Consider the following 55,937-nt stretch of genomic DNA (forward strand, 5'->3'; position numbering starts at 1 on the left):
GCCATGTCATCTTCAATCGCCTGACACCCCGGCAGATTGACGCCCTCATCGAAGGGGGAGACTGGCACGGCAAGGCTGGTGGCTATGGCCTTCAGGGGCAGGCGGCCGCCTTCATCCGACAGGTCGGGGGAAGCCCCTCCGGCGTGATCGGCCTGCCCCTGTTCGAGACCGCCCAGCTGCTCCGGGGTCAGCCCCTGCCCGCCGGACAGCACTGGCTGCGCTGACACGGCATGGAAATCCGTCTTGCCAGTGCGCCCGGAGAAATCCGCATCGCCCTGCTGAAGGACGATGCGCTGCTGGATGCTGCCCTCTGGCGGCCCGGTGCGCCGGATGGCTGGGGGGATGTCCATATCGTCCGCATCACCGCCCATGCGCCAGCCCTGGGCGGGGCTTTCGTCGAGCTGGCCAGTCCAGCCTGTACGGGCTTCATGAAAGGGCGCAAACTCCCTCCCGAAGGCAGTCTCGTCCGTGCCCAGGTGACCCGTTCGGCACAGAATGGCAAGGGCCTGCGCCTGCGTGCCCTCCCATGGCCGGAGGACATGGAGGCCGGAACCGCCCCCCGCCGTCTCACATCCGGTCCCACGCCACTGGATGAGATTCTGGGGCTGGCCCCATCAGACTGCCCCATCCTGACCGACAGTGCCGCCCTGGCGGCCCGATTGCCGTCCCATCTTCATGCCCGCCTGCACCGGGTAAGCCGCAGCTTTGATGAGGTTCTGGAGGCCGACTGGGCCGCCCTGACCAGCCCGGATGCCCAGGTCGGACCGCTGACAGCCCATATCACGCCCACCCATGCCCTCACCGCCATTGATCTGGACGCCCATCAGACCCCGGACTTTGCCGCCAATCTGGCCTGTTTCGGCCCACTCCTGCGGGAAATCCGGCTACGCAATCTCTCCGGTACCATCCTGATCGACCCGGCAGGTGTCCGCAGCAGCAAACGGCCCGCCCTTGTCCCGTTCCTCCGCAAGGCAGCGGACAGGGAGCAGGACCCGCTCCAGCCCCGCATCACCGGCATCACGCCCGGCGGCCTGCTGGAAATGACCCGCCCCCGCCATCGGGCCCCGCTGCATGAGCTGTACGCCTCACCCCACGGGCAAGGGCTGGCCATCCTCCAGCGCATCGCCAGTGAGGGGCTGAAGGGCGACCGGCTCCACGCACCACCAGCCATCATCCAGGCACTTGAAGCCGATTCCGGGGCGCTGGAAGACCTCTTCCATCTCACAGGCCATCGCCTTACCCTCCTCAGTCATCCCGTGTCTCCATCATCCTGCTGGAGTCTCTCATGAGCTGCCCGATCTGCCAGAAACCCACCATGCCCGCCTTCCGCCCGTTCTGTTCCCAGCACTGCGCTGATGTGGACCTTGGCCGTTGGTTCAAGGGGGATTACCGTGTGCCGTCCCTGCGGCAGGACAACGACCCGGAAGAACTGGAAGCCGAGGCCGCACGGCTGGCGGAGGAAACCTCCCGCCACAGGCCCTGATCCCGGGGGCCATAACCCGCTGAATCAGCCCGCTGATCCGTGCATTTTCTTCTGCAAAGAGGGTTGATAACCCGCCCTGCATAGGGTAAACCCCTCTCCATAGCCGGGTGGCCCTGCTGCCATGGCCCGGTGCCCAAGTAGCTCAGTTGGTAGAGCATGCGACTGAAAATCGCAGTGTCGGTGGTTCGATCCCGCCCTTGGGCACCATTTTTTATTCCCTGAAAAACTGGCTGACGTCCGCCACAAAGCGCCTCTTCTCCCATGGCGTGGCAGAACCTCCGTGCGAAATGCCTTTTCCTCCGTCCGGCACAGGCTTACCCTATGCACACGGGGGCGAGTCCGCTCGTCCGTGCCCAAGGGAAGGATATCATATGACCACGACTCCCTATCCTACTGTCACACTCAGAAACGGCATCACGCTTCCAGCGCTCGGCATGGGCACATGGCGTATGGGCGATGATGCAGCCCTGCGGGCCCACGAAGTCCACAGCCTGCAGAGCGGGCTGGATTCTGGCCTCAGAATCATCGATACGGCAGAAATGTACGGCCATGGCCGCTCAGAAGAAGTGGTCGGCGAAGCCCTGCGGGGGCGAAGGGATCAGGCATTTCTCATCAGCAAGGTCCTGCCGGGCAATGCCACCTCCAGAGGAACGATAGAAGCCTGCGAACGCTCGCTGAGACATCTCAACACGGACCATCTGGACCTTTATCTCCTGCACTGGCCCGGTTCCACTCCCTTCACTGAAACACTCTACGCCTTTGAAACACTGAAGGAACGGGGGCAGATCCGGGACTGGGGGGTTTCCAATTTCGATACGACCGACATGAACGATCTGGCTGAGCTGGGAGCCTATCCTCTCGTCAACCAGATTCTCTACAGCCTGGAATATCGTGGCACGGAGTATGACCTGCTGCCACGGGACGAACAGGCGCACATCACCAGCATGGCCTATTGCCCGATCGGCCAAGGGGGCGAGCTGCTGCATCACCCTGCCCTGCGGGCCATTGCCCACCAGCATGAAACCAGCCTCGGCCGCGCCACACCGGCGCAGATTGCCCTGGCATGGGTGCTGCGTCGCAGGAACATGATCGCCATTCCCAAAGCCGGCACGCCCCATCATCAGGCCCTCAACATCGCCGCTCAGGAAATCCGGCTCTCCCATGACGATCTGGCAGCCCTTGATGAGGCCTTCCCGCCACCTGATGGCAAGGAAACGCTGGCTGTCATCTGACAGAAACGGCGCCCCTCCCACCTTCGGGGCAGAGAGGGGCGCCAGACAAAGGGCCGTTACCCCTGTTCCATGCGGTCCATCGTCTGCCGCAGGGGATACAGAGCCATCTGATGAATGACAGCTGCCGCATTGGTGACCTGGAAACTCAGCGTCTCCAGAGGGTTGGCCGGATAGATCAGAGCCGTGCCGACGGACATGCCCTCATTGGCGAAGACCTCCAGCGTACAGGCATCCAGCACGATCCGCAGGTTGAAACGGCGGCTGCCCGGGACAAGGGCAGAAGAGAAGGTGCCCGTGAAGAAGGGATGGGTAAAGCCATGCAGGTTGCTCCTGTCCAGCCAGAGCTGGCAGGAGAAACCATCAAAACCGATGCTCAGGCTCTCTCCCTGATGGTTGGAGAAGGCCACGACAAAACGTCCGGCACGCCCATGGTCTCCATCTGGCAGGGTACTGCCCCGGTCTTCCAGAGAGACATCCAGCAGCAGCTCCACGGCCTCGCCGGTAGGCAGAGACACCTGCCGACTGCTCTGGGGCTCCAGACGGGACAGGGTAAATGGGATGGCAGGACGCCGCAGGGCCTCCAGAGCATAAGGAGTCTGGGCGATACGCAGCCAGCCTGACGTGTCACGCCGCAGCACAACCTTGCGAGGAATGGTCATGACGCCACGCCAGCTTTTGTTGGGCAGCTCCTCACAATATTGCCAGTTGTCCAGCCAGGCGACATAGACCGTCTGGTTGCCCGGCATGTTCTCGTAAGTCTGGAGGGCGTAGCTGTCCTTGCCGAAATCTGTCAGATCCACGATCGTATCATCCGGCGTGAAGCGCTCACCATCGAACTGGCCGACAAAATACTGCGTGATGCTGCCCCCCTGCGGTCCACCGGGATTGATGGACACGAACAGGACCCAGCGTTTTTCACCGGGCGTCTCACCTTCCACCTCTACCTCGGCCAGCCCCGGACATTCATAATCCACGCCAGTAATGCCAGATGGGCCAAAATCGCTCAGATGCATCCAGTGTTTCAGGTCGAATGACCCATAAAAGGACACCTTGTGCTCCCGGGAGCGCACCACGACCATGACCCATTTTTCAGTCGGGGCATGCCAGAACACCTTGGGGTCACGGAAGGAATTGTGCCCGATATCCAGCACCGGGTTCCCTTCATAATCCTTCAGCGTCTGCCCTCCGTCAGGGCTCCAGGCAATATACTGTGTCTGCCGCTGCGGCGTTGCCCGTGTATAGATGGCGACCAGGCCACCCGCCATTGGCGGCAGGGCCGGAGACATGGGGACGGGTGACTGCTCGCGGGAGACAGGATCATCCCCCAGCTCCTTCAGCAGGCTGGGGGAGGAATTCGCCCCTTTCAGAAGATCGTGCGACTGCCTGTCCACAAGGCGCCGTGCCTGCTCATCCTCCGGCAGTGACGGAAAAAGCTGGGCGGCCTTCTGGGCAGCTGTCTCGACCGACCCCGGCTGAGGCTTGTCCTGCGTGCGGGGCGGAAACAGACCAGAACGGTTGTCCCTGTCCAGCACGGCACAGCCGCTGTAGGCCTCTCCGGCTTCCGTCTCCCGAATCGCAATCGGCAGATCCTGCCATGTATAGAGGTCCGTGCTGACGGCATGGCCCCAGTGCACATGGCCTGCATAAGGCCCAAACGGATTGTACTGGTAATAGAGATGGTAATAGCGTCCATCAAAGATCAGCCCGTTCGGATCATTCATGAACCCGGTGGAGGGTGAAAAATGGATGCGGGGGCGGTACTGCTTGTCGGCCAGTGTCTCATGCACGGGCTGCGGAGCCGCCGCCGCCGCATTGCCCGGCTCGGCATGGGCATTGTTGGGCTGTGCCGGTGCGGCGCTGCCTCCACCCCCAACGGCTGCACGGGCTCTGCCATTGCCCAGAAGGGCACCTGCCGCCAGAAATGATCCCAGAACCATACGTCGATTGACGGTCATCCTCTGACCCCCCTCTCTACGATCTGATGGAGATGGCCCTGTCCGAAGGCCTGCCGGGAAAATGCCTCTTTCCAGCCCTCTCTGGCAAGCCATTCCTTGACCGTGACACGGAACGGACATCTTTCCCTGGTGCCACGCATTGGCAGCCCGAACCTTCTGTTTTACCGTCCCTCTGTACCAGCGGCCCCATACAGGGCACGCTTGCGCCACCATGATGCCACAGCCTTGCAGGGACACCGCCCGATGAAACGCCTTGATCCTTTCCTGATGTGCCTGATCGGCGCTGTTCTGCTGGCCTCCTTCCTGCCCTGCCCTGTTGTGTGGCAGCCCTGGCTCTCCCGCCTGACATCACTGCTCATCATGCTGATGTTCTTCTTCCAGGGGGCCAAGCTGAAACGCCGTGCATTGCTCGACAGCGTGAAAAACTGGCGGTTGCAGGGCTGCACGCTGCTCATCACCTTTGCCGTGTTCCCCCTGCTCGGGGCAGGCATGTACTGGCTTGCCTACCGGCTGTCCTCCTCCGGTTTTCTGGGGCCGGACCTCTGGGCCGGGATGCTGTTCCTCTGCTGCCTGCCCTCCACCATACAGTCCTCCATTGCCCTGACCTCCATGGCCCGGGGCAACGTCCCGGCCGCCATCTGTGCGGCCACGGTCTCGAACATTCTGGGCATCCTCATCACCCCCCTGCTCTGTGGCCTTTTCTTTGATCACGGCAGCAGTGGCGGGTCCGGTCTTCAGACCATCCTGAACGTGGCAGAAGAACTGCTCCTGCCCTTCATTCTGGGCCAGTGCGTGCAACGCTGGCTGGGGCCGGTTGTCCACCGCCACAAGTTTCTCATCTCATGCAGTGACCGTGGCTCAATCATCGTGCTGGTCTATTCCGCCTTCAGTGCAGCGGTGCTTCAGGGGCTGTGGCATCGCATTCCGCTCATCCTGCTGGCCGGTGTCGGGGTGGCGGATGCCCTGCTTCTCGCCCTGGCCCTCGGGCTCACCTATCTGCTGGGCCGGATGATGGGCCAGAGCATCGAGGATGACATCACATTACAGTTCTGCGGCTCCAAGAAGGCCCTGACATCCGGCGTGACCATGGCCAGCGTCATCTTTCCCGGTTCGGCCGGAATCATCGTCCTGCCGCTGATGATCTTCCACCAGCTCCAGCTCTTTGTCTGCACCGTCATTGCCCGCCATTATGCGCAACGCCCCCAACAACCGCACGAAACCTGACCAGCTCCACTGGAACGGGCTTGCCTTCCGCCGAAGGACAGGGCACCCATGAAGGTTCCCTTCCCCTTTTCGTCATGGAGATAGACGTGCCACGTCATCCTGCCGAACAGCCCTCCATACGCCGTACTTACCGTGACCGCCTCCATGCCCATCTGGTCCTGACGGGCACGTTGCGGGAGAGCCTGCTGGAGCTGCTCAGCCGTCCGGCCGCTCCCCCCCCTCTCCAGCACTGGATCACCACCATCCTGGACCAGAACCGGGAGCAGGAGCGGCAGGTCGCCCACCTCCTCCGCACGCATGGGGAAAAACCCCGCAACGACTCCGACACGCTCTCTGGCCTGCTGGACACGGTGGTGACCTGCTTTCCCTCGGGGGATGTTCCCGTCCATCTTCTGGGCGTGATGCTGGACATTGCGGGCTGCATCGCCCGGCTGCGTACCTCCCTTGCCCTGCTCCTGCTGCTGGCGGAAAAACTCTCCCTGACAGAGGATGCCGCCATCCTCACGGAGCTGCGCCAGAACAGCCGGAATGCGTCCCGCAGCCTCAAGGAAGTCCTGCCTGCACTGCTGACGGACGAAGACTGAGGCTCAACAGAAAAGGGGCTGCACGACCCGGCGTGCAGCCCCTTCCTTTTCATCAGACGATCTGCCTGAGATTACTTTTCGACAGTCCCGGCAAGCAGGCCTGCGAGCGTGCGGGCAAAGCCGCTGGGGTCGGGCAGGGCCTCGCCTTCCTGAACACGGGCGAGGTCCAGAAGGATGCGGGCATGTTCTGCGACGCTCTCGCCCTTCTCCACACGTTCGGCCAGCGCACGGATGAGCGGATGGCGGGGGTTGATCTCCAGCACCGGCGGCAGGGCAGGCATCTCCTGACCGGAACGGCGCATGAGACGCTGCATGGCCAGGTCCGGCCCCCCCTCGCTCGTCATCACCACGGCACTGCCTGTCAGACGCACGGTGCTGCGGACATCCTTCACCGCTTCGCCAAGAGCGTCCTTCAGGGCGGGGGTCAGCTTCTCGACATTGGCTGCTTCGCCCTGCTCCTCGGCTTCCGGTGCGAACTTCTCGAGATCACCATGCGCCTGGGCCACGGAACGGAAGGTCTTGTCCTTGTAGGAATGGAGACGGTCCGGCCAGAAGCTGTCCACGGCATCAGACAGCAGCAGGACTTCCAGCCCACGGGCACGGAACCCTTCCAGCTGGGCGGAGGCCCTGAGGGCCTTCAGATTGTCCCCGACCAGATAATAGATGGTCTCCTGCTCCGGCTTCATGCGGCTGATATAGTCGTCCAGCGTCGTCAGCTCATCATCATGTGTGGAGTGGAAGCGGGAGAACTCGGCAATTTCCTGCCGGTGTTCGGAATCCTCCCACAGCCCTTCCTTGATGACGAGGCCGAAATTGTTCCAGAAACCGGTGAAGGACTCGCCACCTTCCTGCGCCCGTTTCTTGATCTCGCTGATGACACGCTTGGTCACGGCCTTGCGGATGCGGGCCAGAACCGGGGTGGACTGGAGCATCTCGCGGGAGACGTTCAGCGGCAGGTCATCCGTATCGACCACACCCTGCACGAAACGCAGCCAGTTCGGCACCAGACTGGCTTCATCCGTGATGAACATGCGCTTCACATGCAGGTGCAGACGGCTCTCACGGCTGCTCTGCTCCATGAAGTCGAACGGACGGGCACCGGGGAGGAACAGCAGGGAAGCGAACTCGACCGTGCCTTCGGCCTTCCAGTGCAGCGTGGCGTACGGCTCATCAAACGCACGGGCCACATGGCGGTAGAACTCGGTATATTCCTCGGACGTGATCTCGGATTTCGGACGCAGCCAGAGGGCCTTGCCCTCGTTGATGGTCTCTTCCTTCTCCTTGCCATCCTCGTCCGGCTCGTGCAGCACGACCGGCCAGGCGATGTGATCGGCCCATTTGCGGATGATGCCCCGCAGACGCCACGGATCAATGAACTCCTCAGCATCATCCTTCATGTGCAGGACGATGTCCGTGCCCGGACGGTCACGCTCGGCAGGGCCAAGGCTGTAGGAGCCCTTGCCTTCGGACACCCAGCGGGCGGCCACATCCTCACCGGCACGGCGGGAGACGACATCCACCTTGTCCGCCACCATGAAGGCGGAATAGAAACCCACACCGAACTGACCGATCAGGTTCGGACGCTCCTCCGGCTTGGCATTGCTCAGCTTCTCACCAAACGCCTTGGTGCCGGAACGGGCAATGGTGCCAAGATTCTGGGTCAGCTCTTCCGGGCTCATCCCCAGTCCGTCATCGGACAGCGTGATGGTCTTTGCGTCCTTGTCGGTGGAAATATGGATGGACGGGACTTCCGGCAGGGACAGGGCCGGGTTGGTCAGGGCCTCGAACCGCCGCTTGTCCATGGCATCAGCCGCATTGGCGACCAGCTCACGCAGAAAGATTTCCCGATCGGAATAAAGGGAATGGACAACCAGATCGAGCAGCTGCCCGACCTCGGCACTGAAACTGTGCTGCTGCATCTCCGCTGCGTTTTTGCCATCACTCATGATGCGTTGCTCTCCTCCAAAATGGCAGGCTCCGTATGTGCTCCATCTTCGGCGGCCAGCCTGCCCCGCCGCTGAAAGATGGAGCAGATATGGGAGAGGCCTCCCCGGCTTTCAAGCATCCCCGCACCGGGGGAGACCTCAAGCTCCAGCATCATGATGACGGGATGTATGGCCTAGACGAGACCGAGCGATGTTCCTTCATCCACCACGATGGCCGAGCCGTGCAGGGCCACCGCCCCCGGGCTGGCAAGGAACTGCACCACGGCAGCGATGTCCTCCGGCGAGGAGAAGGTCCGCTTGCTGGGATTGGCCTCCGCCACGGCCCTGAGGGCATCCGCCTGTGAGGGATCGTTGATCAGCGCATCATGCATGGAGGTCTTCACACGGCCCGGTTCCACGGCATTGATGTTGATGCCCAGCGGGCCGAGCTCGAGGGCCAGACTGCGGACCAAAGCCGTGGCCGCCGCCTTGCTGGCGGCATAGCCCGCATAGCCGGCAAAACTGTAAAATCCGCAGATGGACGAAATGGCCACGACCTTCCCGCCCGGCACGTCACCCTCTTTCCGCCGGATGAAAGGCAGGGCGGCCTGCACGATGTGCCACATGCCATTGACGTTGATGCGCATCACCCTGTCGAACGCATCGGGTGTTTCATCCGTGATGGGCGTGTTGAAGAAAACACCTGCGGAATGGACCAGCACGTCCAGCAGGCCCACCCTGTCGCTGATGGTCTTCAGCAGGGCCTTCACGGCATCAAAATCCGTGATGTTCACCCCATGAGCACAGACCTGCACGTCGTGCCCGGCCTCACGCCCGGCAGCCTGCACCGCCTGCACGGCCTTGGTGTAGTCACGCTCCGGGCTGCTGCCCAGCAGGATGAGGCTGTCCCCCGCCCGGGCGAACGTCTCCGCAATTGCCAGCCCGATACCGGACGTTCCCCCGGTTACCAGTACGGTTCTGCCCTGTGCCATGATCCAGCTCCTCCCCTATATCTCATCACGCATGGCCCTGAATGGCCATCGCACCCAGATAATGGGCAGGTCGGCATGGCTTGTCCACCATGCCGCCCCGGAGCCGGTCCTGTCAGAACATCCCTCCCCCCAGACGGATTCCTTCGGTCGGACGGGCTTTGGCAAGATACGGCCCTCCTGCCAGGACCTCGACCGACACGAACAGCGGCTGTTTCCTGCCCGGATGCACCGGTAGCACGAGGCGGGCCGCCCCGTTTGTCCAGCGGCAGGGGGCAGCCTCCTGTACATCCCAGCCATCCTGCCGGGGTGCGGAGAGGAATTCCGTCACATTTTTCCGTTCTCCATCCTCCCAGAAGAGCTGTATCTGGCTGACAAGCACCCCGAGCCAGCGTCTGTCATCCACAAACGGACCGATGACATCACAGGGGCGGCTGACACGGGAGACAAGCAATATCTCGTTGCATCCTTCGGAAAGGCGGAACAGGTAACGCTGCCCCGCCTGCCGCACCAGCGGCAGGGTCTGACCGGAAGGAGTCAGGACGATCAGATCCGGCTCATCCACCAGCTCGCCCGGCTTCTCCATCCGGCCTCCAGACCGCCGCCGGATCGCCTCATGCAGGGGCTCCACAAATGTCCGGCTGACCCCCAGCGGAGCGGCGGCATCCGTCTCCCAACAGCCCCGGGCCCCTTCCGCCCACTGCCCCGCCTGGGAGACAAATCCCTGCCGGTTGCCCGTATCCAGGTAACTTTCTGTCAGGGCTCCATCCGCCTCGACAATGGCGTGCGGCTCTACGGCGAAATGCCAGTACTCGTACTCCTCAAGGCTCCGGTCATAGACAATGGAACTGCCGTTGACCAACATGCGGACCGGCACGAAGTGCCCTTCCAGCAGGAGGCAGTGCTCCGACGTCACCAGCATGTCCTTGTGGGGGATATTGGCCCCCAGGGCGCCACGACGGATGCGCACTGGCCAGCCAGCTTCATCATCTGGCAGAGCTGGCTGAACAGTCACACGGCCCTGGCCTACCCACTTTACCCGCCTGAAGCCCTGCGGCTGGCCATCCGGTGCAAAAACGGCCACGGCATCCCCCACCGTCAGCACCTCCACGGGCACGTCACCCGTCTCGGTCCGGATCAGGCTGCCAGCCAGATAGCAGGTGATGACACCATTCCTGCCATCATCATGACCGTTGTTGCGACTGAACGTATAGCCATACCCCGTGAGCCCACCCAAAAAATCCGTCTGCGGTTTGCCATTGACCCTCAGATTGAACGGGTCCCCTTCCAGCGTGGTCGTCCGTCCGACGTTGATGAGGCCCAGTGCGCTCACGCCATCACCAATCACGGTCTGGTTCGTCGAAGGCTTATAGACAGCTCCCACCGACTGGGTGTTGGGGAAATCCATGACAAAATTGGGCGGAATTCTGATTGTGGGATTGCCCTGCGCATCCACGAATTTCACGGGGAAATCGACACTCACGCCAAAGCCCTGTGGCTCTATCCGCAGCTCGCCAGCATTGGGGCCTACCGTGATGGTCGAGCCCAGCGAAGCACTGAGCAGGGTGGACTGGATAACCAGCCGCCCCCCATTCAGGGTCAGCCCGTTCACCACCCCGACATTGACCAGGCCACCCCCGACATAGGCCGTGGCCCCGCCCTGGACGGTAATGGTACAGTCTCCCCGCAACTGACCCAGGACCGATGACAGATCAACCTTCACCGGGTCATTGGGCGGTGTTTGATCTGTTCGGGTTACGACAATGGAAGAAATGGCCCCCAAGCCCACCAGGCTGGAAAGAGACCCGCTGCTGTAAACGGTAGCCGTTCCGGCTGACACCCTGACCAACGCCGTTGCCATAAGATAACCTGACCTTCATCATGTTCGACGACAGGGCCGCCTTAAGGCAACAGGGGTTAAAAAAAGATTACAGGCAAGCTCCTGTTGATCACATAATGTTGAAATAAACCATTTTCCGCTCTCATATTAACGGAATATTTACAGCAACCTTTTCCTGAAACACCCCAGAAAGAACTTAATCTGGGAAAGAATCTGTCACAGTAACCTGTTTTTCTTTAAAAAAGGGGAGGGAACAGCCCGCCGGCCAAGCCAGAGCCGGCAGGGCAGGCTGTTACCATTATTTCAGAACCAGCTCCTGATTCCGAACGTGAAACGGGCCTCACTTGCCCGCTCGCCTCGCTTCCGGGCCATGTGGCGTCCCTGGGTGAGGGGGGAATCATATGTAACAGCCACATAGGGAGCCATCTTGCGCCAGACCTCATACCGCAGGCGCAACCCGGTATCGATGTCCGACAGGCCTGATCCGACCTGTCGCCGGGGATCAGCCCGGCTATACAGATTCAGCTCCACCTGTGGCTGGAGAATCAGCCTGTTGGTCAGCAGGATGTCGTAAGACCCTTCAAACCGTCCCGCCACGCCACGGTCACTGAAATAACCGGTCGCCTGCACCTCAAACTGGTACAGGGCCAGTCCCTCCACACCAACCGCTCCCCAGGCACGGGTCGGACCACTGTCCAGGTCCAGCCGGAGCCCCCCCTGAAGGTTGAAATAGGTGGATATGGCCCGGCTGTAGAGCAGTTCCTGGTCTCCGTCACGGACCCTGCCTTTCGTCATGGTGCCTTCACTCTTCAGCCAGAGGCGGTTGTAGTCGCCACCATACCAGGCCTCCCCATCCCAACGGAGTGAAGACCGGCCACCCGCCTGGTAGCGCCCCTCAAACTCATCCAGCACACCATGGAACCAGCGGCCCATGTCCATGGCCTGCATATGATGGCCAATATCCACGACAGGGCCGGGGGCATCAACAGCCCTGTAAACGACATGCGGTGTTTTCTTCCGCACCTGGTGAGGCGCTGGCGAGGCTTTCTGCACAGCCGGAGGCGCCGTGGTCGGCATCTCCATGTCTGCCATGTCCGACATATCCATATCATCCATGGCCATTCCGGACATGTCATGAGCCATCGTCTGGCCCGGTCGGGCCGATCCAGCCATGTCATCCATGGCCTGGGCTGGCAGGGCCAGAAAGCAGGCGACAAGCCCCAGGGGCAGCATGTCTTTTCCCATCATGAGATGACCACCTCCCGGAACATGCCTGTCTGCATGTGATACATGAGATGGCAGTGATAAGCCCACACACCCGGCGCATCCGCCGTGACCAGAACACTCATGCGGGACCCCGGCTGTGAAATGACGGTATGTTTCAGGGGACGGTGCTGGTCATCCGCCCCATTTTCCAGCTCACTCCACAGGCCATGAAGGTGAAGGGGATGTTCCATCATCGTGTCATTGATGACCGTGAACCGGACCCGCTCACCACGGGCCAGATGGATCGGCCCGGATTCGGAATATTTCCGGCCATTGAACCCCCATATGTACCGTTCCATGTTGCCTGTGAGGTGCAGGATGATTTCTCGTGAAGGCGGTCGCTGGTCTGGCGGCGGACGCAACGCCACCAGATCACTGTAGGCCAGAACCCGACGGCCCGTTCCCTCCAGCCCATCTCCCGGACTGCCGACACGCTCCACCGGATGGGTGGCGATGTTCTGGTTTTCCACATTCAGGGGAGGCGGGCCGGGATCATCAATTTCATCCGCCGGAGTCCGCTCCACGGGAGGGGACATGGGCATGTCCACCATCGCCTTCATGCCCTTCATCATGGGCATGGCCATGCCCATGTCCCCCATCCCCCGCACGGGCCGGGGGTCCATGGGAGGGACAGGCACCAACAGGCCAGGGCGAGGTGTCAGCGTGCCACGGGCATGGCCGGTGCGGTCCTCGCTCTGGGCAAAGATCGTGTAAGGCTGTGCCTGCAACGGCGTCACCATCACGACATATGTTTCCCCTGGAGCAATGCGGAACTCATCCACCGGCACGGGCACGACAGGATTCCCGTCCGCCTCCACAACCTGCATCTCCAGCCCCGGGATGCGGACATCAAACAGCGTCATGGCCGCGGCATTGATGACCCGCAGGCAGACCCGCTCTCCCGGCCGGAACAGGCCGCTCCATCCCTGTGCCGGGGCCTCACCATTCATGAGATAGGTATAGATGGCACCGCTGACATCCGAGATGTCCGTGGCACTCATCCTCATGCGGGACCATTGCAGGCGACTCTTCAGAGCGGGTATCAGCCCTCCAGCCCGGCGGCTTTCCTCCGGCAGGGACGCAAGGCTGCGCTGCCGGAAATTGTAGTAATCATCCTGCATCTTGAGATTGTTGATGATCTGGCTGGCAGACACATCCGACCAATCCGACAGCAGGACCGTATGATCCCTGTCCGCCCTCGGCAGCAGCGAAGCAGCGGCTGGCTCGATAATCAGGGCACCATAGAGACCGGATGATTCCTGGTGACCCATATGGCTGTGATACCAGTATGTCCCACTCTGAAGGACCGGAAAGGAATAGGTGAACCGTCCGCCTGCCGGAATCCCGGCAAAACTCAACCCCGGAACACCATCCTGATCACTTGGCAGGCGGACACCATGCCAGTGCAGGGATGTTGGCTCATCCATGTGATTATAAACGTGGATGCGGACGTCCCGCCCTTCCTGCCAACGCAGAACCGGGCCGGGCATCTGGCCATTGACGCAATATCCTACTCCGGTGCGGCCTGCGATACGGACATTGCGGCGGGTGATGTGCAGGTCCATCTCCAGCGGGGGCACTGCCCCGGCCGTGGCGGCCGCAGCCCGGCCCAGCCCTGGAAGGGCCATGAGCGGCCCAGCTGCGCCCAGCCCGCCCAGAAACTGGCGGCGCAGCAAAACATGACGTGACATGACAAACTACCTGAAAAACGTGACACAGAAATGCCGCCCGGAAACAGGCAGCACAGAGACAGGTCAGACAGGCAGGATTGCTGGAGGGCGCCAGGGAAGCACGACAGCAGAACGCAGCAGCAGCCTGACATCGTGAAACGGGACCGCCCTCTGCCAGAGACCGGCCGGTTCCAGCCTCTGCCCCTCCGGCAACAGGCCGGCTTCACAGACAGCATGGTGACTCTGGCAGCAGGGAGCGATATCCTCTTCCATATCCGGCCGGGAAGAAACAGCCGCCTCCATCACCATGCCCCCCCCCGGCGGAACCATCACGGCATCAGGAGAAGCGATGTCACGGGCAGGCAGCAGCTGATGCGCAGGCGCGGACATCATCATGCCGTCCACCATGGCCATGGGCATGACAAAAGACGGCAGCTGCATCATCAGGTACAGCACCACTCCCATCATCATGCAAAAAAACCGCCCAACAGACATGAAATGCCTTTTCTCGCTCCGGAACGGACACCAGATCAGGAAGGTTCCTCCCCTGTGGGAAGACAGTCCCCCCTGCCATCCCTTATCATGAAACGGAATTTTTTATGAGCGAAACCCTCGTCCTCCCTCTCACCGGCCTGAAATGTGATGGCTGTGTCCGCTCTCTGACCCGTGCCCTTGAAGCCTCTCCAGCCATCGAGACGGCCACCGTCACGCTCGACCCGCCACAGGCACACATCATTTTCACTGGCCCCGCCCTCTCCAGGGAAGACTGTGCGCTCCTCATCCAGAAGGCCGGTTTCGGGACGGTCTGAAGAAAAAACCACCGGGGTCCATGGCCCCCGGTGGTTCTTCAATATCCATGTCACCGCCCTGGACAGGCGGTCATGTCATGGCGGATCAGAAAAGTCCGCCGCCCTTGGGCAACAGGCTGCCTGTCAGGAAGGCCTGCACCGCACCGTCGCGGTAGCCCTGCGTCCCGACATAACCACCGGACAGACCCAGCATTGCGCCCGTCAGGCCACCAACCGTCAGTCCCAGGATCACGCCGACAGCCTCGGCGATCACGCCGACACCGATGACACCGCCCGTACCGTTGGCACCACCATTGGCACCACCCGTGAGACCACCAACGGCTGCGCCGACGATACCATCCACGACGCCGCCAACGAGGCTGTCCGCAAAACCAAGCGAAGCGCGCACAGGAAAAAGACCAGTGCTGCTATTGCTGCTGCCTGAAGAAGCCGTCCCGTCGCGGTAGCCGAAAAGACCACCACCAGATACCGCGCCAAGCTCGTTAAAAGAAAGTTCACGCATCATCCAGAACCTTATCGAAATAACCCGCACCCAACAGCAGATGCGAGCGATACTTAAAAGCAATTAAATTATGTTATAATTATGGTCTAACACTGTAATAATTTTTTTTTATACAATTTTACCGCTTTTCATACTATTTTTCTTCTTTGTTCACGTTTTTTTCAAAAAAATAGTACAAGAATACTCCCGGTTCATATCATAATGAACCACATTCTTTCTTTTTGAGGTACACAATGCGTGAATTGAGCGTTGCGGAACTGGATTCCGTTTCTGGTGGCGGCTTCCTGGGTAACCTTCTTGGTTTTGGCAACAATCAGGCTGCCAATCAGGCAGCTGGCCGCGGTACATCTTCCGGTCTCGGTGACTCCATCATCGGTGCTATTGCCGGGGCTGCCATTGGCGCAAACAGCGGTATGATCATCGGCGGTATCCATGGTGGTGACGGCGGTGGCGTTCTGGGCATTGGATCTATCGGTCAGGCTGTTGGTCTGATCGTTCCGACGATCATGGGGGCTATCGACGGTGGTATCCTTGGTGCGATCTATGGCTTCAGCAATGGCCAGACATGGATCAACCAGCTTATCCAGGGCACGGCCAATGGTACAATTGGCCAGGGTCCGAATGCAGCAGCAATCCGGATCTGATACCAAGTCTTCATCAATGTATCCTTGAAGTCTGAGGAACACCCGTCAAGCCTCCCGGGCTTGGCGGGTGTTTTTTATGACGCCCGCCACATTATGTCTGCAAAAGTAACTCACACTCCTCTCTCCATATCCAAGGTTCTTATTAGATCGTTCTGATGATCTGCAGACACTCCGGACGCAGATTCCTAAAAGAACGCGGCCATATTTTGCAATTGATCGCACCTCCCCTCACCAAAGACCAAAAACACAAATAACTTTATCCGCAATAATAAAAAGCGCCTGCCGACATGTGATCATGTCCAATCATCCATCCCCCCCTCCTGCTTCCCCCGGAACCAGCATCAGTCCGGGCTGGGGCTTGGCAGACCGGTCACGATGGCCGACGTTTCTTTCGCCAGAGTGTCCACGATCTCCTGCGGCAACCCCATGGCAAAAATCCTGTCTGCCCTCTCTGCCGTGCCAGGGCGATGCGTCACGATCACCCTCGTGATGGGCAGTTCATTCAGAACCGCCTCCACAGCCTGCTCGGAAGCAGGATCAAGGTTGCTGGTCGCTTCATCAAGGAAAAGGATGCGAGGGGCCTGATACAGCGCCCGGGCCAGAATCAGGCGCTGCCTCTGCCCACCAGAAAGCGTGCTGCCCATCTCGCCCACAATGGTTTCAAAGGTCATCGGCATTCGCTGGATGTCCTCATATATCTGTGCATTCCTTGCACAGTCGGCCACCCATTCCATATCCATCTCATCGTCAAAGCCGGAAATATTTTCCGCAATGCTGCCAGAGAAAAGAATGTCATCCTGAAGAACACCGGCAATCCGGGCGCGGTAAGCGTCCCTGTTGGCGGCCTTCAGCTCCATGCCTTTCCAGAATATCTGGCCCTCTTCCGGCTGGATGAGCCCCATCAGCAGCCCCAGGAGGGTGGATTTGCCACAGCCGGACGGACCGATGATCGCCAGGCTCTCTCCGGGATGGACCTTGAGATTCAGGTTGCGGAAAACCCACGCATCTTCCTTGCCATACCGGTAGCCAAGATTGCGACATTCCAGCATGGGAATGTCCGGATTCTCCATGCCGTCATCATCGGAAACACCCGCCGTTTCGCCCAGCGGACTGTCTGCCTCGGTTCCTTCAGCCTCGGCCAGAGCAATGTCGGACAGACGGTCACACTGGACCTTGAGGTTCTTGATCTTGAACACGACGCTGATCAGATTGCCCACCCGGCCACAGAACTGGTCACGATAGCTCATGAAGGCCATGAGCATACCGATGGACATGGCACCGGACATCACCATCCTGGCCCCCAGCACAAGGGTTGCCACCTTGTCCAGAGCGACCAGGAATTCCTGTGCACGGGCAAAAATGAGATCATACCGCTGGATACGCAGCCCGGCATTGATATTGTCAATCATCCGGTTGGTCCAGACAACCGTCCGGCGCCGCTGCAACCCCATCAACTTGATGCTGCGGATACCCCGCAGGGTTTCAATGAAATGCCCCTGCTGTGCAGCCGAATGAACCAGCGATTCCTCGGTCATTTCCTTGTACGGACCATACTGGATGAACCGCACGACCAGATCCACCAGCACGGTGATGGTCACCAGCGCTGCCAGCCATTTGCCGTACATGATGATCATCACCAGCATACCGATAGCCATGATGCCATCCAGAATGCTCTGCACCAGATCCGTCGTGAAGGTATGCTGGATGGCCCCGAGACTGCCAAAGCGGGACATGATGTCACCGGCCCCACGCTTGGCAAAAAAGTCCTGCGGAAGGCTGAGCAGGTGGGTGAACAGGCTGACATTCCACTGCAGGGAAATGCGGGTGGAGAAAATCATCACCAGCCATGTGCGGAAGGTAGAGATCACACCCTGCACGATGACGAGAATGAGCATCCCGGCAGCGATGGTCCAGAGAAGGGACTTGTCCCCCGTTGTCAGCACTTCATCAATGACGACCTGCCCCAGCATGGGGTTGATCAGGGCCAGGACTTCCAGCCCCAGGGACAGCCCTCCAAGGGTCCAGAGGACCGTCTTCAGCCCCACGATGTGGCGGAACATGTCCCCCACCTTCAACAGACGGCGGTCATCCTTCTTCTCGAACTTCGTCTCAGGCGTCAGCTCCAGCGCCACACCCGTAAAGTGGCGGGACACTTCCTCAAGGGATATCTTCCGTTCACCACGGGCCGGGTCATTGATGACGATACCGGTATCCGTCACCTTCGTCATGACAACGAAATGATTGAAGTCCCAGTGCAGGATGCAGGGACGGGCCAGCTTGCCAAGGTCGTCCAGCTCCAGCCGGACAGGCCGGCAGTGCAGCCCGTAACGTCCGGCAATTGTCATCAGGGCCCGCAGGTTGAGCCCCGTACCGGAGACAGACGTCTCCCGCCTGATGGAAACAAGGTCAACCAGCCGCCCATAATGGCACAGCACCATGGCCAGACAGGCCAGTCCGCACTCTGCAATTTCTGTCTGAAGGATGACGGGAACCTTACGCCGGAAACCAGTATGGATAGTATGGAGATTCACGGCGTCCCCTTCGTGTCATTCTGTCTGGATGGAGCAGGTGAGGGCGTATCCGGCTGGGCGGCACTATCGGCCAGGGACCGTGCCGGTGCACCACCACCCGATATGGAGCGGACCGTATCCACCATGGATACGACCGGGTCGAGCAGCCACTGGTAGAGTTTGCGCTGGTCGATGGCGATTTCGGCATCCACGGCCATGCCGGGCTTCAGTTTTTCATGCTTGCCATAAGCAATGACGAATTCCTGGTTCGGACGGACACGGATACGGTACACATCCGCCCCCGGCTGGGGCGCAGAAGCACTGCCACCCTGCTGCCCTGTCCGGGCAGCGTAGTTGCTCCGCTCCGGCAGAGGCGCCTTGGTAACCTCCACCACTTCGCCCTCATAAAGACCAAAACGCTGGTACGGATAGGCAGCATATTTCAGCAGAACATGCTGCCCGGGTCGAACAAACCCTATGGCCTGGCTGTTCACGTAAAGTTCTGCCTGCAGGGTCGCCCTGTCGGGCAGGATGCTCAGCAGGGACTGCCCCGGATTGACACGCTGGCCTACAACCGTGCGGATACCATCAACCGTACCGCTCACACGGGCATTGATGACCCCCATGCTCTGCCCATGCGCCTGGATGAGCTGCCTCTGCACATCCGAAAGGCGGACAGCGAGATCATTCATGTCCTCGGCCACCTTGTACTGGTGCCGGTTGATCCGGTACTGAAGATCCGCCATATGCCCGTTCATCTCAACCAGCGTCCGCAATGTCTGGGACTGCGTGTCCATGAACTGCACATAGCTGAACAGCTGACTCTGAAACTGCGTTTCCGTCACGAGGTGGCGGTCCATGGCTGTCCGCATCTCATTCATGGCCCGCTCGATCAACGGCAGGGACTTCTTGTCCCGTCCTGACTGCTCCTGCAACATGCCATACTGCTGACGCAGGGACTCCAGCTCATCCTTCAGGGAGGAGAGCTCCACGGGCGCATCAGCAGCGAGCAGATTCTGGCGATGTTCCAGCAGGTCCTTCTGTCGGCGCAGCCCTTCGACAAGCTGTTGCCCGGTGGCCCCATCCTCCGACCAGCTGGAAACATCCACGCTGAAGAGCCGTTCCCCCGCCGCAACATGATCGCCCTCATGAATGTGGATGGCCGCAACGACACCACCCTGATCTGCCTCCGCAACGACCAGCCCCTCTGGTGGCAGCATGACACCATTGGCATGGATGCGCCGCGTATAAGACCCGAAAAAAACGTAAATCCCCACACAGATAACGAGCGCCACCGTACAGAGCGCTGCAATTTTACCCGAGAGAGGCTCGATCAACTGGACGGAGCCGATCCACGCCTCCTGCCGCCATTTCAGGGCCTCCCCCCTGAAAAGCGGGCTTGCTGAGTCTTCCGCCATACACCACACAGTACAGTTAAACAAAACGATAAGGAAATATTAATAATTTTCAGGAATAATACTATAGTGGTCCACAAAACAAGCAAGTCGTTAAATGGCTAATGCTTTATTAATTTAGGGTTAATGACTTATGTATCTTTTCTTTTGCTTGCCAGAGAAAAGACACGCCTTTCGTCTGATAGCGTCCATCGGGCTCTTTTCGCCGCTTCCTGCCATGGCGGCAGACCCGGACCCTGCTCCTGCGCCCGTCACGCATCTCTCCCTGCCGGAAGCCATGGCCATTGCCTATCGCTCCAACCCGCAGATACTCCGTGAGCAGGCCATATTGCGGCAGACTGATGAATCCATGCCGGAGGCCCTGTCCGGATGGCGGCCCACCGTGAGCGGAAGTGCGACCGCCAACTACAACGAGTCCAACTACGTCACCTTCCCGTATGGCGGGAGCTTCCGGTACAATCAGAAATTCAGGGCCCCCGGCTATGCAGCGGGCGTGACCATCACCGAGCCCATCTTCCGCGGAGGCAAGACATGGGCTTCCATGCACAAGGCCCGCAGCTCCATCCTCGGGGAACGGGCACACCTTGTGGACATCGAGCAGCAGCTCTTCGTCAATGTTGTTTCCGCCTATGTTGCCGTCACACAGGCCCGGGCCCTGCTGACCCTGACACGGGAAAATGAACACACGCTGGAAGGGCAGGTCCAGCTGACTACACGACAGCTTGCCCTGAACCAGGCCACCCGCACCGATGCCCTCCAGGCGGAATCACAGTTTGAGGCAGCACAGGCCTCCACCCGTCAGGCCGAGGGACAGGTCCGCGTGGCAGAGGCAACGTTCCAGCGTGTCATAGGTATCATTCCGCCAGAGAAACTGTCTCCAGCGGAGCGGCTTCCGTCCCCTTTCGTTTCGGAGGCGCAAATAAACCAGCTGGCCATCAATGACCTTCCCCAGGTCATGCAGGCCCAGTACCAGCTGGAATCAGCAAAACATGATGTCCGGCTGGCCATCGCCGACCTGCTGCCCCAGATATCCGCCCAGGCCTCCTACCAGAGGCAGGTGAACCAGGGGAACGGCAAATTCTCGGAAGACGCCACAGCCGTGATGCTTCAGGCCTCTCTTCCGCTCTATCAGGGCGGTGCGGAATATGCCCGCATCCGTGCCGCCAAGCAGGCCGTTGATGCAGCTCTCCACAATCTGGCCGAACAGCGGCGTGAGGCCCGCGAAAATGCCATGAGCGCCTGGCAGAAACTGACAGCCGACAGCGACCAGCTCGCCCGCAACCAGAAAGCCGTCGCCACCGGTGTGGAGGCCCTCCATGCCATCCAGCAGCAGGAACTGCTGGGCGTACGGACCACCTTTGAAGTTCTCCAGCAGCAGGAACTGCTCTTCGACCAGCAGAAAACCCTCGTCCAGAATGCAGCCAACCTGATTGAGGATTCCTACCATCTGGCCGCTGCGACAGGCCATCTGACAGCCAAAGAGCTCAACCTGCACGTCTCCCTGTATGACCCGCGCGCCCATTACCATCAGGTGAAATGGAAACTCATCGGAATGGAGTAAGTCTCCTCCCCCAGACATGGCAGACACGCTGCTTTCCTTTCATTCTGCACTGGCCCTGCCCCGGCAAACAGGGCAGAATGAAGAGCCATGCAGCCAAAGCCTGATCCTACCCTCACCCCGGTTTCTTCCCCCGTCACTCCTGCCGGGGGCAAGGAGTCCCCCTGCGCCCGGCAGAGAGCCAGACGGGCCAGATTCGTACATGGCAGCATCATGCGCCATGTCGTCACCATGGCCGGGACAGGCGCCATCGGGCTGATGGCCGTCTTTTTCGTGGACCTGCTCAATTTCTTCTACATCTCACACCTGCATGACCCGACGCTGACAGCGGCCATCGCCTTCGCCACCTCTCTGGGGTTCGTGCAGGTGGCCGTCTCTCTGGGCATGTCCATCGGGCTGGGAGCCAGCACCGGCCGGCTTATCGGGGCCTGCCGCCATTTCCGGGCCAGACGGCAGGCTTCCGCCTTTCTGGTGCTCATGCTCGCTGTCACCAGCACGCTGGGATTGATCACGGCCTTTCTGGCCCGCCCCCTGCTGGCCCTGCTCGGCGCCCATGGTGCAGCGCTGGAACACGCCACGCATTTTCTCTACATCACCTCCCCCGCCCTGCCGCTGGTCTGCCTCGGCATGGCTCTCTCCTCCCTGCTGCGGGCCGTGGGGGATGCCAGAAGTGCCATGCGGGTCACCCTGACAGGGGCCGCCTGCACGGTCATCGTGGACCCCATCCTGATCTTTGGCCTGCATCTGGGGCTGGAAGGGGCGGCCATCAGCACGGTCCTGTCCCGCTGTGTCATCTCTCTCAGCGGGTTCCTCAATCTCCGGGGGCATGACATGCTGGAGCGTCCCCGCCTGAGGACGATCCCCAATGCCAGCCGGGCCATAGGGGCCATCGCCCTGCCCGCCATCGGCACCAACATGGCCACCCCTATCGGAAATCTCATCGTCACGCACGCCATGTCCCGTTTCGGGCTGGAGGCCGTCTCCGGGCAGGCCGTGGTGGACCGCATGGTGCCGGTCGCCTTTGCCTTCGTCTTTGCCCTGACAGGCTCCGTCGGCCCCATCATGGCCCAGAATCTGGGAGCACGGCAGCCGGACCGGGTGAAAGAGACCTTTCTCTGCGCCCTCAAGCTCACGGCCCTCTGTGTCGGGCTGGACTGGCTGGTCTTTGCCCTTGGCGAGCCGCTGATCCTCCAGATATTCCATGTCCAGGGCACGGGGGTGGAGCTGGTACGGCTCTTCTGCCACTGGGCCGTGGCCAGCTACATGTTTGTCGGGCTGCTCTTCGTCTCCAACACGGCTTTCAACAATCTGGGGCACCCCCTCTACTCCACAGCTTTCAACTGGAGCAGGGCCACAGTAGGGACCATTCCCTTCATAGCCATCGGCATCCATTACGGGCCAAAAGGGGTGATGATCGGTCAGGCCCTGGGCGTCACGCTTATCGGCTCACTGGCCCTTGTCGCTGCCCTCACCGTCATCCACCGCCTCGGCCAGACGCTGCCCCGATAGCGAACACTCCGCATCAAGTTCCAAAATTTTCACAAAGAACATCTAGTTCACCTGCTATGATCCACTTATTATTAGTATAAAATTAAGTTATTTGACTACAAAGAAACCTGATGACAATATAAGGGTCCAGATATTTTCATTAGGAAAATTTTAAAAATCATCCCACATAATGAACTTGTTTTAAATCAAAAGGCAAAACCACAAAAAAATACTTTTAAAGATAATCCCTTGATTATATCCTCACGAGGAGAGCCCAAGATACAATCATATCTGACATAAACGGGGGAATTCCTATGACATCGTCTCACCCAAGCAATTCAGAACCAAAATATGGCAACATTGCCGTATCTAGAGTGAAAAACTATATAAATACAAACATAAAACCCGAAATAACTGAAATATGCAAAAACGATGAACAAAAAGCTCTCTCTATTGGCCTAACGGCAATATGCTTGCAAGAAATGACAGGAAGAGATGTTTCCTTCTGTAAGAAGTATATCATCGATGGAGGAAAGGATAATGGAATAGATGGAATTTACTACAACAAATCAGAAAATAAATTAAATTTTATACAATCAAAGTGGTCAAACAATGGCAAAAAACTATTAGTCCAAGTGATATATCAGAATTGATACTAGGAATCGGATATATACTAAATCTTGACTTTACCAAATTCAATGAAAGACTTAACTGCATCTCGTCTGAGGTAAGCGACTGGATTAGAAACGATCCATATGTTAATATAATAATCGTAATGAACACTGATAACAAAATTCATGATGATTGTCTCTACCGTCTAAATGAATACATAAAAGACAACCGTGTTGAAGATGATGAATCATTAGTTCAATATGAAATTTACGGTTTTAACCGCATCTTACGGTCCGTAAAAGTCCTCAAATCAGGAGGGAAAACTAATACTGAAATATCCTTACTTGATTGGGGGGAACATACAAAACCTTTTTATTCTATATATGGGAAAATTTGTTGTGCTGATCTAGTAAAAATTTACAGTAGCTATGGAGAAAATCTTTTTTCAGAGAATATTCGAGGCTCACTAACGAGTGATATCAACTCTTCCATCAAAGATTCCCTCGACAGAAATCCAGAATCTTTCTGGTATCTCAACAATGGAGTTACTGCCATAGCAGATAAAATTAATAAAAAACCAATCGGCTTAGGGCACAGAAATAAATCTGGCTATTGGGATATTGAAAATCTTAAAATCGTCAATGGAGCACAAACTACGAATTCCGTTTATCTATTTTCAAAGCAAAATAATTCTGAAAAAAAATTAGAAGAAGCATATGTTTCTATAAAAATAATATCCCTAAAAGATGCCCCTGATGATTTTTCATCAAAAATCACGATAGCTTCCAATACTCAGAATAAAATAGAGTCAAGCGACTTCATCTCTATAGACCCCAAACAAGAAATAATTGAAGAAAAATTCAAATCAATTGGGAAAAAGTACATATACAAAAGAGGAAGCAGAGACGAAGAAAATAGCATTCAATCACAACAACTAGCTCTAACTCTTGCTCTAAGAAGTACCAACATGGCTGATGTAGTACAAGCAAAAAGAAATTTTGGATCATTAACTGATCCTAATAGTGCTTATTATAAGAGACTTTTTTCGGAAGATTTTGATGCCCGAGAAGTTCTTAATGATATTGAAAATGTGAGCAACTTAATGAAAATTGAAGAAGAATTGAAAAAATCAATATCTAGCCCAAGAGAAAAAAATTACTACTCCCATGCAAATAGATTTCTAGAACATATCTGCCTAATGCACAATATAAGAGATAAAAATGTTATCTCAAACTTAATGAATTTGATAAAAAATAATATAGATGAAGAATTTGGGAAAGAATGTTACCTAGCAGTTTTGTTCAAAAATACAAAAAAATGTAATGTTCTTAAAGATAAAATAATACCTCAATTAAAATCTTTGCTTTAATCCATACTTCTTAGCATGTCATATCTACATATAACATGCTAAGAAGTACATTTTACGTCCCTCGATACAACTTAATTTTATTATTTATTAATAAATACGTCCCGGTAGAAAGCCAGCTCCCGGGCAAGGGAATCCGCAATCACCCCGGCATCCCGGAAGCCGTGCCCTTCACCCGGATAGACATGCAGCGACGAGGCCGGAAGCTGCTTCTGCAAAGCCTGCCCCTGAGACAGCGGCACGACACAGTCTGCATCCCCATGAAGGAACAGGACGGGAGCCGTGATCTTCTCCGGCCATGACAGGGGAGACCGGGCCAGATACACGGCCTCCTCCTCCGGCCACGGCGCCACGAGACCATCCAGATACCGGGCCTCGAAACGGTGCGTCTCCTCGGCCAGTGCCCGAAGGTCCGTCACGCCATAGAGCGATGTGCCCGCCACGAACAGGTCGGACCGGGCCAGAGCGGAAAGGACCGTCAGCCCCCCGGCACTGCTGCCCCGGATGACACAGCGTTGCGGGTCCACCAGCCCCTGCTCGATCACCCCCTGAACGGCCCGGCAGCAGTCCTGCACGTCCAGCACGCCCCACTGGCCATTCAGTGCCGCCCGATAGGCCCGGCCAAAACCGGTGGACCCACGATAATTGACATCCAGCACCGCAAAGCCCCGGGATGTCCACCACTGGACCTTGAAGGACAGGTCCGTCCGGGCCTGCCCGGTCGGACCTCCATGAACGATCACCACAAGAGGGGGCTTTCCCGCCACCTTTTCACAGTGCGGCCCCCGGGCGGGAGGGTAGAACTGGGCATGGAGCGGCCCCGGCCCGTTCTCCACGGGAAAGGACAGCGTCTCCGGCAGGGCGATGTCCGCCGCGACCACATGAGGCGGCATCTCCCAGGCCCTGCGGATGATCTCCCGGTCTTCCGCAGCTCCGTCCAGCGTGCCGAGCATCAGGGCAGGGGGACCATCCGGCGGGCTGTTCAGCCATGCAAAGCGTGAGCCTCCCTCCAGCGGCACGGGAACATCATCCGGCACGGCCCCTGCCAGCACGTCCCGCCAGCCTGAAGCCGGTTCATGCAGCAGGGTTACCGGCACGCCCTGCCGCACGCCACGGGCCAGCAGCCGTCCCCCCGGCAGGGCCGCACAGCAGGACTGCCCGAACACCCAGGCAGGCAGCCCCACCTCGGCCGGAGCCGGGGGCAGGGGACAGGCCCGCCATGCCGTGCCGCCCCCGGTGATGTCTTCCGGCTCGAAAGCAACCGGCGTCCAGTGCCGGTCAGACTCAGGCGAGGCACCAGCCGGAGCGGCATCGGACAGCGCATGAAGCCGCCGCCCATCCCAGAACGGCCCCATGACGCTACAGTCCTGCCCCGTTCCACCAGTCAGGCAGACCGTCCCGCCCGCACCGGACAGGTCCGTCACATACAGGCCCGTTTCCGTCCACGGCATATGCGGATTCTGCCATGCGATGAAGGCCAGAAACCGCCCATCAGGTGAAAGCCGGGGCGACATGTAAAAATCCGCCCCACTCTGGAGGGAGTGGAGCCGCCCCTGTGCATCAACCTCCACAAGGTCGGCCTTTTCCTCCCCGGAGGACGTTTCCACTTCCCGCACGCAGACGAGCCGTCCGTCCTGAAGGGACAGGTCCGCATAACGGCATGTCACGCCATCATCACCGGCAGCCGGGCAGAGCGGTTGGGCGGCCTGACCGTTGCGGCTCCGCCAGAGGCCACCCTGCCTGCTGTCGCTGAACAGCACGACCATGTCCGACCCATGACGTTCCGCAGCCCAGGCCCCACCACCATAGACATGCATGTCCGTACCCACCTGGGCCTCTGGTGGGGTGAGATCGTGCAGGGTGCCATCCGGCGCACGCCCAACCACGACACTGCGGCCCTGTTCATCCGGCCGCCGCTCCAGCCAGAGCACCCATCCCGCCACGGCCCTGATCTCCGACAGGCTGCGTGTCCGGCGTGTCATCAGCTCGGGCGTGACCCAGGGCAGGGAAGGGGCTGCTGTCATGATGTCTCTCCTGCAAAAAACGTTCTTGCCTTATTTCTGCCTACCCCAGTAATCTGACAGGAGAAAGCACTGGCAGGCCGTTGCTGGACCGGGTTTCTTCTGACTGGACTTGGTGCGGCGCAGTGCCCCCTTTCTAGAGGAAGCCCATCCCCTGATACAGCATCTCTCCGCCTTTCTTGAGCATCTCCCCCCGCTTTATGCCTATCTGACACTAGGGTTTATCATTCTGCTGGAAAGCACGGGGATTCCCCTGCCAGCCGAGAGCCTGCTCATCTTCGCCTCCCTCTATGCCTCCCACACGCACCACTTCACACCGGAGGGGCTGATCATCGCCGCTGTCAGCGGGGCCATCATCGGGGACAATGTCGGATACCTCATCGGCCATCAGCTCGGTTATCATCTGCTGGAAAAACACGGGCGCAAAATCGGCCTGCACAAGGACCGCCTCACCCTTGGCCGCTATCTCTTCCGCCGGTTTGGCGGAGCGGGCGTGCTGCTGGGCCGTTTCATCGCTTTCCTGCGCATTCTCATCGCCCTCCTCGCCGGGGCCTCCCGGATGCCCTGGCTGCCCTTCTCAATTTACAATGCCCTTGGCGGGCTGCTCTGGGGAACATGCTATGTTCTCGTCCCCTACGAACTGGGCAGCCAGATCGACAGCTTTACGGGGCCTCTCGGCATCGGGCTTGCCGTTGTCATGCTGGCAGTGCTGGGCGGGTCGTTCCTTTTTCTCCGCCACCACGAACATGCCCTCATCAGGAAAGCCCTTGCCGATGAGAAACGGCGTGAGGCCAGAAAGAAACGGGCGCATCAGCACTGATCGGGCAGGAGACGTTTCCTGCCCGTGACCATCGTGGGTCTCCTGCCGCTTTGCACTGTCTTCTGCCTGAAGAGCCAGCCGGAAGAGAACAGATACGGCTTCTGCCCTCATTCCCACTGAAGCCTGAGGGAGGGGAATCCCCCTCCCTTTATGGGCGCACCACGATCATGATGACGATGAGGACCATCAGGATGGTCGGAATCTCATTGGCAATGCGATAGAAACGCTCACCATGCCGGTTACGCCCGGCAGCAAAATCACGGCGCCAGACAGAGCAGGCCCCGTGGAACATGAACATGCCCAACAGGCAGAAAACCTTGACCCACCACCAGCCGGAGGACCAGCTCACCACCCCCGGGAGAGAGGCCATCAGAGCACCGGTAAAAAAGGTCACAATCATGGCCGGTGCCATGATCTGCTTCTGAAGGCGACGCTCCATCAGGCTGAAACGGGTACTTTCCTCAGAGCCTGCTTTTATCTGCGTATGATAGACGAACAGCCGGGGCAGATAGAACAGTCCTGCCATCCATGACACGAAAGCCATGATGTGCAGTGAGACAAACCAGTTCAGATGCTTCAGCAGAAACAGTGCCATAATCCCGTTACCTTCCGTTCTTCCCGCCTCCATCATGGGGCGGTCTTCCCGCACATCAGACAGCCTCTCCGGCTGTCATGTCATTTCCGGGCCAAGGCCCCCTCAAGAAGGGGCATGACCTCATCGAGATGCTCCACCCGCACGAATCCCTCCACGGGCCAGAAGCCCGGCAGGGGATGGGATGCCGGACGCAGCAGGATGCAGGACATGCCGGCCCGGCGGGCTGCTTCCGCCCCAGTGTCACTGTCCTCGATCACCACCGTTTCCTCCGGCCGGACACCTTCCACCTCGGCCCCATGCAGATAGACGGCCGGGTCCGGTTTGGGATGCCCCATATCGGCAGCCGAATGGATGCGGGCCTCCGGCAGGAGGCGATCCATCCCGGTAAAACCGAATTTTGCCTCCATCTCCGCCATGGATGAGTTGGAGCCGACACGGACAGGAACATGCCGTGCCGCCAGAGCCTCCAGCAGGGGAACGGCCCCAGCTACGGGTTCCGTACCTTCCTTCATGAGCCTGACAAGATTGTCCCGCATTTTCGTGTGGGTGCCCGGGGGCAGGGGATGGCCCAGCTCCGCCTCCAGCTCCTTCACTACCTGCGGCAAGGCCTTGCCCGCAAAGCGGGCCAGCCCTTCCTCATCGGAAATGTTCAGGCCCAGCGAGCGGGCAAACCCCGCCGTCGCCCGGCAGGATGGCCCTTCACTGTCAATCAGCACGCCATCACAATCAAAAATGACCAGCTTCAGCCCTGGCCGTAATGCGTTTTTCATGACTGGATGTCCCTGATCGTCTCAACCAGCGTGGCCACATGTTCCGGCGGCGTGGTCTTGATGACACCATGTCCCAGATTGAACACATGTGGCCGCCCCCTGAGGCTGTCCCGGATGCGGCGGGCTTCTGCCTTCAGGGCCTCGCCACCATTCAGCAGGATCATCGGGTCGAGATTGCCCTGGAGGGTCACTGTCTCGGGCACCATTTCAGCCACCTTGGCCATGTCCGCCACCGTATCGAGGGCCAGGGCATTGATGCCGGTCTTCCCGGCATATTCCGCCACCATGACACCGCCCAGACGGGGGAAGCCGATCAGCGGCACGTCAGGATGGCGGGCACGGATATGGGCGACGATCTGCCGTGTCGGCTCGATCACATGACGGCGGAAAGCCTCCGGCGGCAGGATACCCCCCCAGGAATCGAACAGCATGACTGCTTCCGCTCCGGCCTCGATCTGGCCGCACAGCATCTCTGCCGTATTGCGGGTCAGACTCTCCATCAGCCTGTCGAACAGGGCCGGGTTCTTCTGCATCATCGCCCGGATATGGGCGAAATCACGGGAGCTGCCTCCTTCGACCATGTAGCAGGCCACCGTAAAGGGGCTGCCCGCAAAGCCGAGCAGGGTCGTCTCCTCCGGCAGTTCCACACGCAGGCGGCGCAGGGCCTCCCGCACGGGGGCCACCGCTTCCATCATCCGGCCTTCATCCAGCCGGGCAAGGTCAGACTCGCTGCGGATGGGCGTCATCACCGGGCCACGCCCTTCCTCAAAGCGCAGGTCCTGCCCCATGGCCCAGGGGAGGATGAGGATGTCCGAAAACAGGATCGCTCCATCCATGCCATAGCGACGGATGGGTTGCAGGGTCAGCTCCACAGCGATATCGGGCGTCATGCAGCGTGTGATGAAGTCCGCCTGCTCCCGCATGGCCCGGAACTCCGGCAGGTAACGCCCTGCCTGTCGCATCAGCCAGACAGGCGGCGGCCAGACGGCCTCGCCCCGCAAGGCCCGCAGAAGCGGCTTGCCCTGTTTGTCCATCCCTGAAGGAACTGCTCTGTCCTGCTGTGTCATGCCTGCGCCTTGTCCAACATCCCGAAAAAAGGGAAGGGAAGATACCCCCTCCCACGGCCATAGCCATGATGGCACCCATACGGCTATCCTTGCCCCGCTGGGGCGGAAGGCGTCAACTATGGAATGAAGCTCTGTCATGCGATGGCATGATATGATAGCGGCTGCCCGATCATTTACACGGAGGGTCCCCATGCCTGTTCTTGCCAGCGGTTCTGCCATCCGGCTTCAGCTTCTTCATGCCGCCGGAGTCCCTGTCACGGCCAGCCCGGTTGATGTGGATGAAGACGCCCTGCGTCGGCAGGCCGAAGCGCAAGGTCTCTCCCTGCGGGACACGGCCCTTGCCCTGGCCCAGGCCAAGGCAGAAGCAGCCTCCGGCCAGCACCCCGGACGGTTCATCATCGCTGCGGACCAGATTCTGGAGCTGGAAGGCCGGGCCTTCGCCAAACCGGCTGACCTGACCGAAGCCCGCACCCATCTTCTGGCCCTGCGGGGCCGGACCCATGCCCTCCATGCCGCCGTGACCCTCTGGAGGGACGGTCAGCCCCTCTGGTCCCACATCAGCAGCCCGACCCTGACCATGCGCTCCTTTTCGGAGGTGTTTCTGGACGATTATCTCCAGAAGGAAGGGAACGTTCTGCTCTCCTGCGTAGGGTGCTACCGGATCGAAGGGCTGGGCATCCAGCTTTTTGACACTGTAACCGGGAGCAGTGATGCCATTGCCGGGCTGCCGCTCATCCCGCTGCTGGCTGCCCTGCGACAGCATGGTATCCTGCCTGGCTGACAGGCAGCAGGAAGCCCCTGCAATAATTTATGGAAAAAATTGCATCTTCCCCCTTGCCTTTTCCTCCCATGTGGGGATATATGCTCCCCACACGGTGCGTCATCGACACACCGCAAAAGTGGGGCCATAGCTCAGTTGGGAGAGCGCTTGAATGGCATTCAAGAGGTCGTCGGTTCGATCCCGATTGGCTCCACCAGATATCCTCTTACAAATTGTTCCATGTGAAACATCAGCCAGCTTACCTGCCTGATGGCAGTGCCTGTCCCGGCCTTGGCTGCTCTGCTGTTTCATGCCCGGTCGTGCGTTTTTCCTGATGCAGGCACCCCTTGCCATGATGTCCCGTCTCCGGGTGGCCGCAGGCAGCATCTTTCCACCAGGCTGGTGGGGCTTCACCCTGCGCATCTGGGCAGCGCTCGTGCTGGCCCTGCTGGTTGCCTTCTGGGCGCAGATTGATTCTCCCGCCAGTGCTGCCGTGACCGTCATGCTGCTGGCACAGCCCCTGCGGGGGCAGGCCCTGAGCAAAGCCTTCTACCGGGTGGTCGGCACTCTGGTTGGTGGTGTCGTGGCCCTCTGCCTTGTCTCCATGTTCGGGCAGGAACGCCAGCTTCTTCTGGGTGGTTGTGCTGTCTGGATGGCCATATGCGCCTATGCCGGCACATTGCGCCGAGGATTCCGGGCCTATGGGGCCGTCCTTTCAGGCTATGTCGTGGCCCTGATCGCCATTTCCCACATTGATGCCCCCCAGAATGCCTTTGATGTCACGGTGGCCCGTGTCTCCACCGTGATGATCGGCGTTGCCGCCATTGCCACGGTCGCCCTGCTTTCCGGTACACCGCATGTCTGGCAAAGACTCGTGCGCAGTCTGCAGAAAACGGCAGCCGAAGTACGCCATGAAACCCGTCTCGCCCTTGATGACACCGTGCCAACCCTTTCCCCGCTGGAAACCATAGCGCTTTCCAGCACGGTCTTTGCCCTGACCCACCAGGTGCATGATACACGCACCGAACTGACCCGAGGTCGGCTGCGCGCAAAAGGGGCACAGGTCTGTCTCATTGGCATGGTGACGGCCCTGTCCTGCTGCCGCAGCCTGCTGGCTCTCATGCGCCAGGCCACCATCGCCCCCGCCGTGCTGGCCCTGACACGCTTCGACATACACGCCCCTTCTGGCACGGACAGAGAAACCATCCTGGCAGACCTGCTCGGCCGCCTGCCGCCAGAGGCCCCCCGGCTGACCCTGGCCGATGCCTGGCGCCTGGAGCGCACGGCCAGCCTGATTGCCAGCCGCCACATCAGCCGCAAAGGTCTCAACACGCTGCTGAAGGCAGCCCCACTGGGCCAGGTAAAAACCATGAGCCGGTTCGCCTTCCACCCGGACAGGATCGCAGCTCTCGTCAATGCCATCAGGGTGCTGCTCTGTTTCAGTGCGGCAGCGGCCCTCTTCATCGGCAGCGGCCTGCCCAATGCCGCCACGGCACTCTCTCAATGCGCCATGCTGCTCTGCCTGGGCATCACCCAGCCCAACAGTGCCGCTTTCGGCCGGGGTATCCTGATCGGAACACCGCTGGGCATCCTGACGGCGGGGCTGACCTCGTTCTTCATCCTGCCGCATGTCAACACCATGATGGGCATGGCCATTGTCATGCTCTTCCAGGTCATGTTCAGCTGCCTGCTCATCATCAATCCCGCAACGGCGGCCGCAGGCTCACATTACGGCGCCTTTTTCTTCGTCTTTCTGGGGCTGAACAATCACCATGACTACAACCTTCTTGCCTTTGTGGACCGCAACACCTTCTATCTCTGTGCGGCTGGCATCACCGCCTTCTTCCTCATCCTGTTCCTGCCGCCACGGCCACGGCGGACCCGCTTCCGCATCACTCTCTCCATCGCCAGGGAGCTGGAACGCCAGTTTGCCGCCCGGTCACCATCCTTCACACCAGCCCTGCTGAGCCGCAAATATGACCGGCTTCACCAGCTCTACATGCTGAGCCAGACCATCAGCCAGGAGAAGAAAGGCAAGGCAGCCTGGAGGGTCTGCCAGCGTTTCATCAGTCTGGCAGACCTCACCACAGCCCTGGCCCGGCTGGAGCTGGACCTCAAGACGGCCCGCCAGTACACGGAACTGGCACCACTGGCGGACACCATGCAGAGGAGCCTGACCCGCATGAAGCTCTTTTCACTGGCAGACCATCTGCCCCTCATGGCAGAGAAGATGCTCTCCCGGGCGCCAGCCTCCAGCGGGCCTGCCCATGTTGCAGCGGTTCTATGTGCTGCAGGGCTGGAGGAAGTCCGCTTCCTCCTCCAGCAGAACGGATCCGCGCTCCGCCATTACGGAATAGGGCGCAGGCGATGGTAACACGCCACCTTGTCATCAATCTGGATGGGCTGTTCGTGTCCTCCTTCATCATCGACCTGGCCCTGGCCCTGCTGGGGACCTTCCTGCTCCGCCTCATGCTCCAGTGGATGAGGCTCTGGCGTTTCTTCGCCAACCCGCCTCTGGCACAGTTTGCCATCATGATCTGCCTGCTCGGCCTGTTCACCATCCTGCTATAAGGCTGCCAGTGTTTACCCGTGCCTACCGCCTCATCCGTTTTGCTGTCACAGCTTCCATCCTCTGCGTGGCCGGGTTCGTGGCTGTTGTCCTCTGGGACTATTACACCGCCGCCCCGTGGACCCGTAACGGGCAGGTGCGTGTACAGGTGGCCAATATTGCTCCCCGTGTCTCCGGGCAGATCATCACCGTTCCTGTCCATGACAACCAGCAGGTCCATGCTGGAGACGTGCTGTATGTCATCGACCCGTTCGACTATCAGGTCGCCCTCGAAAAAGCCGATGCCGATGTGAACAAGGCCAAGGCAGACCTGGAGTTCCGCCTGAATCAGGCCCGGTGGCGCCATGCCATCCCGGGAGCGGCCGTCTCGCAGGAAGAAAAGACGCAGTATGAGGCTCTGGCACAGCAGGCCCGGGCCATCTACAGCACAGCCCTTGCCCAGCGCAGACAGGCCCAGATCAATCTGGACCGCACGACCGTCCGCAGCTCCATAGACGGCATCATCACAAACCTGACCATGAGGCCGGGGGACTATGCCTCCGCCGGGCAGGTGAACATTCATGTCATCGACACGAATTCATTCTGGGTGGATGGGTATTTCGAGGAAGTGAAGGTCCATGACCTCAGCGTGGGAGACCCTGTCCGCATGGATCTGATGGGCTATCACACCCCGCTTTATGGGCATGTCCACAGCATCACCCGTGGCATTGCAAGCAGGAACGCCCTGACCAATGCCCTCGGCCTGCCCACCGTGGACCCTGTTTATACATGGGTGCGGCTGGCCCAGCGTATTCCCGTCCGCATCAGCCTGGATTCCATCCCGCCGGACCTCAACCTCGCTGCCGGCATGACCGTCACCGTTACAGCCATTTCCGAGAAAGGGAACAGGCGGCGGCGCAGCAACGAGGATGCCTTCCAGCATCTCAGTGACGATCTCCGCCATCTGTTCGGGCACAAATGAGAGAAGGGGAGGGGAGGACCGTGCCTTTTCAGACAAACGAAATGTTATTATATAACATCCACGTCTGCTGATGGCCCTGAAAGGCTTCCATGTTCACGGTGCGTTTTCTCCCCTGCCTGCCGCTTTTTCTGACATTGCTGACAGGCCTGCTGCCCCTTCCTTCCCGGGCCAGCACGGAAACGGGACCGGACCGACCAGCCCCCCTGCTGAGCTGCGTGGAACCCGTCTGGTGCGATATCGCCCAGCAGATTGGTGGCCCAGCGCTACGGACACGCTCGCTCATCACCAGCGAGGGGCTGGACCCGCACCATCTCCAGCCTTCACCCCTCATGGCCCGCCAGCTGGCAGCCAGTGATGCCGTACTGCTCAATGGAGCCACCTATGATGACTGGGCCATGAAGCTGCTTCCCACCTCTGTGAAGCTCTTCCTTGCTGCCAGTCAGGGGGGCTGGCAGACCGGAGAAGACCCGCATCTCTTTTTTGATCTCCCCACGGTCCGGAATACGGCCCGACAGATCGCCGTCTGGCTTGCCGGGCTTCGCCCCCAGGCCCAGCAGGACATCGACAGGCGCCTCGCCCTGTTCGAACAGCAGATCGACCAGATCGCCACCCGCCAGCAGGCCATCCAGCAGAGAGACCATGGCGCCCCCTTCGCCATGACCGAACCAGCCGGGGAACGTCTCCTGCTGGCGGCTGGGCTGGTCATGACAGACCAGAGCTGGGCCCGTGCCCTGATGAACGAATCCGGTCTGTCCCCCCGTGACACCGCCATGCTGGAAACAGCCCTGCACGAGAAGACCATCCGCTTTCTGGTCAGCAATCCGGCCATCAGCGCCCCACAGGCGAGCAGAATGGAGGACATGGCCCGTCAGTCCGGCATTCCAGTCCTTGCCATCGGGGAAAGCCTGCCCACCGGGCAACACTGGCAGGACTGGCTGAACGGCATCCTCACATCGCTCGAACAGGCCCTGTACCAGACAGCGCCCCGCAACACCCCGCTACCCCCCCATCCATGAAGGAAGCCCGCCTTACCTGCCGGGATGTCAGCCTCCAGGTAGGGGGCCATCCTGTCCTGCATCATGCCACTCTTGATGTTCCCCTGGAGGGCCTGACCATCCTGCGTGGACAGAATGGAGCCGGAAAAACCTGTTTTCTCCGAGCCCTCATGGGACTGCTTCCCCTACAGGGGGGGAAGCTTCTCATCAATGGCCACCCACCCGCCAGAGCCCGCCGCCATTGTGGGTACATGCCGCAGAAGGCTGACGACACGGCGCCCATGCTGCCAGTCATCAGCCATGTCATGGCCTGTCTGGATGGCACGCACTGGGGCTTTCCTGCCCCTCGCAAAACCCGCAGGAAAGCCAGGGCCCTTCTGGCTGAAGTCGGGGCCCTGCCTCTGGCCTCACGCCCGCTCGGAGCGCTTTCTGGCGGCGAAAGACAACGTGTTGCCCTTGCACAGGCCCTTGCCGGCTCCCCGAGGCTGCTCATTCTTGACGAACCCTTTGCCGCCCTGGATCGTGCCAGCCATGAAGCGCTGCTCCAGCTTTTCAGCCAGCTTCACCAGCAGAAAAAGGTCAGTCTGTTCATCACGGTTCATGGGCCGCTACAGACCACTGGCCTTGACCTGCCCATGAGAGAGATCACTCTGTCAAAGGGAGCGCTGCATGTCTGAGACCAATCCCTTTTCTTTCCCCTTCATGCAGCATGCCTTTCTGGGCTGTTTTCTCGTTTCGCTGCTGGCTGGCACGCTGGGCTGGCTCATGCTGCTGCGGCGACAGGCTTTTGCAGCCCATGCCCTGCCGCATATCGGCTTCAGTGGGGCAGCAGCAGCCGTGTGGCTGCATCTCCCCCCACTGGCAGGCATGATGGCCGCCAGCATGGTGGGCGGTCTCTTCATGGGGCAGGAACAGCGGGGCAGACAGCATCCCACCCAGCGGGACACGATGACCGGCCTCATTCTGGCCGCCAGCCTGGGGATTGGTGTCTGGTGTCTTCATGAAGCGAATGAAGCGTCTTCCCAGACAACGACCCTGCTTTTTGGCGATGTTCTGGGGCTGGATGGCCCAACCCTTGGTATGCTGGCAGGGCTGGTCTCTGTCTGTCTTGGAGGGGTGGCCATCCTCTGGCGCCCCCTGCTTTTCAGCAGCCTTTGCCCCAGCCTGGCAGAGGCACAGGGCCTCTCGCCAACCCGGCTGGGCCAGCTCTTCCTCCTGCTTGCCGCCCTCGCTGCGGCGGCCTGTGCGGAAATCGCCGGAGCACTGCTCTGTTTCAGCCTGATGGTCGGCCCTGCTGCCGCTGCCCTGAAGCTGGAGCTCCCTCCCTTCCGGGGCATGGTCTGCTCCGTTCTGGGGGCGCTTCTGCTCTCATGGGGCGGGCTGCTCCTCGCCTGGTACAGCGACATTCCCCTGCCATTCTGGATCAGTCTGGGCGGTGTCGGCCTCTACCTGCTGGCTGGAACCGTCATGACCCGGAAAGCCTTGCGTCCTGTCAGAAATCCTTGAGGTTCATCAGAATCAGATGGACGCCGATAAGGATGGCAACAATGACGACATGAAACAGGATCACCCATTTGCCATCCAGCACGAATACTTCATTGTCGCTCTTCGGCCAGACCGTGCGGAACAGCCTGACCCAGAAACCCGGAGCCATGACCGGCCCTGCTGAAAGTTTCATGTCCGTCTCTCTCCTTCGTGGCTTTCTGGCCTGTTCCCCGCCTGACGGGGCCATGCCTATCAGATAGCTGTCCCGGCGTCAGAACGGAATGAAAAACCGCATCCAGGACCGCAACAGTTTTCACAAATTATGAAACTTCTCCTTGAGAGCTGTTTCTTTCCCCGCTATGCGCCTTATCATGAATCTGTGATCAGCCTGTCAGCCCTCCCCCGGCAAACCGACACAGCTGTCTGACCCATTCGAGAGGTTTTTTTGTGACGCAGCCCGCCATGCCAGACCCTCAGGAGCATTTTCTGGATGGACCGGACCTCCCCGCCGGTGTGACACGTTTCTGGCTGGTGCGTCATGCCATCGTGGAAGAAGCAGCACGACAGACCATGTACGGCACGCTGGACGTGCCCCTCTGTCCCCAGCATCTCCGCAGCCAGAAGCCCGCCTACGAGGCCTTGGCCCGGCGCCTGCCCCGCAAGGCGACATGGTTTTCCTCCCCCCTCCAGCGGGCCCGCGACACCGGCCTGACCATTCAGAAAGCCGGCAATTTCTCCACTCCCATGAGGATTGACCCCGCCTTCATTGAACAGTCAATCGGGCAATGGAACGGTACCCCCCACGACACGTTTCCATCCCTGCTCAGAAAACCGGCTCCCCCTTTCTGGTCCATCGCAGCAGATGAACGTCCACCAGAGGGTGAAAGCATGGTGGATGTCCGCCAGCGCATCGGCCTGGCGCTGGAAAGCCATGCCCGACAGAATGCCGGAAAAGACATGGTCATTCTTAGCCATGGCGGTGCCATTCGCATGGCTCTTGCCCACTGTCTGGACATCCCCGTGGAAACGGCCCTGCGCTTCTGCATCCAGAATCTTTCCCTGAGCATCATCGAACATATTGCCGGGCATTGGCGGATTGTCGCCATCAATGAACTTCCTGCCTTCCACGAGCCCGCAGAATGAAAGGGTGGTTCAAGGATGATCTTTTCCGCGTTGTTCTGAAAAATGCGGGAAAGCTGGGATCGACCAAACTCATCGGGGCTGTCATGGGTCTCGTCGCACTGGTCGTGACCGGGCGAACACTGCGCCCGCATGATTTCGGCGTTCTGACACTGATAGCCTCCTACATCGAGACGATTGCCGCCATCGGCCAGTTCCAGAGCTGGCAGATTGTCCTGCACTATGCTGCTGTTCCCTGGCAGAAGGGAGAGCGCAAGACTGTTCAGACCAGCATCAGCCTGGCCATGGGGCTGGATATCTGTGCGGGGCTTCTCTCCATGGTGTTCGGCATGGTGGCCTTCCTCTGTCTGGGCAAAGTGCTGGGTGTCCATGACAAGCCAACCCTGCTGATCCTGCTCTACTGCACGCTGATCCCCGGCATGGGCAGCACGGCCGCCTACGGCATCCTCCGCCTTTTCGACCGCATAGACCTCGTCTCCCGGCAGCAGCTCATCACGCCAGCTGTCCGGGCTGTCTGCTGCCTGCTGGCATGGGGCAGTGGCATGAAGCTGGCCGGTTTCGTCATCGCCTGGTACCTGGCTCTTCTGGCTGGCCAGATATATCTCTGGGCCACGGCCCTGCTGGAACTGAAACGCCATGACCTGCTGAAAGGGCTGCGCCCCAGCATCCTGAAGGCAGCCCGGCAGATGCCAAAGGGCATGTGGGGCTTCGTCTGGACCGCCAACATCACCACCCTGCTGGAAACGGTCTGGGAGCCGATCAGCAAACTGCTGGTCGGCAAGATCGTCAGCACATCGGCAGCCGGCCTCTATTCCCTCGCCATGGAGTTTCTGGATGCTGTCCAGCGGCCTGCAAAACTGCTGGAGAAAAGCTACTACCCCGAAGTCGTTCTCATGGATCCACGGACCTCCGCCCCATGGAAGCTGGCCCTGCGGACCAGCGTCCTTTCCGGCGCACTGGGCATGCTGGCCATGCTGGTTGTCTATATCGGGGGGAAACCCGTCATCAGCATGTTCGGTCACCGCTTTGGCGATGCCGCAACCCTGATGATGTGGATGTCTCCGGCTCTGGTCTTCTTCACCGCCGGGCTGCCAATGGAAGGCGTGCTCTACACGGCGGGACGCTCCCATTACATCATGCTGGCCCAGCTCGTTTCCGTGATTCTTTACGTCCCGCTGCTTGTCTACATGGGCCATCACTACGGCCTGAACGGCGCCGGGCTTGCCTATGCCCTGGGCATGTTCTTTGCTACCATGACCACGTTCGCCATAATGGGTATAACCTATCTGCGCCGCAACAGGATCATCCTCCCTCATGAAAGGGAGATCCGCCAGACCGACAGCCTGCCCGCCTCGCCCGGCAGCTGATACCTTGCCAGGAGATGCCAGCCCAGCCATGCCCATTTTCCCTTTCCGCCCTTCTGCCAGCCGCCGCAGCACACCGGCTTTCCCTCAGAAGATGCTGGATACCGTCTTTGAGCATGTTCTCCTTGATGACGTTCCCCACCCTGACACCCCCCTGCCCGAGGATGTCCTGCCCGCCTGTGAGAAGACTGAAATCCGGGATGGCTACAATCTCTGCTGGCAGCTTCTCGAACATGGCGTGGACCGCAAGGCCTTCCGTCGCCTGATCCTGAAGATTGCCCTCTCTGGCACAGCCAGCAAGGACGAACAGCTGGCCTTCAAATACGCACGGGCCAAATTCAAGCACATGCGCTTTGCCTGTGCCAATTTCACCAGGCAGCACCGTTATCCGCTCCTGCTGCATGTTGTCACCATCATCATGGGCAACATGCAGGATGCCTTCAAAAACCACCAGCGGCGGGCTACGCTGATCAACGGCCTCATCCTCTGGGTCGTGCTCTCACCGGTCTATTACTGGCTGATCGCCGCCCCCATCGCCCTCTGGAAAGAAGACAGTACGGCAGGCATCATCGCTTACCAGAAGAAAGAAAATGCCAGACTGGCAAAACTGATACGCACGCTGGATGCCACAACCGGCCATGAATTCCATGTCATGCGCAAGATCATCAGCCGCCGGGTGGCCTTCAATGACACACTGCGCACGATCCGCCCCTCCAGAGGGCTGGACCAGCTTTCAGAATATCTCGCCACGATCAACGGCATGATGGGCGATTTCCATGACGGGCTGATCGAGAAAAAACTGGAGGGAACGCAGGATTACCGGCGGGACCGCTTCCAATCCCCGGAGGGAATTCCCCAGCGCATCCGGGCCTTCCTGGAACGCAGCCCACACTGAACGCCCGCCCCTTGCGGCAAGGCCCATCCAGAAAAACGGATGGGCCTTCCTGCTTCAGACAAGCCCGTGCCGTGCCAGAATATCCAGCACGTCCTGCCGCACAGCTTCGTAAGACTGGCGGGCATCGACCTCAACCAGCGGAGCATGATTGAAATTCAGCTGCGGCATCAGCTCCGCCTTGATCCGCAGGGCCTCGAGGTCATGGTCCGGTTTGCGGCCATGGGCTGTTTCCGCATCCACATTCAGCCGGATGACCAGATCAGGCCGGAAGGCCACGATCCGGCGATAGATGCCACGTTCCAGCCAGGCCAGAAACCGGATCAGCGGATTGCTGCTATAAGCCGCTGAAAGACCAGGACCATCACACTGGCCAGGAATTTCCATTTGCGGGTAACGGTCCGTCACCACCAGAAATCCCTTCTCGACCGCCCGCCTGACCCGTAGAAAGCGCTTCAGCCGCACCAGAGAAAAGACAAACAGAACAAGACCCGTCATCAGGCCCGGCATTTTTTCACCCTTGGTCCGGGCCTTCTTGGCCTTGCCGTTCAGCTTCTTCTCCAACGCTGGACCAATAAGGGGCAGAGCCCCGATCCGCCGCCCAAGATCACCCGAACCAAGACCAAGATACCCATAAACGGTTGGACGTGTTTCAGAAAAATGCTGGACCAGAGACTGGCTGATACTGGACTTGCCAGACCCATCACACCCAACCAGCGAAACCAGACAGCCTGCCCGGGGCTGCGCAGCCAATCCCTGGCCGGAACGGGGATAGAGTGCCAGCACCTTGCGGACTGTTTCTTCTGCCTGTGCCAGCACCTGCGCCAGCGGCTCGGTGGCATCGATATCAACGATGGGAGCACCAGAAAAATCCAGCCGGGCAAGGTCTTCAATCTTGCGGGCCAGCTTGAAAGAAACATGATCCGGCTTGCGTTGCAGGGCCGTCTCCAAGTCAACATTCAGCCGTATGACGACATCTGGCCGGAAACGGGCCATCCGTGCATAGAGCGCCCGCTCCACCCGGCTGAAAATCCGCAGCAGGACGCCATCCCGGTTCAGATTGGCCAGAGTGGGGCCATCCATGGGGCCGGGCACACTGTTCTGCGGATAACGATCCGTCAGCACGGCCATGCCCCGTTCATGTTTGCACCGCATGAGTGCGAAACGAAACACACGCCGCATGGACAGAACGAAACCCGACACGGCCGCCAGCACGCCTGCTTTTTTGCCGGTCTGTATCCGGCTATTTTCTTTCCTGGCCTTGCCTGTCACATACGGGCCAATGAAGGGCAGGGGGGCAAGCGTACGCTCCAGATTGCCTGCCTGCTTGCCGAGATGGCAGAAAGCCGTCGGCCGCTCGGCCTGCAACAGCGCCAGCAGGGCCGTCCCCACGGTGGACTTCCCACTTCCATCACACCCGACCAGGGCTATCACCGGCTGATGCCGCCCTGCGACTGGCCGAGGCTTGAAATCGCTTACACGCATAGCACTCTCATCTTCTCTGACGCTGCCATCCTATCCTGTCCTGCCTGTCCATAACAGACTTATGGCCGGCCTGCCCGCATAAAGTGCCCTGATCCAGCCATATATCCTTAACATGAGGAAACACGTCATCATCATGAAACGGTCTGCCCATAAAAAATGGCTGGCAACCTCCATGAGGATGCCAGCCATCGAAACTTGCTGAATATCGCTTATGCCTTTCTCAGGACATGAAACAGATTTTACTCTCAGCCTCTGCCGTTACCAGGCGGAGGACCAAACCTGTTGTTCCCCGGCGTCCCCGGCTGACACAAAAAAATGAGAGTAGCGATCGGGCAAAGCAGGAATGGGATAATGGGAAGGAAAACGAGTGGGGACAGATGTCCCCCTGACGGATTTAATTTATACAGGAACGAAGCATGATAAACGACGATCACTGAGAAGGATGCTGACGGCAGCCATACCCACCAACCGGACCGACCAGTATCATGTAACCGTCGCATCCCAACAGCTATACCCGGTAAAAACATTAAAATATAAACAACAAGCCATGGAAATATACTACCAGATATAGAATCAATTATTTCAATAACAAAATAAAAAATAAATTCAAAAAGCCTAAAATACCAGTATTCAGGACAAGTTGCCCGTCCGCTGAATGTCACCTAATTTTTTATACCTTTTATGAAATAGCCGAACGGACTGGCACTCTTCACGTTTCATCCTCCAGAAAGAAAGAGTAATTTTTCAAAAAAATAAATGAAAAGTCAACGCAGGGTAACGTCAGTCAAGACGCAGAATAATCATGAGCATGTCCTGTCTGACCATTTACAGAACCATGCCATAACGTCGGGCGCACCAGACCACGACAAGATAAAGCAGAACCGTCAATACACAGCCAACCGCCAGACTGCCCCAGAAAGGCCAGCCTCGCCGCAGGAGGGCGGGAATGAGCAGAAACATGGGCAGGGATGGCAGAACGTACCAGAAAGTCGCCTCACTATGAGTGGCCATCAGCTCACGGTCCGGTTTCTCAGCCCAGAGAAAAATCATCCCCAGAACAGACACAAGCGGCAGGGACGCAATGAGCGCACCCAAAGCAGGAAGGCGACGGGCCACCGTGGCAATGGAGGCCACGAGCACGGCGGACAGAGCGGTTTTTAGGAGAAAGGGGATCATCTTCTTTCCAGCAGAAAACGCAGAGCGGGTGTCCTGCCGCTGGCATCCGGAAAGTTTTCGACATCTTTTCAGGGGAACCGGCCGATTGTGGTGGGCACACTAGGGCTCGAACCTAGGACCCGCTGATTAAGAGTCAGCTGCTCTACCAACTGAGCTATGTGCCCACAATCGGTAACCGATGGATGGTTATCTATCAGCCTTCATGAAGGCTGACAAGGGGATTTTAAATATTTTCTCAAAAAAATCAGCTCTGTCCGGTCAGACGGGCCATGAGGGCCTCAAACTGCTCCAGAGAGGAATAGTTGATCTTCAGCGATCCACTTTTCCCATTGAAGCGTATCTGCGTCTTCAGCCCGAAACGGGCGGAGAGGTCTTCCTCCAGCCGGGTGATCTCCGGAGCTGGGGCAGCCGTGGTCTTCTCCTCACTGGCCGCCTTGTTCAGCCGGGCCACGAGGTCTTCCGTCTGGCGGACATTCAGTCCCTTTGCCAGTACCTCAGCCATACCGGCCACCGGGTCGGGATGACCGAGCAGGGCACGGGCGTGACCGGCACTCAACCCACCATCCCGCAGCTGGACCAGAACAGCCTCCGGCAGGTTCAGCAGGCGCATGGTATTGGTGATGTGAGAGCGGGACTTGCCAATCGCCCCGGCCAGTTCCTCCTGCGTCAGGCTATAATCCTGCAGCAGCCGTTGCAGCCCCATTGCTTCCTCAACAGGGTTGAGATCCGACCGCTGGAGATTCTCGACCATGGCCGCCGCCATGGCATCCGTATCATCAAGCTGACGGATATAGACGGGCACCTCATGCAGGCCCGCCTTCTGCGAAGCCCGCCAGCGGCGTTCACCAGCAATGATCTGATACCGCCCCTTCTGCTCGGGGTCCGGTCTCACAAGAATGGGCTGGATCACCCCGCGGGAGCGGATCGAATCCGCAAGCTCGGCCAGCCGGTCTTCATTCATGTCCCGACGCGGCTGGAACGGACTGGGAGCGAGCAGATCCACCCCCAGACTTCCTGGCTGGGACGGAGCCTGAACCTCACCCTGCGGGGCCCCAACACGGGCCAGATTGGGCGCCTGATCCCCCAGAAGAGCGGCCAGACCCCGGCCAAGTTTGCGGGAGGAGGGGGATGCCTTCTTTGCCATGGTGCTCAGCCTTTCTTCTTCAGCCGTTTCAGCAGCTCGGCCCCCAGATCCTCATAGGCCAGTGCCCCGGTGGAACTGCGGGCATAATCCATGACAGGCCGCCCATGACTCTGTGCTTCGGAAATACGGATATTACGGGGAATCATCGTTTTGAAGACCTGATCACCAAAGAAGCCCCGGGCATCCTCCGCCACCAGAGCAGAGAGATTGTTGCGGGTATCGAACATTGTCAGCACGATCCCTTCCAGATGCAGGTCCGCATTGAAGGCAAGACGCACCCGCTCGATGGAACGGACCAGCTGGCTGATCCCCTCCAGAGCGAAGAACTCGCACTGCAACGGCACCAGAACGCTCTGGGCCACGACAAGCGCATTGAGGGTCAACAGCCCCAGGCTGGGCGGGCAGTCGATCAGAATGATGTCATACCGGTTAAGCAATGGTTTCAGGGCATCCCGCAGCCGGTATTCCCGCCGGTCCTGGTCGATCATCTCCAGCTCGGCTCCGGCCAGGTCGCCATTGGCAGGCATGACATCCAGCTTCGGCACCACGCTGGAACGGAGAAGCGTCTCCGCCGGGGCATCCTCCAGCAAGGCGCCATAGGTGCCACGGCCACGCTCATCATAATCCAGCCCGAGGCCTGTTGACGCATTGCCCTGCGGGTCAAGGTCCACCAGCAGGACACGCTTGCGCTGCGCCAGAGCTGCCGCCAGATTCAGGCTGGTCGTCGTTTTGCCGACACCCCCCTTCTGGTTGGCAATGGCGATGATGTGCGGTGTATGTGAAGCAGCTTTAGACACGTCTGAAATCACTGATCCTGAGAAGGACCCCGTCTGGGTCTGTTCGGCTTGGGAGACTTTCATATCTCATGTGCCAGTCAGAACGGGCACTGGTCAACTCATCTGACGCTTTTCTTCCCTTGAGGAAAAGACAATACCCTTCCTCCTTCAGCAGAGGCCGTGCCCAGTCGAGCAGCTGGGGCAGGGGGGCCAGCGCACGGGCTGTCACAATGTCCGCCGGTTCCACCTCTGCCTGCTCGATCCGTTTTGCCAGCACGGTGACACGGGCACCACATTCCCGTGCCGCTTCCCGCAGGAAGGCGCATTTCCGCTGGTCGGACTCAATCAGCGTGACCGGGTTTCCTGTTGCGATCGCCACGATCAGCCCGGGGAAACCACCGCCAGAACCAAGGTCCGTTATCCGCACACCAGCCGCAACATGCGGGACGAGCTGGAGACTGTCCTCAATGTGACGCTGGCGGAGGTGGGCGATATCCTTCGGGCTGACAAGATTGATCTTCTCATTCCAGCGGGTCAGCAGGCTGGCAAAATGGGCGAGCTTCTTTTCTGTTTCATGTGAAACATGCGTCATCATGTACGGCTCCTGACATGGGCAAGCAGGGCAATAAGGGCAGCGGGCGTCACACCCCGGACACGCCCCGCAGCGGCGAAATCGGCCGGACGGGCAGCCCCCAGCCGCTCCTGCATTTCCTGGCTCAGCCCCCCGATCGCCCCGTAATCCAGATCATCCGGCAGGCGCAAGGCCGCCTCACTCTTCAGCTGCTGGATTTCCCGCTCCTGCCTGCGCAGATAGCCACCATAGCGGGCCTCTGTCTGTACGTGCCGCCCGATACGGACCGGCAGAGCGGCAAACCATGGAGAGAGACTGGCAATCCGTGTCTCATCGGCCTGTGTCGCCAGTACGTCCAGCAGGCTGCGCCGCCGTCCATCCTGCGAGACCTCGATACCATGCTCCCGCAGGTGCTGGGGCAGGAAGGCCGGTTTCCGGGCTTCCCCCATCGCTTCATCAATCTGGCGCACCGTCTCACGGAAGGCCGCCTCACGTTCTGTGCCAACACATCCGGCCTCGATGGCTTTTGGTGTCAGGCGCAGGTCCGCATTGTCCGCCCGCAGAAGAAGGCGATATTCCGCCCGTGAGGTGAACATGCGATAGGGTTCGCTGATACCATGCAGGGTCAGGTCATCAATCAGCACGCCAAGGTAGGATTCCTCCCGTCCCAGCGTCAGGGGCTCCCTGCCTGCCACGGCCCGGGCAGCGTTCAGACCGGCCAGAAGACCCTGTGCGCCCGCTTCCTCATACCCTGTCGTGCCATTGATCTGCCCGGCGAGATACAGGCCGGGCAAGGCCCGCAGCTCCAGAGACGGACGCAGCTCCCGTGGGTCAACATAATCATACTCAACGGCATAGCCGGGGGTGACGATGCGGGCCGTCTCCAGCCCCGGCATGGAAGCGATCATCTGCGCCTGCACCTCGGCAGGCAGAGAGGTGCTGATGCCGTTGGGGTAGACCAGCTCCCCACCCGGATTGCCCGGCAGGGCCTCCGGCTCCAGAAACACCTGATGACTGTCCCGCCCTGCGAAACGGACGATCTTGTCCTCGATGGACGGGCAGTAGCGGGGACCCCGCCCGGTGATCTCACCGCCATACATGGCCGAAAGATGCAGGTTGTCCTCAATGATCCTGTGTGTCTGCGGGGTTGTCTGCGTGATGCGGCAGACGATCTGTCTATTGGGCAGGGAGGCTGTCAGCGTACTGAAGGCCTCCGGCTCGGCATCGCCCTCATCGGCAGGCAGGGCCTCCCAGTCGATGCTGTCACGGGCCAGACGGGGCGGGGTGCCTGTTTTCAGGCGGCCCATTTTCAGCCCCAGGGCTTCCAGCCGTTCCCCAAGCTGCATGGCGGGCGCATCGCCAATGCGTCCGGCTGGCTGGCTGACCCGCCCCGTATGGATCACGCCCCGCAGGAAGGTGCCGCTTGTCAGCACGACTGCCCCGGCGGAAAAACGGCGGCCATCCTCGCAGATCACACCCCGGACATGGCCCTTCTCGACAATCAGGTCGCCCACGGCCCCGGCCAGCATGGTCAGGTTGGGTGTGGCCGCCAGAAGGTCCTGTATGGCGGCCCGGTAAAGCGAGCGGTCCGCCTGCGCCCGTGGCCCATGTACCGCTGGCCCTTTGGAACGGTTCAGCAGCTTGAAATGAATTCCCGCCCGGTCTGCCGCCTTGCCCATGAGACCATCAAAGGCATCAATCTCCCGCACGAGATGGCCCTTGCCGATGCCTCCGATGGCCGGATTGCAGGACATGCTGCCTACGGTGTCCAGCCTGTGCGTCAGCAGCAATGTCCGGGCCCCGAAGCGGGCAGCGGCAGCGGCGGCTTCCGTCCCGGCATGACCGCCCCCCACCACGATGACATCATAGGTTTGCGCAGGTGATGTGCTCATTGAGGTAACGTCACTTTCCTATACAGAACTGGCCAAAAATCGTATCAAGCAGGGCTTCCACATCCACATGGCCCGTCAGTCGGCCAAGGGCCTGCATGGCCAGACGCAGCTCCTCTCCTCGCACCTCCGGCCATGGGGCTTCCAGCGCACGGGTCATATGTTCCTGTGCCTCCTTCAGCCCTGCCCGATGGCGGGCACGGGTCAGGGGCGGGGTGCCACGCTGAGCCATGAGACGGGCCAGATGGGCTTTCAGCCATGCCTTCAGAGGGGCCAGACCGGCTTCATCCTTCGTATGGATGCCAAGCTCACCCTCCCGTGCCGGGGCGAGGTCCGTCTTCGTCCGCAGCCTTATGGCGTGATCCGCCAGCAGGGGCGTCTCATCCCCCGGCCCGACAAGATGAAAGAGCAGATCGGCCTCTTTCACGTGCCGCATGGTCCGGCGGATACCTTCCGCCTCGATCTCATCCTCCGTCTCCCGCACGCCTGCCGTATCAATCAGCCGGACACGGATGCCCTCTATCATCCAGTCCACGGCGATGGCATCCCGTGTCGTACCCGCCTTCTGCGTGACGATGGCAGCATCCTGACCACTCAACGCATTCAGCAGGCTGGACTTTCCCACATTCGGAGCCCCCGCCAGAACGATCTTCAGACCATCACGGACGATCTCACCCCGTTCATCAGCCAGATGGGCCTGCATCTCTTCCGCCAGGGTCCGGCAGTCACCCAGCAGGGCGTCTTCCACCTCCGGGGGGAGTTCCTCATCCGGGAAATCGATCAGAGCTTCCTGCTGGGCCAGAACCTGCCGCAGGCGGGACGCCCATTCCGTGTAAAGCTGGCTCAGAGCACCATCAGCCTGTTTCAGGGCCTGATGCCGCTGGGCCTGCGTATCGGCTTCAATCAGATCGGCTATGGCCTCGGCCTGCAACAGGTCCATCCGTCCTGCCTGCACGGCCCGACGGGTGAACTCTCCCGGTTCGGCAGGGCGGGCACCAAGGGAAACAAGGGCCTGCGCCACTGCCTCCACGATGGCCGGACCGGCATGAAGATGCAGCTCGAAGCTGTCTTCCCCCGTATAGGACCGAGGCCCCGGCAGCCAGAGGACGAGAGCGTGATCCAGCACGTCACCTTCATGCCGCAAGGCCCGCAGGCTGGCATGACGGGGAGCTGGCAGGGCACCACAGAGAGCTGCCAGCAGGATCGCACTCTCCGGCCCGCTGACCCGCATGACCGCAATCGCCCCCTGCACCGGGCCTGTCGCCAACGCAAAAACCGTCTGGGTGGAAATGCTGGATGATGTCATGCCGCCTTTCATACAGCACTCATGCCCGAAAAGCAGCGGGCCAAAGAAAGAATTGACGCTCTCCCGCAAAAGGGGCAGCCTGACAGCCATGCCACAGCTTTCTTTCCATTCTCCCCTCGGTGCCCTGACCCTCAGCGAAGAAGAGGGGCAGATCGTCTCCCTTGATGAAGGCTGGGGCCGGGACCAGAGTGAGACGCCCCTCCTGCTGAAAGTGCGGGACATGATGCAGGATTATTTTGATGGAGAGCCGGTGGATTTCCAGTCCATTCCACTGATGCTTGATGGCACGGCCTATCAGAAACGTGTCTGGGCAGCCCTGCGTGCCATTCCGCACGGGCAGACCCGGACCTATGGCGACCTGGCCGAAACTGTCGGCGGAAGCCCGCAGTCCATCGGTCAGGCCGTGGCCCGCAACCCGCTGCTCATTCTCATTCCCTGCCACCGTGTCCTGCCCTCCCACGGCAGGGGCCATGGTGACTATAGCGGGTTTGAAGGCGCAGAGAGCAAGGCCTTCCTGCTGGGGTTGGAACAAGAAGCATCCAGTTCCTGAAGCACGGGATCATCCAGCCTTACCTTATTGCCAAAGCTGATCATCACATGATCCTACAAAAATATGATGGCAAATTTTCATCACCTGCCATCGGCCTGACCCCGCAAAAAATGACGGGAATTTTTTATTTAAAAAATATTTATAAGAAGAAAAATAAAATCAATTGTTGAAAACTCGCCAAAATCAATAATGAAAAAATGTCAAATTCCTCCCATTCCAACGAAAAGGAATGATTATATATGGTTAATGACCATGAGTTACCTCTCACAATCGCACGAATACAATTCGCCTTTACCGTTGGCGTACATATAATATTCCCAGCATTTTCGATCGGTCTATCTGTATTCCTCACCTTTCTTGAAGGCATGTGGTTAAAAACGAATGATAACCGTTATTTGAATCTCTTTAAATACTGGTTGAAAATCTTCTCCATCGTCTTCGGCATGGGGGTCGTCTCTGGCATCGTGATGGCCTACGAGTTCGGTACCAACTGGGCAGGCTTCTCTGCCAAGGCAGGGCCCATCACAGGCGTGCTTCTCTCTTACGAAGTCATGACGGCCTTCTTTATGGAGGCTGGTTTCCTTGGTGTCATGCTGTTCGGGCTGAACCGTGTCGGCCGCAGAATGCATTTCTTTGCAACCTGTGCCGTCACTACAGGAACGCTGATCTCCATGACATGGATCCTTGCATCCAACTCATGGATGCAAACCCCACAAGGCTATGTCATTGACCAAAAGACAGGCCATTTCCTGCCCCATGACTGGCTGGCCATCATCTTCAATCCATCCTTTCCCTACCGGATCACCCATATGGGGCTGGCTGCCATGCTTTCAGTGGCCTTCACGGTAGCTGCCGCAGGTGCATGGCATCTGCTCAAGGCCAAAAAGGGAGGTACACAGGCAGACAGTACGATCCGCCTCATGTTCTCCCTGTCCCTCTGGATGATTGTCATCACAGCCCCTCTCCAGATCATAGCGGGCGACATGCATGGGCTGAACACCCTGAAATATCAGCCCGCCAAGATTGCCGCCATGGAAGGCGACTGGACAAGCGAAACACGAGCCCCTGAACTGTTGTTCGGCATCCCGAACATGAAGACAGAACGTACGGATTACGCCATAGGGATTCCGCTACTGGGCTCCTTCATCCTGACCCATGATATCAACGGCAAGGTACCCGGCCTGAAAGATTATCCGGCAGACCAGCGGGCCCCGGCACCAATCGTGTTCTTTTCTTTCCGCATCATGATTGCCCTAGGGGGGCTTATGCTGCTCTGCGGCCTCTGGTCACTCTGGCTGCGGCGCCGACAGCGTTTGTTCGACCATCCTCTTTTCCTGCGGGTGATACTCACCATGGCACCAGCTGGGTTTCTGGCTCTGCTCTGTGGCTGGGTTACGACAGAAGTCGGGCGGCAACCATGGACGGTCTATGGCCTGCTTCGCACGAAAGACAGCGCCTCACCGCTGGCACTCTCCAGCCTGTCTTTCTCCATGCTGTTTTTTGTTGCGGTCTATCTCTTTGTTTTCGGCTCAGGCCTCCTGATGCTCATCCGCCTGCTACGGGCCACCCCAGAAGCTGCTGACAACACCAGCGATGACATCATGATCCTAGGTAGCCACCATCATACGATCTCTCAGAACAAGGATGCGTCATAACATGTCCGGCCTTGCATTCTATCTTCCCTTCATCTGGGCGTTCATCGTCATTCTGGCCATTTCGGTCTACGTCATCCTTGATGGCTTTGACTTGGGAATTGGCATGCTCTTTGCTTTCGAGAAAAAGCCGGAGCATCGTGACATCATGATCAACACGATTGCCCCCGTCTGGGATGGTAATGAAACATGGATGGTTCTGGGTGGAGCAACCCTGTTCGGTGTTTTCCCCGGTGCTTACAGCACGCTGCTGCCTGCCTTCTATATCCCCATCATCATCATGCTGGGGGCTTTGATCTTCCGTGGTGTTGCATTCGAGTTCCGCATCATGGCGCACTCACCCAACCATCGGGCCTTCTGGAATACGGGCTTCATGGCAGGGTCCACACTTGCCGCTTTCTGTCAGGGCTGCATTCTTGGCGGGTACGTTCAGGGGGTGCATACAAGCCACGGTGCCTTTGCCGGAGGAGCCATGGACTGGCTGACACCGTTCAGCGTTCTTTGTGGCCTGTCCGTTGTTACAGGTTATGCTCTTCTTGGTACGACCTGGCTCGTTTGGCGCACATCCGATGAACTGGAAGCACGATGCCGCCGCTGGTCCAAAAGATTATCCATTCTGATGATTCTCTGCATCATTGCCGTTAGCTGCTGGACGCCGTTTCTCCATGCGCCCTATCTCCATCACTGGATTGCCTTTCCGAACATTCTGTTCGGCCTGCCTGTTCCTCTACTGGTGGCACTGGCCGGTTTCCTGATGTGGCGGACCCTAGACAAGGAACACGCCATCACGCCTTTCCTGTGCGCCATTGGATGGTTCCTGCTCAGCCTGGTTGGCCTGGCCATTACCATCTGGCCCTACGCTGTACCACCAACCCTGACCCTGTGGGATGTAGCATCTCCAGTTCCCAGCCAGCTTTTCCAGCTCGTCGGGACCGTCATCCTGCTCCCCATCATCACGGGATATTCGATCTATTCCTACTATCTTTTCCGTGGAAAGGTCACAAAAGCCGATGGATATCACTAAGTTCACCACATACGATAAGAAGAAGGTGCCAGCCTCCTTCTCCAAACGTCTAGCGTGGTTCTTGACCCTCTGGGGAATGGGCACTCTTGCCATCATCTTGATGGCAAGCTTCCTTCACCTTCTGATCCCCCATGGCTGATGGTCTGACATGGACTTCACCTAAAGAAAAGGCAGGGCCATATGCATGGCCCTGCCTTTTCTTTCATGGACAACAGACCAGGCTGTTAATCAGTTGTTCATCGCATCGAAGAAGTCCTGATTGGTCTTGCTGTAACGCAGCTTGTCCAGCAGGAAGTCCATGGCATCCATCGTGCCCATCGGGGCAAGGATACGGCGCAGGACCCACATCTTGGAGAGGGAAGCCCGGTCCACCAGCAGCTCTTCCTTGCGGGTGCCGGACTTGGTGATGTCGATGGCCGGGAAGGTGCGCTTGTCTGCCAGCTTGCGGTCCAGCATCAGCTCGGAGTTGCCCGTGCCCTTGAACTCTTCAAAGATGACCTCATCCATGCGGGAACCTGTATCAATCAGGGCCGTGGCAATGATGGTCAGGGAGCCACCTTCCTCGATGTTACGGGCCGCACCGAAGAAACGCTTCGGCCGCTGGAGGGCGTTGGCATCCACACCACCGGTCAGCACCTTGCCGGATGAGGGCACGACCGTGTTATAGGCCCGGGCCAGACGGGTAATGGAATCCAGCAGGATGACCACATCACGCTTGTGCTCGACAAGGCGTTTCGCCTTTTCCAGCACCATTTCCGTCACCTGCACATGGCGGTGGGCCGGTTCATCAAAGGTGGAGGAAACGACCTCACCACGAACGGACCGGGCCATGTCCGTCACTTCCTCAGGCCGTTCATCAATCAGCAGAACGATAAGGAACACATCCGGGTGATTGGCAGAAATGGAAGCAGCAATGCTCTGAAGCATCACCGTCTTACCCGTTCTCGGCGGTGCAACGATCAGGGCACGCTGCCCCATGCCGATGGGAGAGACCAGATCAATCACACGGGAGGTGTAATCCTTCTGGTCCTTGCGATCACGCCCCTTGCCCTTGGCAGGAGCCGGAGCAGCGCCAGCTTCCCCTGTCGGCTCGGTTTCCATGCGGAGACGGCGCTCGGGGAAGAGGGGGGTCAGGTTGTCGAAATTGATACGGGCACGGACCTGCTCCGGTGCCTCAAAATTGATGGTATTGACCTTCTGGAGGGCAAAATAGCGCTCTCCATCCCGGGGCGCCCGGATCTCACCCTCCACCGTATCACCAGGCCGCAGGGCAAAGCGGCGCACCTGGGCCGGAGACACATAGATATCATCCGGGCCGGGCAGATAATTGGCTTCCGGGCTGCGCAGAAAGCCGAAACCATCCGGCAGGATCTCGAGCGTTCCTTCGCCATAAATGGCCTGCTCACGCTCGGCGAGAGTCTTGAGGATGGCAAACATCATGTCCTGCTTGCGCAGGGATGATGCATTTTCGACCTCCAGCTCTTCAGCAAAAGCCAGCAGATCAGCAGGGGATTTCTTCTTCAGTTCGGCGAGATGCATGAAATGATGCGCCTTGATATGCCCCGGTGGGGTAACTAATCGGAATAGACGAAAAACCAGAATACAGGCCGGGTACCCGCACGGCAGGACCATGCGCCACGGGGCATGCCGGACCTCAGGGACAGTCAGGGCTGCCGCCCCACAGGGAACTGGCAAAACTGCCTTCCGGTGCGAAGGAGATGACCCGGAAGGCAAAGCAGGACGCCGCCACCATCAGGTCGGCTTTCTTCCTAGGTGAAAGAGGGCCGCACTGTCAAGCGGGCCCTCCTTGCGGGGCAGGGCCAGCCTTTCAGACCACTTTCAGCATGGCATCTGCCGTGCGCAGGGCAAGGGCCATGATTGTCAGGGCCGGATTGGCCGCACCGGAACTCGGGAAGATGGAGTGGTCGCTGATCCACAGATTGTCGATGTCGAAACTGCGCCCATATGGATTGACCACGGCCGCTCCTGCATCGGTTCCCATCCGGCAGGTGCCGATCATGTGTGCGGCCCGGCTGATGACACGGATGTCCTTCGCCCCGATGGACTCCCACATCTTCACCATCAGGCGGGATGCATGGCGGTGCATGGCGTCCTCATTGGGGCCGTATGTATGGTCGATCCGTGGTTTGGGCAGACCGAAAGCGTCTTTTTCATCAGACAGGGTCACACGGTTTTCATCCCGTGGCAGGCTTTCCCCGTGCATCCCGATACCCGCACTGTAATTGTAGGCTGCCAGCGTGCGGCTGAGGGCCTCACCACGGCGCCCATCCGCCCGGACCAGATTGGCAGCCCATGTGAGCGGCATCATGCCCAGGGACTGGAGCAGATACCCTCCCGCAAAGTCGGCATCCTTTGGCCGCAACATGTCTTCGGAAATGGTCAGGGATGGGTAACCCTTGTTGGGCCGGGTTTCTTCATCAAACACACCCCAGACCTGCGTGGATACATGCGTCATGTAATTGCGTCCCACCTGCCCGGAACTGTTCGCCAGACCGTTGTTCAGCAGCAGGCGGGCCGTTTCCACCGCTCCGGCAGACAGGACAACAGCCCGGCATTTCTGCCGTTCCTCCCGTCCGTCACGGACATAGATGACCGCCGTGATCCGCCCCTGGCTGTCCCGCTCAAACCCCGTCGCCATGCAGCCAGGACGCAGTTCAGCCCCATGGGCACAGGCCAGTGGCAGATAGGTGTTGTCCACGCCCGATTTCGCCCCGTTCCGGCAACCCTGATGACAGGCACCGCAATTCACGCAGGCTTCCCGTCGGCCAAAATGAGGCTGGTCATGAGCTTTCGTGATGACAGCCAGAGGACCATCTGCATGACGCAGCCCTACATTGTCACAGGCCTGACGCATCTTCAGGGCGGCATTGTTGGGTGCTGCGGGCGGATAGGCATAATGGCGGCTCTCATCCCAGGGATAAGATGCTGGGCCACTCACACCTATGAAGCGCTCTACCTCTTCCACGTAAGGCTGAAGCTCTTCGGCTCCGAAAGGCCAGTCCACCCCTTTCCCGCTCTCACTGTACAGGCGGTAATCCCGGGGATCCATGCGCGGCAGGAAAGCCCCGTAATGAAGCAGGGACCCCCCAATCCCTGTTCCACTGTTATTACCCCCAAAGGCCTGCGGTGTTCCCCCACCAGACAGACGCTCATGCAGCCAGTACAGTTCCTGTGCTGTCGGCTCATCCGGCGTGTGGGACCTGGCCTTGAAAGAAGGGCCGGCTTCCAGCGCCACGACCTTCCGCCCTGCCATGGCAAGTCGCGCAATGAGCGGTGCGCCGCCCGCGCCCGTCCCGATGACGACAACATCGGCAGTTTCCTGTGAAAAATCATTATGCGTTTTCTGCATCATGCAACTGTTTCCATCACTTATGGATCAAAGATGTTCGTACTGGGGTACATGGGGACAGTACGGCCCGAAGCGGGAGAGGTACCGAGTACCGGGGACGGTACTGTACCCCCTTATGAAACGGGGATTGTACACAGCCTCATTGTGGAAAAAGAGGGATAACGTTCTGCACCCCTTGCTCTAACTTGTCTTCAGAGGTTGTACACACTGTGAGTAAGCTGGGGTACATTTTTCGAAAGCCGGGTACCCCGGTTTCCACAAGGTCTTTCAACAACATCTAAATCTAAGATTTGTAAATTCATATGTTGTGTTGTCTGGCTGTCCTTTCTTCCATTCCAGCTCCAGACTGGCTTGCCGCCATGAAGAAAGACCTTGGTTCATGTCCCTACGATCCCTTTTTCCTGTTTCTTCCAGAGGCGGAAAAGCCCTGAAATTCTCCTTCATCCCATTTTTGAAAAACGGCGCTCATTTTCCGGCTCAAAA

Annotated in this window: 51 protein-coding genes and 3 tRNA genes (1 of these 54 cut by a window edge); 28 read left to right on the plus strand and 26 right to left on the minus strand. The window is 59.2% G+C overall.

The window, feature by feature from the left end:
• The 5 genes from ASO19_RS06790 to ASO19_RS06810 all read left to right on the plus strand — a co-directional run.
• Window positions 1-224, plus strand: partial view of a Maf family nucleotide pyrophosphatase gene (locus ASO19_RS06790; RefSeq protein ID WP_081562418.1) — the 3' portion only. The gene continues 397 nt to the left of window position 1, outside the view; the window shows 224 of its 621 coding nt (coding positions 398-621); its start codon lies off the left edge, out of view; its stop codon occupies window positions 222-224.
• Between the two features lie 6 nt (window positions 225-230).
• Window positions 231-1,289 (plus strand): ribonuclease E/G, encoded by a 1,059-nt coding sequence (locus tag ASO19_RS06795; protein WP_103765658.1) that lies wholly within the window; start codon window positions 231-233, stop codon window positions 1,287-1,289.
• Window positions 1,286-1,483, plus strand: coding sequence for a DNA gyrase inhibitor YacG (locus ASO19_RS06800; protein WP_043559082.1), 198 nt, complete (start codon window positions 1,286-1,288; stop codon window positions 1,481-1,483). Before ASO19_RS06795 ends, ASO19_RS06800 begins: the two co-directional genes overlap by 4 nt.
• 131 nt (window positions 1,484-1,614) lie before the next feature.
• Window positions 1,615-1,690, plus strand: a tRNA-Phe gene (locus ASO19_RS06805).
• A 164-nt stretch (window positions 1,691-1,854) separates the two neighbouring features.
• Window positions 1,855-2,715 (plus strand): aldo/keto reductase, encoded by an 861-nt coding sequence (locus ASO19_RS06810; RefSeq protein WP_181005223.1) that lies wholly within the window; start codon window positions 1,855-1,857, stop codon window positions 2,713-2,715.
• 56 nt (window positions 2,716-2,771) lie between these two features.
• Here ASO19_RS06810 and ASO19_RS06815 read toward each other — a convergent pair whose 3' ends face one another.
• Window positions 2,772-4,670 carry a glycoside hydrolase family 32 protein gene (locus tag ASO19_RS06815; RefSeq protein WP_081562421.1) on the minus strand — a complete coding sequence of 633 codons (1,899 nt, stop codon included), beginning with the start codon at window positions 4,668-4,670 and terminating at the stop codon, window positions 2,772-2,774.
• A gap of 243 nt (window positions 4,671-4,913) precedes the next feature.
• On the opposite strand from ASO19_RS06815, the gene ASO19_RS06820 reads away from it, so the two are divergent.
• On the plus strand, window positions 4,914-5,894 hold the full coding sequence (locus ASO19_RS06820) for a bile acid:sodium symporter family protein (protein WP_103765660.1): 981 nt from the start codon (window positions 4,914-4,916) through the stop codon (window positions 5,892-5,894).
• An 86-nt stretch (window positions 5,895-5,980) separates the two neighbouring features.
• Window positions 5,981-6,478, plus strand: coding sequence for a DUF892 family protein (locus ASO19_RS06825; protein ID WP_143539845.1), 498 nt, complete (start codon window positions 5,981-5,983; stop codon window positions 6,476-6,478).
• Window positions 6,479-6,549: 71 nt separating this feature from the next.
• Here the strand turns inward: ASO19_RS06825 and htpG are convergent, their stop codons facing one another.
• From htpG to ASO19_RS06855, 6 genes are all read right to left on the minus strand, one after another.
• On the minus strand, window positions 6,550-8,424 hold the full coding sequence (htpG, locus tag ASO19_RS06830) for a molecular chaperone HtpG (protein WP_086431594.1): 1,875 nt from the start codon (window positions 8,422-8,424) through the stop codon (window positions 6,550-6,552).
• Between the two features lie 173 nt (window positions 8,425-8,597).
• Window positions 8,598-9,395, minus strand: coding sequence for an SDR family NAD(P)-dependent oxidoreductase (locus tag ASO19_RS06835; RefSeq protein ID WP_043559094.1), 798 nt, complete (start codon window positions 9,393-9,395; stop codon window positions 8,598-8,600).
• A gap of 112 nt (window positions 9,396-9,507) precedes the next feature.
• The gene (locus ASO19_RS06840) at window positions 9,508-11,253 is read right to left on the minus strand and encodes a Hint domain-containing protein (protein WP_103765662.1); all 1,746 of its coding nucleotides are present in this window, start codon (window positions 11,251-11,253) and stop codon (window positions 9,508-9,510) included.
• Between the two features lie 282 nt (window positions 11,254-11,535).
• Entirely contained in the window at window positions 11,536-12,309 is a 774-nt protein-coding gene (locus ASO19_RS06845; RefSeq protein ID WP_373364557.1) for a copper resistance protein B, read from the minus strand.
• A gap of 167 nt (window positions 12,310-12,476) precedes the next feature.
• Window positions 12,477-14,189: a copper resistance system multicopper oxidase gene (locus ASO19_RS06850; RefSeq protein ID WP_103765663.1), complete on the minus strand. Its 1,713-nt coding sequence runs from the start codon at window positions 14,187-14,189 to the stop codon at window positions 12,477-12,479.
• A gap of 63 nt (window positions 14,190-14,252) precedes the next feature.
• Window positions 14,253-14,639, minus strand: a complete 387-nt coding sequence (locus ASO19_RS06855; RefSeq protein ID WP_146046927.1) for a hypothetical protein — start codon at window positions 14,637-14,639, stop codon at window positions 14,253-14,255.
• A 128-nt stretch (window positions 14,640-14,767) separates the two neighbouring features.
• Between ASO19_RS06855 and ASO19_RS06860 the strand changes: the two genes are divergently transcribed.
• Window positions 14,768-14,977 carry a heavy-metal-associated domain-containing protein gene (locus ASO19_RS06860; RefSeq protein WP_043559101.1) on the plus strand — a complete coding sequence of 70 codons (210 nt, stop codon included), beginning with the start codon at window positions 14,768-14,770 and terminating at the stop codon, window positions 14,975-14,977.
• Window positions 14,978-15,062: 85 nt separating this feature from the next.
• Here ASO19_RS06860 and ASO19_RS06865 read toward each other — a convergent pair whose 3' ends face one another.
• Window positions 15,063-15,482, minus strand: a complete 420-nt coding sequence (locus tag ASO19_RS06865) for a hypothetical protein (RefSeq protein ID WP_043559103.1) — start codon at window positions 15,480-15,482, stop codon at window positions 15,063-15,065.
• 230 nt (window positions 15,483-15,712) lie between these two features.
• On the opposite strand from ASO19_RS06865, the gene ASO19_RS06870 reads away from it, so the two are divergent.
• Entirely contained in the window at window positions 15,713-16,123 is a 411-nt protein-coding gene (locus ASO19_RS06870) for a hypothetical protein (RefSeq protein ID WP_052348975.1), read from the plus strand.
• A gap of 341 nt (window positions 16,124-16,464) precedes the next feature.
• Here the strand turns inward: ASO19_RS06870 and ASO19_RS06875 are convergent, their stop codons facing one another.
• Both ASO19_RS06875 and ASO19_RS06880 read right to left on the minus strand, forming a co-directional pair.
• Window positions 16,465-18,654 (minus strand): peptidase domain-containing ABC transporter, encoded by a 2,190-nt coding sequence (locus ASO19_RS06875; RefSeq protein WP_103765666.1) that lies wholly within the window; start codon window positions 18,652-18,654, stop codon window positions 16,465-16,467.
• Complete coding sequence (locus ASO19_RS06880; RefSeq protein ID WP_081562429.1) at window positions 18,651-20,051, minus strand: HlyD family efflux transporter periplasmic adaptor subunit; 1,401 nt, start codon at window positions 20,049-20,051, stop codon at window positions 18,651-18,653. The genes ASO19_RS06875 and ASO19_RS06880 overlap by 4 nt, the downstream gene beginning before the upstream one ends.
• Window positions 20,052-20,265: 214 nt before the next feature.
• On the opposite strand from ASO19_RS06880, the gene ASO19_RS06885 reads away from it, so the two are divergent.
• From ASO19_RS06885 to ASO19_RS06895, 4 genes are all read left to right on the plus strand, one after another.
• Window positions 20,266-21,609 (plus strand): TolC family outer membrane protein, encoded by a 1,344-nt coding sequence (locus tag ASO19_RS06885; protein WP_043559475.1) that lies wholly within the window; start codon window positions 20,266-20,268, stop codon window positions 21,607-21,609.
• A gap of 87 nt (window positions 21,610-21,696) precedes the next feature.
• Window positions 21,697-23,115, plus strand: coding sequence for an MATE family efflux transporter (locus ASO19_RS06890; RefSeq protein WP_258036037.1), 1,419 nt, complete (start codon window positions 21,697-21,699; stop codon window positions 23,113-23,115).
• Window positions 23,116-23,408: 293 nt separating this feature from the next.
• On the plus strand, window positions 23,409-23,747 hold the full coding sequence (locus tag ASO19_RS09075; RefSeq protein WP_146046928.1) for a hypothetical protein: 339 nt from the start codon (window positions 23,409-23,411) through the stop codon (window positions 23,745-23,747).
• A 122-nt stretch (window positions 23,748-23,869) separates the two neighbouring features.
• Entirely contained in the window at window positions 23,870-25,075 is a 1,206-nt protein-coding gene (locus ASO19_RS06895) for an AIPR family protein (RefSeq protein WP_103765667.1), read from the plus strand.
• Window positions 25,076-25,155: 80 nt separating this feature from the next.
• Here ASO19_RS06895 and ASO19_RS06900 read toward each other — a convergent pair whose 3' ends face one another.
• A complete protein-coding gene (locus ASO19_RS06900) occupies window positions 25,156-27,096 on the minus strand; it encodes a S9 family peptidase (protein ID WP_103765668.1) in 1,941 nt (646 codons plus the stop codon).
• A gap of 112 nt (window positions 27,097-27,208) precedes the next feature.
• Between ASO19_RS06900 and ASO19_RS06905 the strand changes: the two genes are divergently transcribed.
• Window positions 27,209-27,913, plus strand: coding sequence for a DedA family protein (locus ASO19_RS06905; RefSeq protein WP_227449746.1), 705 nt, complete (start codon window positions 27,209-27,211; stop codon window positions 27,911-27,913).
• Between the two features lie 148 nt (window positions 27,914-28,061).
• Here the strand turns inward: ASO19_RS06905 and hemJ are convergent, their stop codons facing one another.
• From hemJ to hemE, 3 genes are all read right to left on the minus strand, one after another.
• On the minus strand, window positions 28,062-28,508 hold the full coding sequence (gene hemJ, locus ASO19_RS06910) for a protoporphyrinogen oxidase HemJ (protein WP_043559109.1): 447 nt from the start codon (window positions 28,506-28,508) through the stop codon (window positions 28,062-28,064).
• 80 nt (window positions 28,509-28,588) lie between these two features.
• On the minus strand, window positions 28,589-29,278 hold the full coding sequence (locus tag ASO19_RS06915; RefSeq protein WP_086441861.1) for an HAD family hydrolase: 690 nt from the start codon (window positions 29,276-29,278) through the stop codon (window positions 28,589-28,591).
• Entirely contained in the window at window positions 29,275-30,312 is a 1,038-nt protein-coding gene (hemE, locus tag ASO19_RS06920) for a uroporphyrinogen decarboxylase (protein ID WP_043559114.1), read from the minus strand. The genes ASO19_RS06915 and hemE overlap by 4 nt, the downstream gene beginning before the upstream one ends.
• A gap of 223 nt (window positions 30,313-30,535) precedes the next feature.
• Between hemE and ASO19_RS06925 the strand changes: the two genes are divergently transcribed.
• From ASO19_RS06925 to ASO19_RS06960, 8 genes are all read left to right on the plus strand, one after another.
• On the plus strand, window positions 30,536-31,126 hold the full coding sequence (locus ASO19_RS06925; RefSeq protein WP_043559116.1) for a Maf family protein: 591 nt from the start codon (window positions 30,536-30,538) through the stop codon (window positions 31,124-31,126).
• A 120-nt stretch (window positions 31,127-31,246) separates the two neighbouring features.
• Window positions 31,247-31,322: transfer RNA gene (locus tag ASO19_RS06930), tRNA-Ala, on the plus strand.
• Between the two features lie 135 nt (window positions 31,323-31,457).
• Window positions 31,458-33,479 carry an FUSC family protein gene (locus ASO19_RS06935; protein ID WP_181005224.1) on the plus strand — a complete coding sequence of 674 codons (2,022 nt, stop codon included), beginning with the start codon at window positions 31,458-31,460 and terminating at the stop codon, window positions 33,477-33,479.
• Complete coding sequence (locus ASO19_RS06940; protein ID WP_043559119.1) at window positions 33,473-33,676, plus strand: DUF1656 domain-containing protein; 204 nt, start codon at window positions 33,473-33,475, stop codon at window positions 33,674-33,676. The genes ASO19_RS06935 and ASO19_RS06940 overlap by 7 nt, the downstream gene beginning before the upstream one ends.
• Before the next feature lie 8 nt (window positions 33,677-33,684).
• The gene (locus ASO19_RS06945) at window positions 33,685-34,635 is read left to right on the plus strand and encodes an efflux RND transporter periplasmic adaptor subunit (protein WP_043559122.1); all 951 of its coding nucleotides are present in this window, start codon (window positions 33,685-33,687) and stop codon (window positions 34,633-34,635) included.
• An 89-nt stretch (window positions 34,636-34,724) separates the two neighbouring features.
• Window positions 34,725-35,651: a metal ABC transporter solute-binding protein, Zn/Mn family gene (locus ASO19_RS06950; RefSeq protein ID WP_103765670.1), complete on the plus strand. Its 927-nt coding sequence runs from the start codon at window positions 34,725-34,727 to the stop codon at window positions 35,649-35,651.
• Complete coding sequence (locus ASO19_RS06955; RefSeq protein ID WP_043559124.1) at window positions 35,648-36,307, plus strand: metal ABC transporter ATP-binding protein; 660 nt, start codon at window positions 35,648-35,650, stop codon at window positions 36,305-36,307. Before ASO19_RS06950 ends, ASO19_RS06955 begins: the two co-directional genes overlap by 4 nt.
• Entirely contained in the window at window positions 36,300-37,136 is an 837-nt protein-coding gene (locus ASO19_RS06960) for a metal ABC transporter permease (RefSeq protein ID WP_043559127.1), read from the plus strand. Before ASO19_RS06955 ends, ASO19_RS06960 begins: the two co-directional genes overlap by 8 nt.
• On the opposite strand, the gene ASO19_RS06965 is transcribed toward ASO19_RS06960, so the two are convergent.
• Complete coding sequence (locus ASO19_RS06965; protein WP_043559129.1) at window positions 37,123-37,308, minus strand: hypothetical protein; 186 nt, start codon at window positions 37,306-37,308, stop codon at window positions 37,123-37,125. The genes ASO19_RS06960 and ASO19_RS06965 overlap by 14 nt on opposite strands.
• 269 nt (window positions 37,309-37,577) lie before the next feature.
• Between ASO19_RS06965 and ASO19_RS06970 the strand changes: the two genes are divergently transcribed.
• Genes ASO19_RS06970 through ASO19_RS06980 form a run of 3 tightly spaced genes read left to right on the plus strand, consistent with a single transcriptional unit; the run spans window position 37,578 to window position 40,514 of the window.
• Entirely contained in the window at window positions 37,578-38,258 is a 681-nt protein-coding gene (locus ASO19_RS06970; RefSeq protein WP_043559489.1) for a histidine phosphatase family protein, read from the plus strand.
• On the plus strand, window positions 38,255-39,622 hold the full coding sequence (locus ASO19_RS06975; protein WP_052348979.1) for a lipopolysaccharide biosynthesis protein: 1,368 nt from the start codon (window positions 38,255-38,257) through the stop codon (window positions 39,620-39,622). Before ASO19_RS06970 ends, ASO19_RS06975 begins: the two co-directional genes overlap by 4 nt.
• A gap of 28 nt (window positions 39,623-39,650) precedes the next feature.
• Window positions 39,651-40,514 carry a hypothetical protein gene (locus ASO19_RS06980; protein WP_103765671.1) on the plus strand — a complete coding sequence of 288 codons (864 nt, stop codon included), beginning with the start codon at window positions 39,651-39,653 and terminating at the stop codon, window positions 40,512-40,514.
• A gap of 54 nt (window positions 40,515-40,568) precedes the next feature.
• On the opposite strand, the gene ASO19_RS09190 is transcribed toward ASO19_RS06980, so the two are convergent.
• The 9 genes from ASO19_RS09190 to mnmE form a co-directional block, all read right to left on the minus strand.
• Window positions 40,569-41,996: a nucleoside/nucleotide kinase family protein gene (locus tag ASO19_RS09190; protein ID WP_219811865.1), complete on the minus strand. Its 1,428-nt coding sequence runs from the start codon at window positions 41,994-41,996 to the stop codon at window positions 40,569-40,571.
• Window positions 41,997-42,241: 245 nt separating this feature from the next.
• Window positions 42,242-42,658, minus strand: coding sequence for a DUF805 domain-containing protein (locus tag ASO19_RS09280; protein WP_103765672.1), 417 nt, complete (start codon window positions 42,656-42,658; stop codon window positions 42,242-42,244).
• A 163-nt stretch (window positions 42,659-42,821) separates the two neighbouring features.
• Complete coding sequence (locus tag ASO19_RS06995) at window positions 42,822-43,172, minus strand: DUF3147 family protein (protein ID WP_043559132.1); 351 nt, start codon at window positions 43,170-43,172, stop codon at window positions 42,822-42,824.
• 88 nt (window positions 43,173-43,260) lie between these two features.
• Window positions 43,261-43,336, minus strand: a tRNA-Lys gene (locus tag ASO19_RS07000).
• Window positions 43,337-43,416: 80 nt separating this feature from the next.
• Window positions 43,417-44,316, minus strand: coding sequence for a ParB/RepB/Spo0J family partition protein (locus ASO19_RS07005; protein ID WP_103765673.1), 900 nt, complete (start codon window positions 44,314-44,316; stop codon window positions 43,417-43,419).
• Between the two features lie 5 nt (window positions 44,317-44,321).
• On the minus strand, window positions 44,322-45,122 hold the full coding sequence (locus ASO19_RS07010; RefSeq protein WP_373364558.1) for a ParA family protein: 801 nt from the start codon (window positions 45,120-45,122) through the stop codon (window positions 44,322-44,324).
• On the minus strand, window positions 45,106-45,684 hold the full coding sequence (gene rsmG / locus ASO19_RS07015; protein ID WP_043559506.1) for a 16S rRNA (guanine(527)-N(7))-methyltransferase RsmG: 579 nt from the start codon (window positions 45,682-45,684) through the stop codon (window positions 45,106-45,108). The genes ASO19_RS07010 and rsmG overlap by 17 nt, the downstream gene beginning before the upstream one ends.
• Entirely contained in the window at window positions 45,684-47,555 is a 1,872-nt protein-coding gene (mnmG, locus tag ASO19_RS07020) for a tRNA uridine-5-carboxymethylaminomethyl(34) synthesis enzyme MnmG (RefSeq protein WP_103765675.1), read from the minus strand. The genes rsmG and mnmG overlap by 1 nt, the downstream gene beginning before the upstream one ends.
• A 10-nt stretch (window positions 47,556-47,565) precedes the next feature.
• Window positions 47,566-48,858 carry a tRNA uridine-5-carboxymethylaminomethyl(34) synthesis GTPase MnmE gene (gene mnmE, locus ASO19_RS07025; protein WP_103765692.1) on the minus strand — a complete coding sequence of 431 codons (1,293 nt, stop codon included), beginning with the start codon at window positions 48,856-48,858 and terminating at the stop codon, window positions 47,566-47,568.
• Window positions 48,859-48,946: 88 nt separating this feature from the next.
• Between mnmE and ASO19_RS07030 the strand changes: the two genes are divergently transcribed.
• The 3 genes from ASO19_RS07030 (at window position 48,947) to cydB (ending at window position 52,084) form a co-directional block, all read left to right on the plus strand.
• On the plus strand, window positions 48,947-49,408 hold the full coding sequence (locus ASO19_RS07030) for a methylated-DNA--[protein]-cysteine S-methyltransferase (RefSeq protein WP_103765676.1): 462 nt from the start codon (window positions 48,947-48,949) through the stop codon (window positions 49,406-49,408).
• A gap of 239 nt (window positions 49,409-49,647) precedes the next feature.
• The gene (locus tag ASO19_RS07035; RefSeq protein ID WP_043559146.1) at window positions 49,648-51,063 is read left to right on the plus strand and encodes a cytochrome ubiquinol oxidase subunit I; all 1,416 of its coding nucleotides are present in this window, start codon (window positions 49,648-49,650) and stop codon (window positions 51,061-51,063) included.
• 1 nt (window position 51,064) lies between these two features.
• Entirely contained in the window at window positions 51,065-52,084 is a 1,020-nt protein-coding gene (gene cydB, locus ASO19_RS07040; RefSeq protein WP_043559149.1) for a cytochrome d ubiquinol oxidase subunit II, read from the plus strand.
• 228 nt (window positions 52,085-52,312) lie between these two features.
• Here the strand turns inward: cydB and rho are convergent, their stop codons facing one another.
• Window positions 52,313-53,623: a transcription termination factor Rho gene (rho, locus tag ASO19_RS07045; RefSeq protein ID WP_086431611.1), complete on the minus strand. Its 1,311-nt coding sequence runs from the start codon at window positions 53,621-53,623 to the stop codon at window positions 52,313-52,315.
• Window positions 53,624-53,912: 289 nt separating this feature from the next.
• Window positions 53,913-55,457: a GMC family oxidoreductase gene (locus ASO19_RS07050; RefSeq protein ID WP_258036038.1), complete on the minus strand. Its 1,545-nt coding sequence runs from the start codon at window positions 55,455-55,457 to the stop codon at window positions 53,913-53,915.
• Window positions 55,458-55,937 lie beyond the last annotated feature (480 nt).

This window comes from Parasaccharibacter apium (assembly GCF_002917995.1).
Classification (GTDB): Bacteria; Pseudomonadota; Alphaproteobacteria; order Acetobacterales; family Acetobacteraceae; genus Bombella; species Bombella apis.

Excerpts from the sequence above, each read along its gene's own strand:
- ASO19_RS06795 (WP_103765658.1), top strand. The coding sequence starts at position 231 with ATGGAAATCCGTCTTGCCAGTGCGCCCGGAGAAATCCGCATCGCCCTG.
- ASO19_RS06800 (WP_043559082.1), top strand. The coding sequence starts at position 1,286 with ATGAGCTGCCCGATCTGCCAGAAACCCACCATGCCCGCCTTCCGCCCG.
- ASO19_RS06810 (WP_181005223.1), top strand. The coding sequence starts at position 1,855 with ATGACCACGACTCCCTATCCTACTGTCACACTCAGAAACGGCATCACG.
- ASO19_RS06815 (WP_081562421.1), bottom strand. The coding sequence starts at position 4,670 with ATGACCGTCAATCGACGTATGGTTCTGGGATCATTTCTGGCGGCAGGT.
- ASO19_RS06820 (WP_103765660.1), top strand. The coding sequence starts at position 4,914 with ATGAAACGCCTTGATCCTTTCCTGATGTGCCTGATCGGCGCTGTTCTG.
- htpG (WP_086431594.1), bottom strand. The coding sequence starts at position 8,424 with ATGAGTGATGGCAAAAACGCAGCGGAGATGCAGCAGCACAGTTTCAGT.
- ASO19_RS06835 (WP_043559094.1), bottom strand. The coding sequence starts at position 9,395 with ATGGCACAGGGCAGAACCGTACTGGTAACCGGGGGAACGTCCGGTATC.
- ASO19_RS06840 (WP_103765662.1), bottom strand. The coding sequence starts at position 11,253 with ATGGCAACGGCGTTGGTCAGGGTGTCAGCCGGAACGGCTACCGTTTAC.
- ASO19_RS06845 (WP_373364557.1), bottom strand. The coding sequence starts at position 12,309 with ATGCCGACCACGGCGCCTCCGGCTGTGCAGAAAGCCTCGCCAGCGCCT.
- ASO19_RS06850 (WP_103765663.1), bottom strand. The coding sequence starts at position 14,189 with ATGTCACGTCATGTTTTGCTGCGCCGCCAGTTTCTGGGCGGGCTGGGC.
- ASO19_RS06855 (WP_146046927.1), bottom strand. The coding sequence starts at position 14,639 with ATGATGATGGGAGTGGTGCTGTACCTGATGATGCAGCTGCCGTCTTTT.
- ASO19_RS06860 (WP_043559101.1), top strand. The coding sequence starts at position 14,768 with ATGAGCGAAACCCTCGTCCTCCCTCTCACCGGCCTGAAATGTGATGGC.
- ASO19_RS06865 (WP_043559103.1), bottom strand. The coding sequence starts at position 15,482 with ATGATGCGTGAACTTTCTTTTAACGAGCTTGGCGCGGTATCTGGTGGT.
- ASO19_RS06870 (WP_052348975.1), top strand. The coding sequence starts at position 15,713 with ATGCGTGAATTGAGCGTTGCGGAACTGGATTCCGTTTCTGGTGGCGGC.
- ASO19_RS06880 (WP_081562429.1), bottom strand. The coding sequence starts at position 20,051 with ATGGCGGAAGACTCAGCAAGCCCGCTTTTCAGGGGGGAGGCCCTGAAA.
- ASO19_RS06885 (WP_043559475.1), top strand. The coding sequence starts at position 20,266 with ATGGCGGCAGACCCGGACCCTGCTCCTGCGCCCGTCACGCATCTCTCC.
- ASO19_RS06890 (WP_258036037.1), top strand. The coding sequence starts at position 21,697 with ATGCAGCCAAAGCCTGATCCTACCCTCACCCCGGTTTCTTCCCCCGTC.
- ASO19_RS09075 (WP_146046928.1), top strand. The coding sequence starts at position 23,409 with ATGACATCGTCTCACCCAAGCAATTCAGAACCAAAATATGGCAACATT.
- ASO19_RS06895 (WP_103765667.1), top strand. The coding sequence starts at position 23,870 with ATGAACACTGATAACAAAATTCATGATGATTGTCTCTACCGTCTAAAT.
- ASO19_RS06900 (WP_103765668.1), bottom strand. The coding sequence starts at position 27,096 with ATGACAGCAGCCCCTTCCCTGCCCTGGGTCACGCCCGAGCTGATGACA.
- hemJ (WP_043559109.1), bottom strand. The coding sequence starts at position 28,508 with ATGGCACTGTTTCTGCTGAAGCATCTGAACTGGTTTGTCTCACTGCAC.
- ASO19_RS06915 (WP_086441861.1), bottom strand. The coding sequence starts at position 29,278 with ATGAAAAACGCATTACGGCCAGGGCTGAAGCTGGTCATTTTTGATTGT.
- hemE (WP_043559114.1), bottom strand. The coding sequence starts at position 30,312 with ATGGACAAACAGGGCAAGCCGCTTCTGCGGGCCTTGCGGGGCGAGGCC.
- ASO19_RS06925 (WP_043559116.1), top strand. The coding sequence starts at position 30,536 with ATGCCTGTTCTTGCCAGCGGTTCTGCCATCCGGCTTCAGCTTCTTCAT.
- ASO19_RS06935 (WP_181005224.1), top strand. The coding sequence starts at position 31,458 with ATGATGTCCCGTCTCCGGGTGGCCGCAGGCAGCATCTTTCCACCAGGC.
- ASO19_RS06940 (WP_043559119.1), top strand. The coding sequence starts at position 33,473 with ATGGTAACACGCCACCTTGTCATCAATCTGGATGGGCTGTTCGTGTCC.
- ASO19_RS06950 (WP_103765670.1), top strand. The coding sequence starts at position 34,725 with ATGTTCACGGTGCGTTTTCTCCCCTGCCTGCCGCTTTTTCTGACATTG.
- ASO19_RS06955 (WP_043559124.1), top strand. The coding sequence starts at position 35,648 with ATGAAGGAAGCCCGCCTTACCTGCCGGGATGTCAGCCTCCAGGTAGGG.
- ASO19_RS06960 (WP_043559127.1), top strand. The coding sequence starts at position 36,300 with ATGTCTGAGACCAATCCCTTTTCTTTCCCCTTCATGCAGCATGCCTTT.
- ASO19_RS06965 (WP_043559129.1), bottom strand. The coding sequence starts at position 37,308 with ATGAAACTTTCAGCAGGGCCGGTCATGGCTCCGGGTTTCTGGGTCAGG.
- ASO19_RS06970 (WP_043559489.1), top strand. The coding sequence starts at position 37,578 with ATGCCAGACCCTCAGGAGCATTTTCTGGATGGACCGGACCTCCCCGCC.
- ASO19_RS06975 (WP_052348979.1), top strand. The coding sequence starts at position 38,255 with ATGAAAGGGTGGTTCAAGGATGATCTTTTCCGCGTTGTTCTGAAAAAT.
- ASO19_RS06980 (WP_103765671.1), top strand. The coding sequence starts at position 39,651 with ATGCCCATTTTCCCTTTCCGCCCTTCTGCCAGCCGCCGCAGCACACCG.
- ASO19_RS09190 (WP_219811865.1), bottom strand. The coding sequence starts at position 41,996 with ATGCGTGTAAGCGATTTCAAGCCTCGGCCAGTCGCAGGGCGGCATCAG.
- ASO19_RS06995 (WP_043559132.1), bottom strand. The coding sequence starts at position 43,172 with ATGATCCCCTTTCTCCTAAAAACCGCTCTGTCCGCCGTGCTCGTGGCC.
- ASO19_RS07005 (WP_103765673.1), bottom strand. The coding sequence starts at position 44,316 with ATGGCAAAGAAGGCATCCCCCTCCTCCCGCAAACTTGGCCGGGGTCTG.
- rsmG (WP_043559506.1), bottom strand. The coding sequence starts at position 45,684 with ATGACGCATGTTTCACATGAAACAGAAAAGAAGCTCGCCCATTTTGCC.
- mnmG (WP_103765675.1), bottom strand. The coding sequence starts at position 47,555 with ATGAGCACATCACCTGCGCAAACCTATGATGTCATCGTGGTGGGGGGC.
- mnmE (WP_103765692.1), bottom strand. The coding sequence starts at position 48,858 with ATGACATCATCCAGCATTTCCACCCAGACGGTTTTTGCGTTGGCGACA.
- ASO19_RS07030 (WP_103765676.1), top strand. The coding sequence starts at position 48,947 with ATGCCACAGCTTTCTTTCCATTCTCCCCTCGGTGCCCTGACCCTCAGC.
- ASO19_RS07035 (WP_043559146.1), top strand. The coding sequence starts at position 49,648 with ATGGTTAATGACCATGAGTTACCTCTCACAATCGCACGAATACAATTC.
- cydB (WP_043559149.1), top strand. The coding sequence starts at position 51,065 with ATGTCCGGCCTTGCATTCTATCTTCCCTTCATCTGGGCGTTCATCGTC.
- rho (WP_086431611.1), bottom strand. The coding sequence starts at position 53,623 with ATGCATCTCGCCGAACTGAAGAAGAAATCCCCTGCTGATCTGCTGGCT.
- ASO19_RS07050 (WP_258036038.1), bottom strand. The coding sequence starts at position 55,457 with ATGATGCAGAAAACGCATAATGATTTTTCACAGGAAACTGCCGATGTT.